Source organism: Acidovorax sp. AC410, assembly GCF_979253235.1.
In genome coordinates this window covers 1,013,077-1,068,720 of the sequence record NZ_CEEDCG010000001.1, presented here as the reverse complement: position 1 = coordinate 1,068,720, position 55,644 = coordinate 1,013,077, and the positions used below count along the sequence as shown (strand labels likewise).

Genomic DNA, 55,644 nt, shown 5'->3' with positions numbered 1-55,644 from the left:
TCGCGCTGGATCCAGGGCTTCATCGGCTCGGCCATGCTGCTGGCGGGCCTCGTCGGCGTGGCCGTCGGCGGCCTGCTGTTGCGGCTTCGGCCCAAGCCGGCCATGGCCGCTTCCTCGGCCTGAACACCCACATCCCCATCGGAGACTTCCCCATGAGCATCCCCACCAAAGTCAAGCTCGTCGACGTGGGCCCGCGCGACGGCCTGCAGAACGAGAAATCCCCCGTACCGGCCGAAATCAAGATCGGCCTGGTGCACCGCCTGCAGGATGCGGGCCTCAAGAACATCGAGGTGACGAGCTATGTCTCGCCCAAGTGGGTGCCGCAGATGGCGGACAACCACGAGGTCATGGAAGGCATCGCGCGCCAGGCGGGCATCGTCTACTCGGTGCTCACGCCCAACCTCCAGGGCTACCAGGCCGCCGTGCGTGACCGGCCCGACGAGATCGTGGTCTTTGGCTCGGCCAGCGAGGCCTTCAGCCAGAAAAACATCAACTGCTCCATTGCCGAGAGCATCGAGCGTTTCGCACCCGTGGTGCAGGCCGCGCGCGCGGCCGGCATCCATGTGCGCGGCGCCATGAGCTGCACGGTGGGTTGCCCCTACGAAGGCGAGATCGCACCCGAGCGCGTGGCCTACCTGGCCGGCCTCATGAAGGGCATCGGCGTGCAGCACGTGGGCGTGGCCGACACCATTGGCGTGGGCACGCCGCGCAAGGTGCAGCGGGCCATGGAGGCCACCTTGCAGCACTACGGCATCGACGATGTCTCGGGCCATTTCCACGACACCTACGGCCAGGCCCTGGCCAACACCCTGGCCACGCTGGAGATGGGCGTCTGGCAGTACGACACTTCCGTCGCGGGCCTGGGGGGCTGCCCCTACGCCAAGGGCGCCACGGGCAACGTGGCCACCGAAGACGTGGTCTACATGCTGCAGGGCATGGGCATCGATACCGGCATCGACCTCGACAAGCTGATCGACGCCGGCGCCTACATCAGCAGCTTTCTGAACCGCAAGCCCAACTCGCGCGCGGCCAATGCCTTGCTGACCAAGCGGGCGGGCTGATCACCGGGGCCTGGAAGGCCCGACAATGGGGGACCAGCGGGCGGCGCCGTGCCGCCCCACCATGACCAGTGCGGGAACTTTGGATATGTGCGGAGCGGAACTGAAGAACTTGCCGGAAGGCGTGCAACGGGTGGCTGCGGCGCTGCAGGCGCAGGGCCATCCGCACATGCCGCAGATGCTCGACGATGCGGCGCGCACCGCGCAGCAGGCGGCCGATGCCCTGGGCATCCTCGTCGGCCAGGTGGCCAAGAGCATCATCTTTCGGCGCAAGAGCGACGATGTGGCGGTGCTCGTGGTGACCTCGGGCGACCGGCGCGTGGACGAGAAGAAGGTCGAGGCCCATGTGGGCAAGGTCGGCCGGGCCGATGCCGAGTTCGTCAAGGCGCGCACCGGTTTTTCCATCGGTGGCGTGTCGCCGCTGGCGCATGCCACGCCGCCCGTCACGCTGATAGACCGTGACCTGCTGCGCTTTGACGTGGTGTGGGCCGCGGCCGGGCACCCGCACAGCGTGTTCCCGCTGCACCCGAACGACCTCACGCGCCTGACTGGCGCACCCGTGGTGGATGTGGTGCAGGAGCCCGTGCCACCTGCCGCGGCATGAACCCGGTCGAGCTGCTGACCAACCACGCCCGCCGGATCGGGGCGGACGGGCATTTCGACGCCCGCAGCACGGAGCCCGTGCCATCGCCCTGTATCTCGGTGTGCCGCATGTCGCCCGACCGCAGCTACTGTGAGGGCTGCTTTCGCACGCTGGACGAGATCCGCATCTGGGGCGGCGCCGACAGCGCCGTGCGCCGTTCGGTATGGGGGCAGTTGTTGCTGCGCGCGGGCATTCCATCGGGCGCCAAGGAGACCTCGCCATGAAACGCATCACCTTCTACCTGGACTTCATTTCGCCCTATGCCTGGCTGGCCTTCGAGCGCCTGCCCGAGGTGCTCGAAGGGCTGAGCTACAGCGTGGCCTACCAGCCGGTGCTGCTCGGCGCCCTGCTGGCGCAGCACGCCAACCCGGGTCCCGCCGGCATTGCACCCAAGCGCGACTGGACCTACCGCCACGTGACCTGGCTTGGCCATGCCCACGGCATCGGCCTGCAGATGCCGGCGCGCCACCCCTTCAACCCGCTGCCGCTGCTGCGCCAGGCGCTGGCCTGCAGCGACGACGGCACCATCAACCGCTACGTGGCAGGCACGGTGCTGCGCCATGTCTGGCAGGGCGGGCGCGACGCGCTGGACCCGGCGCGCATGGCCGATCTGGCCGCCGCACTGGCCGAGCAACTGCGGCCCGGCCAGGACATTGCGAGCGAGGGCCCCAAGGCGCTGCTGCGCGCCAACACCGAGGCCGCGCAGGCGGCCGGGGTGTTCGGCGTGCCCGCCTTCGCGGTGGACGGCAAGCTGTTCTGGGGGCTCGATGGCCTGCCCATGCTGCGTGCCTACCTAGATGGCGATGCCTGGTTCGAGGGGTCGGACTGGGATGGTGTTGCGACGCTCCTTTCGGGTCTCGCGACCAAGGGTTGATGGCGGTGGGCTGGCCGGCCCTTCCTGACAGCGTGCCTGGCAGCCTGTTGGGGTAAACACCGCCCTCCGTGCTCGCCTTCTCGCATGCTGAAAGCGGCCCCAAGGGTTTCACCCTAAGTTGTCAGAGCGCGGTCAGTTTGGTGAAAGCCCCTGTTGGTTTCGCGTCAGAGGGTGGTCAGTGCAATCTCCAAGAATGTGGGCAGCCGCACCAGAGGGCGGTCTGAATACATCACACAGGAGACAAACCATGGCAACCCATCCCGCACCGCGGCCGATGACCGCCGAAGAGAAGAAGGTCATCTTCGCTTCGTCGCTCGGCACCGTTTTCGAGTGGTACGACTTTTATCTGTACGGCTCGCTCGCAGCCATCATTGCCAAGCAGTTCTTCAGCGGTCTGGATGCGGGCGCGGCCTTCATCTTTGCGCTGCTGGCCTTCGCGGCGGGTTTCCTGGTGCGGCCTTTCGGCGCCATCGTGTTCGGCCGCCTGGGCGACATGATCGGGCGCAAATACACCTTCCTGGTCACCATCCTGATCATGGGCCTGGCGACCTTCATCGTCGGCCTGCTCCCAAGCTACGCCACCATCGGCGTGGCCGCTCCCATCATCCTGATCGCACTGCGCATGCTGCAAGGCCTGGCGCTGGGCGGTGAGTACGGCGGTGCCGCCACCTACGTGGCCGAGCATGCCCCGCACGGCAAGCGCGGTGCCTACACCTCGTGGATCCAGACCACGGCCACGCTGGGCCTGTTCCTGAGCCTGCTGGTGATCCTGGGTGTGCGCCTGAGCCTGGGCGAAGCCGTGTTCCAGGACTGGGGCTGGCGCATTCCGTTCCTGGTGTCCATCCTGCTCCTGGGCATCTCGGTGTGGATCCGCCTGTCGCTGTCGGAATCTCCAGCCTTCCAGAAGATGAAGGCCGAGGGCAAGACCTCGAAGGCACCGCTGTCCGAATCCTTCGGCCAATGGAAGAACCTGAAGATCGTGATCCTGGCGCTGGTGGGCCTGACCGCCGGCCAGGCCGTGGTCTGGTACTCGGGCCAGTTCTACGCGCTGTTCTTCCTGACGCAGCAGCTCAAGGTGGACAACACCACCGCCAACCTGCTGATCGCTGCCGCACTGCTGCTGGGCACGCCCTTCTTCGTGGTGTTCGGTACGCTGTCGGACAAGATCGGCCGCAAGCCCATCATCATGGCCGGTTGCCTGCTGGCCGTGGTGACCTACTTCCCCGTCTTCAAGGCACTGACCGAAGCCGCCAACCCCGATCTGGCCAAGGCCCAGGCCACGGCTGGCGTGGTGGTGACGGCCGACCCCGCCTCCTGCTCCTTCCAGGGCAACCCGGTAGCTCGTGAGATCGATTTCCGCAGCTCTTGCGATATCGCCAAGCGCTACCTGGTCCAGAACTCGGTGAGCTACGACAACGTGGCCGGCCCCGCAGGCTCCAAGGCCGTGGTCAAGATCGGTAACAAGACGGTCGAGGCGCCCACCGGCACGGTGGTGAACCTGAAGTTCGACGAAGCGTCGGCCAAGGCCATCGCTGCCTTCAAGAAGGAAGTGGCCGATGACCTGAAGGTCGCTGGCTACCCCGCCAAGGCCGACCCTGCCAAGACCAACAAGGTCCTGACGGTGGTGCTGCTGTTCTGGCTGGTGCTGCTGGTGACCATGGTCTACGGTCCCATTGCCGCCATGCTGGTGGAAATGTTCCCGACCCGCATCCGCTACACCTCGATGAGCCTGCCCTACCACATCGGCAATGGCTGGTTCGGCGGCCTGCTGCCCACCACGGCCTTCGCCATCGTGGCCCAGACCGGCAACATGTACAACGGCCTGTGGTACCCCATCATCATCGCGGGCATGACCCTGGTGATCGGCACGCTGTTCATCCGCGAGACCAAGGACGTGGACATCTACGCCAACGACTGACGGTTACGGCAACTGCGACCAGTGCCTGCCTCCCCCGGGGCGGGCACTGTGTTCCAGAAAAGGGCCTCGCACGCACCATGCGGAGCTGCGAGGCCCTTTTGTTGAACAAGCATTCAAGCAACCCCCTCAAAACATTCAGGAGATATGAGCCATGTGGAAGATCGTTGTCGGATTCGTGCTGTTTGCGGCCCTGTCGCTGTTCGTCATCATGAAGGCAGGTGACAAGGTGGACATGGGTGGCGAGCAGCATGGCGGCGACTCCCTGCATGTGCCCGCCGCGCCTGCCTCCGGGGCCAGCGCAGCGCATTGAAAAAAGCACCCCCTGAGGCGCTGCGCGCCTTCACCCTCTCTCGACTCGCTGCGCGAGTCGGGAGGGGGACGCCCCCGGTGCGGCGGGGCGGCCCTTGCACGCGGGCACTGGCTTAGGCAGCGCCAGTTTCACAAGCCGTGGGCCTGTGCTGCGGCCCGATGCCAGTCGGAGATGCCCGCTGGACTGATGGCCGTGCAGTCCCCGCTACCGTTTAAACCGGCCGTCCGTGCCGATGATGGACAGGTCCGAGAAATCCAGGCCCGAGTGGTCGCTGGCGCTGTAGGAGAGGGTGAGCCCGCCCATGTCCCAGTTGCGGATGCCCTCCAGGCCCGCTTGCAGCTTTGCGCGGTCGGGCTTGGGGCCGGCGCGTTTGAGGCCTTCAACCAGCACCTTGGCGCTGACGAAGCCCTCCACCATGGCTGGGGTCAGTTCGCTCACGCCGCCCGCCTTGGCCAGGTCCATGGCCTCCTTGATCAGCGCGTAGTTCACTGAGCGTTCGGAGGGGAAGACCTGGGTCACCACCACGCCGCGCGCGCTGTCGCCCAGGGCCTTCACGAAGCCGCCCGAGGCGTTGTTCGACAGGGTCACGATCTGCCCGGTGACGCCCGCAGCGCGCAAGGCCTTGATCCCGTCCACCACGGCCGCGCCGGTGCCGATGAAGACCACCGCCTGGGGCTGCTTTTGCGCCACGCGCGGAGCGATGGCGGAGTAATCGGGCTTGGCGCGGTCGAACTTCTCGATGAACAGGGCCTCGATGCTGTTGGCCTTGAAGCCTGCCTGCGCGCCCGCCAGCCCGTCGGCGCCGAAGGTATCGTCCACATGCACCACACCGATCTGCTTGATGCCCAGGGTGTTCAGGTGGGTGATGGCTTTTTCCACCTCGCGCTGGTAGGTGGCGCGCACGTTGAACACGTACTTGAGCACCGGCTTGTGCAGCACCATGGCGCCGGTGGAGGGGCCGATGAGGGCCACGCCATGCTGCTCCAGCACCGGCACGATGCCCTGCGTGTGCGGCGTGCCGCGCGTCATGAAGAGGCCGATCACCCCCTTCTGCTCGATCAGCGTGCGGGTGTTCTCCAGCGTCAGCTTGGGATCGAACTTGTCATCGAGGGTGATGACCTCCACCTTCTGCCCGCCGACGCCACCGCGTGCGTTGACATGGTCGATGTAGAGCGACGCGCCTTTCATGGATTCCTGGACGGTGGCGGCGGCCGAGCCGGTTACGCCCACCGTCTGGCCGATCAGGATCTGCGCATGCGCCGCGCCCCCGATGGCCAGCAGGGCGAGGACGGCGCTGGCCGTGAACGGGTGGATGGCGGCGGCAACGTTCTTCATGGGGACCCTGTCGGAGGTGTGTGGCAGTGTAGGGTGAAGGTGTGACAAATGGTAGCCAAAAACAGGCAACTGGCGCCACCCCCTCTCCCAAGACAGGAGCTCAGCGGCGGAACTTGCCGTCGGTGCCGATGATGGACAGGTCGGCGAAATCGAGCCCGGTATGGTCGTCGGGGCCATAGCTCAGTTCCAGACCGCCGATGTCGAGCTTGCGGATGCCCTCCAGCGCCACCTGGATCTTCTCGCGCGTGGGTTTGGGGCCCGCGCGCCTGAGGCCTTCCACCAGCACCTTGGCGGCCGCAAAGCCTTCGAGCATGGCCGGGCTGATCTCGTTCTGGCCCTTGGCCCTGGCCAGTTCCTGTGCCTCCTTGACCATGCCGTAGGTGACGGCCCGTTCATTCGGGTACACCTGGGTCACGATCACCCCGCGCGCATTGGCGCCCAGGCTCTTGATGAAGCCACCCGAGGCGTTGTTGGACAAGGTCACGATCTGCGCACCCGAGCCCGCGGCACGCAGTGCGTTGCCGGCATCCACCACGGCCGAGCCCGAGGCGACCATCAGCACGGCCTGGGCCTGGGCCTTGGCGACCTTGGCGGCAATGGGCGCAAAGTCGGGCTTGGCGCGGTCGAACTTTTCCAGCACCACGGCGGTCAGCTTGCTGGCGGCCAGGCCCTTCTGGGCACCCGCCACGCCATCGGCGCCAAAGCTGTCGTCGGCATACATCACCGCGATGCGGTTGATGCCCATGGAGGCCAGGTGGGTCATGGCCTTTTCGGCCTCGCGCTGGTAGGTGGCACGCACATTGAAGATGTTCTTGCGCACCGGCTGGTGCAGCACCATGGCCCCCGTCGAGGGGCCGACCAGCACGACGCCATGCTTGTCCAGCAGCGGAATCATGGCCTCGGTATGGGGCGTGCCGCGCGTGAGGAACATGGCCAATACGTTCTTGTCCTCGATCAGCACGCGGGCGTTCTCGCCCGCCAGCTTGGGGTCGAACTTGTCGTCCATCGAGACCAGTTCGATCTTCTGCCCGTGGATGCCTCCCTTGGCGTTGACGGCATCGATGAACAGCTTGGCACCGTCCGATGTCTCTTTCACGCCCGCCGCCACCTGGCCCGAGTAGCCTGCGGTCTGCCCGATCAGGATCTGTGCATGACCGGTGCTGCACAGCGCAGCAGCCGCCAGGGCGGCAGCGGTCCCCCACTGTTTCCATGTGGTGTTCATGGTCGTCTCCTTGAATTATCTGGTGACTCTAAACAGATGTTCTCCCTTTGCGAACCGGCATAACCCGACGCTGTGACAGGACTTGTCAGTAGATGCACCGCCAGGGGCTATTGGAATGCGGCCGGACGGGGCGCGCGGCGGTGCCTAGAATGTCCCGCCTCACCCTCGAAAGACTGCCTCCATGACCCAGGGACTGATCCGTATCCGCGGCGCACGCCAGCACAACCTCAAGAACCTGGATCTGGACATCCGCACCGGTGAGCTCACGGTGGTCACGGGCCCGAGCGGCTCGGGCAAATCCAGCCTGGTGTTCGACACCCTGTATGCCGAAGGCCAGCGGCGTTATGTGGAGACCTTCAGCGCCTATGCGCGCCAGTTCCTGGACCGCATGGACAAGCCGGCCGTGGACAAGGTCGAAGGCGTGCCGCCGGCCATCGCCATCGACCAGACCAACCCGGTGCGCAGCTCGCGCTCCACCGTGGGCACGATGACCGAGCTCAACGACCACCTGAAGCTGCTGTTCGCGCGCGCCGGCCAGTTGTTCGACCGCGTGACCGCGCAGCCCGTGCGCCACGACAGCCCCGAGACCATCTACGCCGAGCTGCAGCGCCGCTGCGCCGCGGGCGGCGATCCGCGCGTCGTGCTCACCTTCCCGGTCGAGCTGCCCGCCAACACCTCGGCCGAGCAGGTCGAGCAGTGGCTGTCGGCCAGCGGCTTCACCAAGGTGCAGGCCGAGCGCGAGGTGGCCACGCCCACCGGCCCGCGCAAGCTGCTGGACGTGGTGGCCGACCGCTTTCGCCTGGGCAACGCCGAGAAGGCGCGCGTGATCGAGGCCATCGAGGTGGCCTTGAAGCGCGGCACCGGGCGGCTCAATGTCTACCGCCTGGCCGATGCGCCCGAGGCCGAGCCCGAACTGTGGCGCTTTTCCACCGGACTGCACTGCCCCGACAGCGACCTGCGCTACAGCGACCCGATTCCGTCGATGTTCTCGTTCAACTCCGCCGTGGGCGCCTGCGAGACCTGCCGCGGCTTTGGCCGCGTGATCGGGGTGGACTATGGCCTCGTCATCCCCAACGACAAGCTCACCTTGCGCGCTGGCGCCATCAAGACCATCCAGACCCCGGCCTGGAAAGAGGCGCAGGACGACCTCATGCGCCATGCCGAGAGCGCTGGCATCCCGCGCGACACGCCCTGGAACAAGCTCACCGAGGACCAGAAGAAATGGGTCATCGGCGGCACGCCCGGTTACAAGGATGGGCAGTGGAGCAAGCAGTGGTACGGCATCAAGCGCTTCTTCGAGTACCTGGAGAGCAAGGCCTACAAGATGCACATCCGGGTGCTGCTGTCCAAGTACCGCAGCTACACGCCATGCCCCACCTGCGCGGGAGCGCGCCTCAAGACCGAGAGCCTGCAGTGGCGCATCGGCAGCAAGGATGCGGCCGACGCGGTGCTCGAACCCGGCCGGCGCTTCATGCCCGAGGGCGTGCAATGGAGCCGCGCGCAGCTCGAAGCCCTGCCGGGCCTGTGCCTGCACGACCTGATGCTGCTGCCCATCGACCGGCTGCGGCGCTTCTTCGACCGCATCGACTTCGTGGCCGAAGGCGGGCAGGGCAACGAGGGCGACGCCCAGGCCCTGAAGCTGCTGTTCGAGGAAATCACCACGCGCCTCAAATACCTGTGCGACGTGGGCATCGGCTACCTCACGCTGGACCGGCAAAGCCGCACGCTGAGCGGCGGCGAGGTGCAGCGCATCAACCTGACCACGGCGCTCGGCACCTCGCTGGTCAACACCTTGTTTGTGCTCGACGAGCCCAGCATCGGCCTGCACCCGCGCGACATGCACCGCATCACCGAGGCCATGCTGCGCCTGCGCGATGCGGGCAACACCCTGGTGGTGGTGGAGCACGACCCGGCCGTGATGCTCGCGGCCGACCGCATGATCGACATGGGCCCCGGCCCCGGCCGCCTGGGCGGGCAGATCGTCTTCGATGGCACCACGGCCGACCTGCGCCATGCCGACACCCTCACGGGCGCCTACCTCAGCGGGCGCAAGCACGTGGGCTTCGGCTTCAAGCGCATGGTGACCGAGGCCACGCCGCGCCTGGTCCTCGAAGGTGCGCGTGAGCACAACCTGAAGGACGTGTCGGTGGAGTTCCCGCTGCAGCGCCTGGTCACCGTGACGGGCGTCAGCGGCTCGGGCAAGTCGAGCCTGATCCAGGACGTGCTGGCCCCCGCGCTGCTGCGCCACTTCGGCAAGGCCACCGACTCGCCAGGCGCGCACGAGCGCATGCTGGGCGCCGACCACCTGTCGGATGTGGTGTTCGTGGACCAGTCGCCCATCGGCAAGACGGCACGCTCCAACCCCGTGAGCTACGTGGGCGCGTGGGACAGCGTCCGCGAGCTGTTCGCTGTGGCGCCCCTGGCCAAGCAGCGCAGCTACACCGCCGCCAAGTTCAGCTTCAACAGCGGTGACGGGCGCTGCCCGACCTGCGGCGGCTCGGGCTTCGAGCATGTGGAGATGCAGTTCCTGTCCGACGTGTACCTGCGCTGCCCCGATTGCGACGGCAAGCGCTACCGGCCCGAGATCCTGGAGATCACCATCGAGCGCGGTGGCCGCGCGCTCAATGTGGCCGACGTGCTGGCCCTCACGGTGGCCGAGGCCGCCGACCTGTTCGCCAGCGACCGCGACGTGATCCGCGCACTGCAGCCCATCGTGGATGTGGGGCTCGAGTACGTGGCCCTGGGCCAGCCCGTGCCTACGCTCTCGGGCGGGGAGGCGCAGCGCCTCAAGCTCGCGGGCTTCTTGGCCGAGGCGGCGCGCACGGCGGCCAAGTCGCGCCAGGCGATTGCGCGCAAGGGCACGCTGTTCCTGTTCGACGAACCCACCACCGGCCTGCATTTTGACGACATCGCCAAACTCATGCGTGCGCTGCGCAAGCTCATCGACGCAGGCCATTCGCTGATCGTGATCGAGCACAACCTGGACGTGATCCGTGCCAGCGACTGGCTCATCGACCTGGGCCCCGAGGGTGGTGACGGCGGCGGCCTGGTGGTGGCCGAGGGCACGCCCGAGGACGTGCGCCAGCACGCCACCTCCCACACCGGCCAGGCGCTGCGCGACTACGAGCTGACCCTGGGTGCCGGCGGTCACTCGGTACACGAGAAGGCGGCGGTGCTGCGCAACCAGCAGCGCCTGGCCCATACCGGCCAGGCCAATACCGCCAAGAACGCCATCGAGATCATCAACGCCAAGGAACACAACCTCAAGAACCTGAGCGTGGACATCCCGCGTGGCCGTTTCAACGTGGTGACGGGGGTCAGCGGTTCCGGCAAGTCCACGCTGGCCTTCGACATTTTGTTCAACGAAGGCCAGCGCCGCTACCTCGAATCGCTGAATGCCTACGCGCGCAGCATCGTGCAGCCCGCCGGCCGCCCCGAGGTGGACGCCGTCTACGGCATACCACCCACCGTGGCCATCGAGCAGCGCCTGTCGCGCGGCGGACGCAAGTCCACCGTGGGCACGACCACCGAGGTCTGGCACTTCCTGCGCCTTTTGTACGTCAAGCTCGGCACGCAGCACTGCGTGAAGGACGGTGCCGCCGTGCAGCCGCAGACGCCCGAGAGCATTGCCGCGCAGCTGATGCGCACCTTCCGTGGCCAGCACATCGGCCTGCTGGCGCCGCTGGTGATGAACCGCAAGGGCGTCTACACCGAGTTGGCCGACTGGGCCCGCCCGCGCGGCTTCACGCACCTGCGGGTGGACGGCAACTTTTTGCCGACCACCGGCTTCCCGCGCATCGACCGCTTCAAGGAACACACCATCGAGCTGCCCGTGGCCAGCATCGATGTGTCGGCCGAGGGCGAGGCGCTGCTGCGTGAATCGCTCGCGCAGGCGCTCACGCACGGCAAGGGCGTGGTGCATGTGCTCAGCAGCCTCGACGGCCTGCGCGAGGCCATGCTCGCCGGCACGCCCACGGCGGCCATCGGCACGCTGCAGGCCTTCTCGACCAAGCGTGCCTGCCCGGTGTGCGCCACCTCGTACGCCGAACTCGACCCGCGCCTGTTCAGCTACAACAGCAAGCACGGCTGGTGCCCCGATTGCGTGGGCACGGGTGTCAAGCTCACCAAGGACCAGCGCAAGGTGTTCGACGACTCGGTGCAGGACGACAAGGAAAAAGGCCGCGAGCAGACCTTTGCCGAGCCCGAGGTCGAAGACCTGGCCGACACGGCCTGCCCCGGCTGCCAGGGCACGCGCCTGAACGCCACGGCACGTGCCGTGCGCTTTGCGGGCATCGGCATCACCGACATTGCGGCCCTGTCGGTCACCGATGTGCGCCGCTGGGTCGAGACGCTGCAGATCGAAGGCGGCATGACCCGGCGCGAGGCCGACATTGCGCGCGACCTGGTGCCCGAGATCAAGAGCCGGCTCGAATTCCTCGAAGAGGTGGGCCTGGGCTACCTCACACTGGACCGCGGCGCGCCCACGCTCTCGGGCGGCGAGGCGCAGCGCATCCGCCTGGCGGCACAGCTGGGCAGCAACCTGCAGGGCGTGTGCTACGTGCTCGACGAGCCCACCATCGGCCTGCATGCGCGCGACAACCAGATTTTGCTCAACGCGCTGCACAAGCTCGGCGACAAGGGCAACACCCTGGTGGTGGTGGAGCACGACGAGGACACCATCCGCCGCGCGGACCACATCATCGACATCGGCCCGAGCGCGGGCAAGCGCGGCGGGCGCCTGGTGGCGCAAGGCAGCGTGGCCGACATCACGGCCGCCGAAGACTCGCAGACCGGCCGCTACCTGCTGCACGCCATGAAGCACCCGCTGCAGCTGCGCCGCAGCATGCTGCCCAGCGAGCTGAGCGCCGCCGACGCCGCCTTGGGCGATCCCGTGGATGCGCCCAAGGGGCGCCAGAGCGCAGCGGTCAAGAAGCGCGCCGCGCAGGCTGCGGCCCTCACTGCACAGGCCCTGGACGATGCCAAGGCGCGTGCCGCCATCCGCTGGCTCACCGTGCATGGCGCGCACCTGCACAACCTGCAGAACGTGACCGCGACGGTGCCGCTGCACCGCCTGGTGGCGGTCACCGGTGTGAGCGGCTCGGGCAAGTCCACGCTGGCGCGCGACGTGCTGCTGACCAACGTGCAGGCCTGGGTGCAGCAGCGCTCGACCAAGGCCGGGCGCGACGCCATGGATGCGGGCAAGGCCCCGGCCCTGGTGGGTTGCACGGGCCTGGCGGGCTTCGAGTCGGTGGACCGGGTGCTGGAAGTGGACCAGACCCCCATCGGCAAGACGCCACGCTCCTGCCCCGCCACCTACATCGGCTTCTGGGACACCATCCGCAAGCTGTTTGCCGAGACGCTGGAGGCCAAGGCGCGCGGCTATGCGGCCGGGCGCTTCAGCTTCAACACCGGCGAGGGCCGCTGCCCGACCTGCGAAGGGCAGGGCATCCGCACCATCGCCATGAGCTTTTTGCCCGATGTGAAAGTGCCTTGCGAGGCCTGCCATGGCGCGCGTTTCAACCCCGAGACGCTGGCCGTGACCTGGCGTGGCAAGAGCATCGGCGACGTGCTGCAGATGGAGGTGGACGAAGCCGTGGGCTTCTTCGCCGCCATGCCCAGCATTGCGCACCCGCTGCAACTGCTCAAGGACGTGGGTTTGGGCTACCTCACGCTGGGCCAGCCTTCGCCCACGCTTTCGGGTGGCGAGGCGCAGCGCATCAAGCTCGTGACCGAGCTGACCAAGGTGCGCGACGAGGTGGGCCGCCGTGGCCAGAAGGCGCCGCACACGCTCTACGTGCTGGACGAGCCCACGGTGGGCCTGCACATGGCTGACGTGGACAAACTCATCCGCGTGCTGCACCGCCTGGTCGATGGCGGGCACAGCGTGGTGGTGATCGAGCACGACCTGGATGTGATCGCCGAGGCCGACTGGATCATCGACCTGGGGCCCGAAGGGGGCAAGGAAGGGGGGCGCATCGTGGCCGCTGCTGCACCCGAAGCGGTGGTGCAACTGGGGACGCACACGGGGGTGGCGCTGGCGCCGGTGCTGGCGCGCTGAGGGGGTTGAGGGGACAGTGCGCGGGCCTCTGAGGCGGGGGCTGGGATGGGGACAGGAGACAAGGGCAGGGCCCACGTGTGGGTTGGGTGACGTCCTACGGCAGGCGCGGAACTCGGCGCACGTGGCGAAGAAGGCGGAAAACCTACTCTTCGTTTCATGGGTAACGGCGGATAGGCGCCAAGCCCAAAAGCCCTGATCCACCCCCTAACTACCCGCCTACTGCCATGACCTCAAACACCAAAACCCTGACTGCCCTGGCCCTCGTATCCGTACTGCTCACCGCTTGCGGCGGTGGTGGCGGTGGCGGCGGTAGCGGCAGTTTCAGCAGCACCAGCAGCAGCGAAATCGCCCTCGCCGCCGACCCCGATCCCAGCACCGAGCCCGGTGTCCTGACCGTGACCGATGCCACCGTCCCCAGCCTCAACGGCGTCTACGGCAGCGGGCAGCTCACGCTGACCGAGGTGTACTACCAGGAAGCGATGGGCGGCAAGCCCGCCACCTGCGCCTACAAGTTCATGGGTGCCGACAAGGTGGATCCCGCCGCCGTCGCCACCAGCACCGGAACCGCCACGGTCGGCACAACGACCACGCCCGTGTCCATTGTCGGCACCTCCACTACGCAGGCCGCTGTGGTGGGCAACATCACCGCTCCGGTCTCGCTCACCGGCGCAGCCCCCGCGGCAGGCGCCCAGGCGGTTCCTACCGCCTCCGGCAAGATCACCTACCGCCCCTCGGCCACAGGCCTGTATTTCGCGTTCCTGACCTTCAACGGCAAGGAATACGCCAGCCTGGACTCCGTAGACACCCTGGTGGACCGCAGCGGCAACCTGGTGCGCTTCACCAGCAAGACCATGGGGGCCACCGATGGATCGACCGACACCCTGAAGCTGACGGCCATCATCCCCCTGCACGCCACCCGCAATGCCAATTGCTGACACTGGGGCGCACCCAGCTCCTGCGCACACCGGCATTCGCCTTATTCCCCCTCGGCCGGTCTTCAGTCTCCGACCGGTTCTTCAGCCCGCTACCCCCTGGGAAGCGGGCTTTTTTGCGAACGGCGAGCGCGTGATGGCCATGTAGGCGCCGGTCCTACGCGCGGCAGGGGTGTTGGCGCACGCCATCGGCGGGAACCGGCTCCTACGATGCGACTACCCCTACACAACCCAAGAAGATCGCCATGAACTCCCTGCTCAAGACCTGTTCCGCCATTGCCGCCGCCAGCGCGTTGCTCGTCGCCTGCGGTGGGGGCAACAACGACGACCCGACGCCCAGCAACGAACCGGGCGTGCTCACGGTGACCAATGCCACCCTGCCTGGGCTCAACGGCGTGTACGGCAATGGCGCGCTCAACCTCACCGAGGTCGACAAGAAGAATCCCATTGGTTCCGTGCCCGAGTTGTGTACCTTCCGCTTCGATGGCGCGAACAAGGTCGGCTCTAGCGAAACGGCCTTTGGCGACGTGCGCTACCGCCCGGATGCCACCGGCCTGCACCAGATCTTCGTGACCTTCGCCGGCAAGGAATACAGCAACGGCGACACGGTGGACACGGTGGTCGCGCGCGACGGCAACCAGGTGCGCCTGACCAGCAAGACGCTCACGGCCACCGACGAGTCCGGCAACACCCTGCGGGTCAGCGGCGTAGTTCCCATGCGCCCCAACCGCCCACTGGGCTGCTGAGCCCCCGACGGCGCATACCGCTGTCCCCCCACCTGTTTCCCCCCTCGGCCGGCGAGTCCCCTCCCTCCGGTCATTGGCCCCGTCCATCCTGGTGATGGATGGGGCCTCTTTTTTCTGGGGTGCCGTCACAATGGAGTGGCTTTCTCCCGCCCCGCCATCCCCATGCCGCCCCCGTCCCCTTCGCCATCGCCCCAGGTCGTGTGGCTGCACCCCGAGGCGCCTCCCAAGCCGGCACAGGGCGCGCCCTGCAATGGCTGCGGCCTGTGCTGCCTGGCGGAGCCCTGTCCTCTGGGGGTGCTGGTGTCGCGCCGGCGCACCGGTGCGTGCGCCGCATTGCGCTGGAGCGACGGCGAGGGTCGCTACCTGTGCGGCATGCTGGCCGACCCGGGCGGGGTGACCGGCCTCACCCACCCCTGGCTGGTGCGGGCCATGGCCGCCTGGGCCCGGCGCTCGATTGCCGCCGGGGTGGGCTGTGACGCGCAACTGGACGCCGACATTCCGCCGCGCTGAAGACGCCCCACGGTTTTCAGGGAATCAACCCCTGCGCGCCAGGTGGATGCCTGCCAGCATGCAGCGCACCGATCCCCCCGCGAGCTCGATGGTGGGCACGGTCAAAGGCAGCAGGGCGGCGCTGCGCCCGATCACGGCCTTCTGCCCGGCGGTGAGGCTGGCCGCTGCGCGCGCTGAAAGGGCCAGCACCCTGCCCTGGGTGCCTGCAAGCTCCAGCGCGTTGCCTGCGAATTCGCCGATCTGGTGCGCGCTCAGTTCCACCAGCGCGCGGCCCGACTCGGCAAGGCGCTCGCGCACGGCCTGCCGGCGTGCCGGATCGCTGATCAGGTCAAAGCCACCCAGCGCGAAGTCGGTGCCAATGCACAGCATCACGTTGGTGTGGTAGCACGGCCGGCCTTGCGCATCGGCCGTGGCAAAGGCCATGGGCTCGTAGTTGAAGTGGGTGCAAAAGCGCTCCAGCGCCACCGGATCGGCGCGGTTCGACCGGGCGGTGTACGCCACGCGCGCGACGTGGTCGAGCACCATGGCACCGGTGCCTTCCAGGAACATGCCATCTGCCTCCAGGCCCGAGTAGTCGATCACATCCTGCACGCGGTATTCAGCCTTGAGCATCTCGATCACGTCGGCGCGCCGCTCGCGCCGGCGGCTCACGGCACACATCGGGTACAGGGCCACATGCCCGCCCGCATGGGTTGAAAACCAGTTGTTGGGGAACACCGCATCCGGCGTATCGCATTCGCCCGCATCCTCGAACAGGTGTACGCGCACGCCGGCCGCCTGCAATTGGGCGGCTGCGGCCGTCACTTCGGCATGGGCCTGTTGCGCGATGGCGTCGGGCGGGTCCGCTGCGGGGGATTGAAAGGCGTTGTCGGCGCGGGTTTCGGGATTGGGATGGAAGCGGTGCGGGCGCACCATCACGACGGCGGCTGGGGCCTGGGCAGAAGGGTGTGGCATAGGGCGGTGGGTGGGGAAGACAGGGCAAGCCAGGAATTTTCTGCACAGCCATCGCCATTGAAAAGCGGCAGGACAGATCAAAATGTGCTGAAAATTAGCACTAAGACCAACTGAATAAATCACTATGATCAATCTCGACGACACCGACCGCGAAATCATCGGCATCCTGCGCGCCGATGCCCGCACCCCCGTGGCCGTGCTCGCGCAGAAGCTGCGTGTATCGCGTGGCACCGTGCAGAACCGCCTGCGCAAGATGGAGGACAGCGGCGTGATCACGGGCTACACCGTGCGCCTGCGCCCCGATTCGGAACCCCAGCGCATACGCGCCTGGATGAGCATCGCGGTGGAGGGCAATGCCGCTCCCGAGGTCATCCGCGCGCTGCGCGGCGAGCCCACGGTGGGCACCTTGCACAGCACCAACGGCCGCTGGGACATCGTGGCCGAGGTGCGGGCCGAGAGCCTGGAGGCCTTCGACATGGCGCTGGGGCGCATCCGCCTCACGCCGGGCATCGGCAACACCGAGACCAGCATCCTGCTGTCGACCTACAAGGCCTGAGCCAGACAAGGAGATGCCTCCTTGGCGACAGGGGCTAGGGAGTTTCCTGCATGCCCATTCAGGCGGGACTGCAGTCCAATGCAGGGATCTATGTCTTCCAAGGATCCCACCATGCAACGCCGCCGCCAGATCATCCAGTGGGGTGCCGCCGCAGTGGCCGCGCCCGCCTCTTTGCTGGCCCGCGCCCAGAGCTTTCCGAACAAGCCGATCAAGCTCGTGATCGCCTTCCCGGCGGGCGGCCCTACCGACATCACCATGCGCTCCCTGGCCGACAATGCGGGCAAGATCCTGGGCCAGCCCGTGATCGTGGAAAACAAGCCCGGCGCCGGCGGCACGCTGCCGGCGCAGCAATTGCAGAGCGCGGCGCCCGACGGCTACACCGTGGCGCAGATTCCCCTGGGCGTGTTCCGCCTGCCCTACACCACCAAGATCAACTGGGACCCGGTCAAGGACATCGCCTACGTGCTCAACGTGACGGGCTACGCCTTCGGCCTGGTGGTTCCGGCCGACTCGCAGCTCAAGACCTGGACGCACTTTGTCGCCTGGGCCAAGGCCAATCCCGGCAAGCTCAGCTACGGCTCCACCGGCACCATGACCAGTCCGCACCTGACCATGGAACTGATCGCCCAACAACTGGGGCTGGAGCTGCTGCACGTGCCCTACAAGGGCAGCGCCGACCTGATGCAGTCCATCCTGGGCGGGCAGATCATGGCGGCGGCTGACTCCACGGGTTTTGCGCCCCAGGTCGAGGCGGGCAAGCTGCGCGTGCTCAACACCTGGGGGGCCGAGCGCCTGGCCAAGTTCCCCGACGCGCCCACGCTCAAGGAACTGGGGCTCAACCTGGTGCAGAACTCGCCGTTCGGCATCGGCGCACCCAAGGGCACGCCCGACGCAGTGGTCAAGCGCCTGCACGACGCCTTCAAGAAGGCCATGGAGCAGGAGAGCTACCGCACGGCCCTGGCCCGCTACGACATGGTGCCCATGTACATGAGTACCTCGGCCTACCAGAAGTTTGCGCAGGAAACCTTTGCACGCGAGAAGGCGCTGGTCGAGAAGCTTGGTCTGGCCAAGCCCTCCTGACCCGAAGGCGGCGGCTTCGGCCCCTTTCTTGCGCGCTTGGCGCGGAAAGGGTCAGAGCCAGCCGGCCTTGCGGAACCGGTAGTACAGGTAGCCGCAGGCGCTGCCGATGACGGCCAGGGCCGCCGCATAGCCATAGCGCCACTTGAGCTCGGGCATGTGCTCGAAGTTCATGCCCCAGATGCCGGCGAAGGCCGTGCACACCGCGAACAGGCTGGCCCAGGCGGCCAGGCGCTTGACGACCTCGCCGTCCTCGATGGTCACCATCGACAGGTTGACGTGGATGGCGGTGCCGATGGAATCGCGGATCGAGTCGATGGAGGCGTTGATGCGGCCCAGGTGGTCCACCACGTCGCGGAAGTAGTCCTGCGAGGCGCTGCACAGTTGCGGTACGCGCCCGCCGTGCAGCCTGCCCGCGCTTTCCAGCAGCGGTGCCACTACATGCTTGAGCACCGTCAGCCGCTGCTTGAGCGCATACAGGCGCTGGACGCTGCCGCGCGCCTCGCCTTTGGAAGAGAAGATTTGCTGCTCGATGGTCTCCAACTCCACTTCGAGCGCATCGATGATGGGAAAGTAGCGGTCCACCACCGCATCCATCAGTGCATACAGCACGAAGCCCGGCCCGGTGGCCAGCAGTTCGGGCTCGCGCTCGCAGCGCTGGCGCACGCCGACAAAACCTTGCTCGCTGCGGTTGCGCACGGAGATCACGTAGTTGTGGCCCACAAAGACATTGAGCTCGCCGATGCGCGGCGGCGTGGCGTTCAGGCCATCGATCTCCAGCAGGTGCAGCACCACGAAGAGCGAGTCGCCGTACTCCTCCACCTTGGGCCGTTGGTGGCCATGCTGGGCATCTTCGATGGCCAGCGGATGCAGGTGGAAGGCCTGCTGCAGCTCGGCCAGCTCCTGCTCCGTGGCATCGTGCAAGGCCACCCACACGAAGCAGTTGGGCAGGTGGATGTGGTCGCCGATCTCGCTGACGGGAATGTCGGCGAGCTTGGTTCCGTTCTCGTAGACAACGCAGTTGATCAGCATGTTGGCTCCAGGCGCTGGGGGGGCGGGCAATGATCTTGCCATTGCACCGCGTGCCGGTGCATGCGTGCGGGCCGCCGGGCGGCATTTCTGGCAAAAGCTTTACGCTGGGCACCGAAGTTTTTACGCGGTCTTTATGGGCGCCTGCCTACGCTCGAACCCCTGTCCATCTGCGTTTGATTGCAATCCATGAAATTTCCCCGCACCCCTTTCGCCGTTGCCCTGCTGGCCGCGTTTCCCCTGCTGGCCAGCGCCCAGCTGACTGGCAACGTCAGCCTGACCACCAACTACAAGTTTCGTGGCCAGGACCAGGATGTCTCCAAGGCCCGGGCCATCAAGCCCGCGATCCAGGGCGGCTTCGACTACGCCTTCGGCGAGTCCGGTTTCTATGTCGGCAACTGGAACTCCAGCGTCGACTGGCTGCCCGGCAACTCCATCGAGTCCGACATCTATGGCGGCTACAAGTTCAAGGCCGGCTCGGTGGACCTGGACGTGGGCCTGCTGACCTACATCTACCCCGGCAACAGCAACGGCAACACCACCGAAGTCTATGGCGCGGCCACCTTCGGCCCGGTGACGGCCAAGTACTCGCACACCCTGTCCAAGGACTACTTCGCCTACGCCGGTCCCGGCTTCAAGGGCCGCAACACCGGCTACCTGAACCTGGCGTTCGCGCAGGAAGTGGCGCCCAAGATCACCGCCAAGGCCTCGGTGGGCTACACGCGCTTTGGTGGCGATATCGCTGCCCCCAACTATCTGGACTACAGCGTCGGCGGTGCCTATGACTTCGGTTCGGGCCTGTCGCTGGGCGCTGCCGTGGTGGGCGCCACCAAGAAGGACTTCTTCGGCCCCGTCAACCAATCGCGCGTGATCGTCTCGCTGACCAAAACCCTGTAAATCTTTCAGGGGCGCACGAGGCGTGCTGGCATATGGTTCAGCTTGAGCGCCATGTTGGCCCGGCCTTCGCCGAAGTGCACCAGCCAGGCGTGGGTGATGCGGCTGTTGGCCTGGCTCGCGCTCCAGAACCAGGTGGGAGGCGTGTCGGGAAACGCCTGGGTGTCGATGGCGGGGTGGCTGCGCGCCTCGTCCACCAGCGCGTGCAGTTCACGCACCGTGGGCAGGCGCCAGCCGGCCTGTTGAGCGGCGTGTTGTGCCGCTTCGATCTGGGTGAAGGCCTGGGGCTCGCCTGCGCAGCCTGCGCCGGTCCACTGCATGCCTTCGGCGCAGCGGCGCCAGGTCAGGCCGGTGCTGCGGTCGTGTACTTCCTGGCCGCCGGCGCGCACAGAAAAGCGGGTGGGCGCATGCCCGGCCGTGAGCAGATAGACGCACCAGGCCACCACCCCTGCGGCGAGCCACGCCATCGCGAAGGGCTTGCGCCGGGACATGTGCGCAGCGGGCTGGCGAGCCGTCAAGCGGTGGCGGGCATGCCCGCCAGGACGCGTTGCGCCACTTCACTGAAACCGGCGCCGCGCTCGCCCTCGGTCACATAGCGTGGCAGGTGCGCCAGTTGTGGCACGAAGCGCGCGATGTTGGCCACGCCCACGCTGTGCGGGAAGTGCTGGAACATGAGCTGGTCATTGGTCGAGTCGCCCACGTAGACCCAGCGGCCGATCTCGGCATCGAGGTCACGGCCGAACAGCTCGCGCACGATCCAGCGCGCTCCTTCGAGCTTGTTGTGTGCGCCAAACCAGCCATTGATGTGGATGCTGCTCACCGTCGCGTTCATGCCTGCAGCACGCATGCGCTGCACGGCGGCGTCGATGGCGTCCTGCGGCAACTGGGTGAACTCGCTGTGGTCGATGGCGATGTCGGTCTCGCGCCCCGCGGAGTCGGTGGCACGGTTGGCCCCCGGCACCTCGCGCTCCACCTGTGCCAGGACCTCCTGCATGCGTGCGTAGTTGGCCTGGCGGGTGGGTCCGTCCTGCTGGTAGGTCTTGGCCAGGGTTTGGCCCGCAGGGCCGTCCACGCGGCGCAGGGCGACGGCGCCGTTCTCGGCCACGATGGCGTCCACGGGCCAGCTCAGCGCGAAGGGCTCGCTCCAGCCGACCGGCCGGCCGGTGATGGGGATCACGTGCAGGCCGGCGGCCCGCAGCGCGCCCAGCGCCTGCAGGGCGTCGGGCGTGATCGCACCGTCAGTAGTCAGCGTGTCGTCGATGTCGGTGAAGACACCGAGCAGGGGAGGGGTGGCTGCGATATGCCAGTGGGTCAGGGGATGCATGAAGGCGGGGGCAAAAAATGGGACCGGCGTAGCCGGGTCAGAACAGCAGGTCCAGGATGCGGTGGATCAAGGCGAAGCCGAGGACCGTGACCACCACGTAGCCGATCGACAGAAGGGTCCGGCGGCGGTCCTGGCGGTTGGTGGCGGTGCGGTAGATCCAGGCTGCAATGGGCGGCACCACGATGGGGACCAGGATGGCCAGGCCCATCATCGGGATCACGACAAAACCGCCCCAATTGTCGGCCGTGTTCATGGTCCGCGCCGACTGGAAGACCTGGTAGGCCGGGATGGCCAGCGCAATGAACAGGGCGACCGAGGCGGCCGCTACGCTGATGTAGCGGGCCATGGCGACATACACCGCAGCACCGGCGAGGAGGGCCCCCCACCATTGCAGGGCGGCCCAGCGCTCGCGCTCGCGGGCCTGGTTGGCGGAGGCCGCCTTGGCCGCGCGCGCCCGGGTCTCGCGGGCTTGTGCGGCGCAGGTTCCGCGTTGCTCGCACGACGCATTGGCGGCCAGAAAACTGCGCAGCGCGTCCTGCCTGGGCTGCGCGAGCGCGGTAACGATCGCGCTCCGCTCGGATTCCCGGTCGAGCGCGTCGGACCGGATGCGCAGCCGCCCCTGCTGCTGGGCGGCGAGGAGCACGGCGCCCGCATCCCCTGCGGCAGCTTGCAGCGCCGGACCGCGGCACAGATAGGGCAGGGCCTTGTCGGGTGCCAGGGGTGCTTTGGCCTGGTAGCGGGGAGTCTCGCAGGCCATCGACCAGGCGGGTGTGGCGGCCTGGGCCGCAGCACGCTCCGGCAGCAGTTCCAGATCGAATGCTTCCAGGGCCAGCGCCCTGCTGCCGGTGTTGCGCAGTTCCACCAGGGCGAAGACGCCGGGTGCTGGTGCCACGCCGGGGGTCGGGCTGGCGGTGGGTGCCCTGGCGTTGTCGCGCAGTGCCCAGACGCCGGGGCGCAGGCTCACCAGGCGTTCCCGCAGGCTGCCGATCTCGTCAGGCAAGGGCACGCTGGCCTCGGGCAGTGCGATGCGCAGCTGGCGGGCCAGCAGGGCGTTCCACCAGGCCTTGGCGTCGCGGGCGCGGGCCGTGCTGTCTGGTGAGCCGACGGACGCGATGGCCTGGCCCAGGGTTTCGGTCGTCGGGGCGAAATTGCCTGCCGGTTGCAGGCTGGCCAGCCAGCGCAGCAGCAGGGCCTGGCGCAGGGCGGCGGCTTCGCGGGGGGCGGCCCAATGCCTCCAGCGCCTGGGGCCAGTGCATGGACTCGACGGGCGGGTCGCCGACCGGCATGTTCAGAATGTCCTGGACGAGCGGGATTTCCGCGCGTGGCGCGGCGGGCTGCCTGGCGCCGCTGCGGGGCGGGTCTGCCACGGCCAGGGTGCAGCCCAGTCCCAGTGCGACCACCAGCATGAACCGCCGCAGCAGGCCTGCCGCCCTCCCACGGAGCGCAGGCCGTGCTATCGGGGGCTGGGCGTGCCGCATGGGAGGGACGATGGCCGGGAGATGGCGGGAGGAAGAGGCTCAGCTCGCGTTGCCCAGGCTCAGCCCGGCGTGTTCGCGCAGCGGGTGGAAGTGGATCTTGGGAAAACGTTCCTGCGCCAGCCGCACGTCGTAGGGCGAGGTGCACAGGTAGGCCAGCGTGTCGGCCGCATCGTGCGCCAGGCGCAGCGGGTAGGCGTCGGTGAAGGCGCGCAGGTCGGCCGGGCTGTCGGCGGTGATCCAGCGGGCGCCGGTGTACTGGCAGCCTTCGAGACGCACGTCGGCGTCGTACTCGGCCTTGAGGCGGTGCTGCACCACTTCGAACTGCAACTGGCCCACGGCCCCGAGCAGCATGTTGCCGCCGGCATCGGGCTTGAAGACCTGGATGGCGCCTTCCTCGCCCAGCTGGGCCAGGCCCTGCTGCAGCTGCTTGGTGCGCAGCGGGTTCTTGAGCACCACGGTCATGAACATTTCGGGCGCGAAGAAGGGCAGGCCGGTGAACTGCAGGTTGGCGCCATCGGTGATGGTATCGCCCAACTGCACACCGCCGTGCGTGGTGAAGCCGATGATGTCGCCCGCATAGGCCTCTTCGACCGCTTCGCGGCGCTGGGACATGAAAGTCACTACCGAGGTGGGGCGCAGCTCCTTGGCGCTGCGCTGCACCTTGAGCTTCATGCCCGGCATGTACTTGCCCGAGGCCACGCGCACGAAGGCGATGCGGTCGCGGTGGTTGGCGTCCATGTTGGCCTGCACCTTGAAGACCACGCCGGCAAAGCCCTCGTCCTCGGGCTGGATGGTCTTTACCACGGGCTGCTTGTTCACCTGCAGCGTGCTCACGCGCGGGCCCGGGGGCGGGGCCATGTCCACCAGGGCGTCGAGCACTTCCATCACGCCGAAGTTGTTCACCCCGGAGCCGAAGAACACGGGCGTCAGCTTGCCGGCCAGGAAGGCCTCGTGGTCCCATGCGGGCGATGCGCCCACGGCCAGCTCCATGCTTTCGAGCGCGGCATCGAACTCGGCGCCGAAGCGCGCACGCAGCGTGGTTTCGTCGGACAGCGGGATGGCCTCGAAATCCTGCGGGCGGCGCTCGCTGCCAGACTCGAACACCGTCATGGTCTTGTTGCGCAGGTTGATGATGCCGCCGAAGGCCTTGCCCTGGCCCACGGGCCAGGTCATGGGGCAGCAGGGCATGCCCAGCTCGCGCTCGACTTCGTCCATGATGTCCAGCGGGTCGCGCACTTCGCGGTCCATCTTGTTCACGAAGGTGATGATGGGCGTGTCGCGCTGGCGGCAGACCTCGATCAGGCGGCGCGTCTGCGCTTCCACGCCGTTGGCCGCGTCGATCACCATCAGCGCCGAATCCACGGCGGTGAGCACGCGGTAGGTGTCTTCCGAGAAGTCCTTGTGGCCGGGCGTGTCGAGCAGGTTGATCACGTGCTCGCGGTACAGCATCTGCATGACCGAGGAGGCCACCGAGATGCCGCGCTGCTTTTCGATCTCCATCCAGTCCGAGGTGGCATGGCGGCTGGCCTTGCGCCCCTTGACGGCGCCGGCGATCTGGATCGCGCCCGAGAACAGCAGCAGCTTTTCGGTCAGCGTGGTCTTGCCCGCGTCGGGGTGGGAAATGATGGCAAAGGTGCGGCGGCGCCGGGTTTCGGGGGCGTAGGACACAGGGGAATTCCAGGAGAGGGGTGGGCAGCGCGCACGCTGCGGCAGTCGGTGGGGCGGCCCATGGGGCGCCCGGATCTGCCGATTTTACCGGGCCGGCGCCCGGTCCCCCTGCGGCCCTGCCTCAGGCCGTCTGTGCCTGGGTGTGGCGCGCATACATCTTCTGCATGCCGCCCAGCCAGCGCTCGTAGTCCTGGCCCTTGTTGCGGAAGTACTGCGCCACCTCGGGGTGGGGCAGCACCAGGAAGCGCCCGTCCTGCATGGCGGCCAGCACGTCGCCCGCCACCTGCTCGGGCGGCAGGATGCCGTCGTGCGAGGCCGAGCCGCCATCGCCCGTGACCATGGCGGTCTGCACCGACTGCGGGCACAGGCAGGCGACGCCCACGCCCTTGCGGCCATAGGCAATGCGCAGCCACTCGGCAAAGGCCACGGCCGCATGCTTGGTGACGGCATAGGGGGCGGATTCAACGATGGTCAGCAGCCCGGCGGCCGAGGCCGTGATGAGGAAGAAACCCTCGCCGCGCTCCACCATCTCGGGCACGACGGCGCGGGCCGCCCACACGTGGGCCATGCCGTGGATGTTCCACATGGCGTCCCACAGCGGGTCTTCGAGCTCGATGCCGCCCGGGCGACCCAGGATGCCGGCGTTGGAGATGTAGGCGTCCACGCGGCCGTAGCGCTCGCGCGTGGTGGCCACCAGGGCCTTTATATCGGCCTCGCGCGCAACGTCACAGCGCACGGCCAGGCCACCGATCTCGTCGGCCACGGCCTGGGCTGGGTCCAGGTGCAGGTCGGCCACGACCACGGCCCGGGCACCTTCCTGTGCAAAACGCCGCGCGATGCTGCGGCCGATGCCGCTGGCGCCGCCGGTGACGATGATGACCTTGTCCTTCGGGTCCATGGGGTGCTCCTTCTTCTGTGAGGGCGCCAGTGTGGAGTGCCAGGCCAAGCGCAGCAGCCGCGCAGGTGACAGGTTCAGCGCGGCGGGTCCGCCGCCTGCAGGATGGCCGCGCAGCACAACTGCTCCACGCCATCGGCCCATTGGCGCATCTGCACGGGGTCGAGCTGGAGCAGCAGCACATAGCGTCGCCCGCCCCAGGCCGAAAGGTGCAGTGCCTGTGCAAGCCCCAGCGCCAGTGGGCGGGGCAGATCGGTGCAGGCGGTGAACACACGGCCCCAGGCAGCGGCCAGTTCCTCGTGCGCGCGGCGGTGGTGGTGCGGCTCGGCCATGGCACTTTCCAGCGCCAGCATGTCGGGGTGGAAGGTCGGCAGCTCGGGCGCATCCACGCCGCAGACCAGGCGCACCAGGTGGTGGATGCGCTCCTCCCAGCGCAGATCGGCGGGCTGCACGGCCTCGCGGTCGATGGCGGCGAGCAGGGCTTCGAGGCAGTGGCGCACATAGCCCGAGAGCAGGGCGGTCTTGTTGGGGAAGTAGTCGTAGAGCGTGCCCACGGCGATGCCGGTTTCCAGCGCCACGTTGCGCGTGGTGAGCTTGTCCCAGCCGTCGCGCTGCCAAATCCGAACAAAGGCGTCGTAGATGGCCTGCACGGTGAAGCGGGCGCGGGCCTGGCGCGGCCTTTTCAAGGGCCTGGCAGCCGCTGCGGGGCTGGGTGGCCGGGCCTTCATCGGTTTCCGAACCCGCTGCAGGGCCGGGCGCCATACAGTGACCGCAGCGCATTTTCACACCCGACCCGGAGACACACCATGACCATGCAGACCCGCCTGTTGACCGACAAGAATGCATTGAATCACACCCGCACCGTGCAATTGCCCCTGGCGCCACTGCAGCCCGGCGAGGCCCTGCTGCGCGTGGACCGCGTGGCCGTGACGACGAACAACATCACCTACGCCGCCTTCGGCGATGCCATGAAGTACTGGGATTTCTTTCCCACCGGCGAGGCGGGCTGGGGCCACATGCCGGTGTGGGGCTTTGCCGAGGTGGTGGTGTCCGACGTCGCAGGCGTGGCCGTGGGCGAGCGCTTCTACGGCTACTGTCCGATTGCCAGCCATCTGCGCATGCAGCCCGTGCGCGTGACGGCGCGGGGCTTCTACGACGGAGCGGAGCACCGCCAGGGCCTCACCTCGGCCTACAACCAGTACACGCGCACCAGCGCCGATCCGGCCTACCGGGCCGAAGACGAAAACTACCAGATGCTGGTGCGGCCGCTGTTCATTACTTCGTTCATGCTGGCGGACTTCCTCTCGGACAACGCATTCTTTGGCGCGCAGCGGCTGGTGTTCTCCAGTGCATCCAGCAAGACGGCCTTCGGCACGGCGTTCTGCCTGCAGGGGCAGGAGGGCATCGAGCGGGTGGCCCTCACCTCAGAGCGCAACAGCGCCTTCGTGCAGAGTCTGGGCTGCTACGAGCGCACGGTGGTCTATGGCGAACTGGAGGCGCTGGATACGGCCGTGCCCACGCTGTATGTGGACTTTTCGGGCGACGAAGACCTGCGCGCGCGGGTACACCACCACCTGGGCGACGCGCTGGTCTACGACTGCTATGCGGGTTCGGCCCAGAACACGCATTTCCTGCGCGATACCGCCTTGCCCGGGCCGGCCCCGGCGTTCTACTTCGCGCCGGTGCAGATCCGAAAGCGCAATGCCGACTGGGGCCCGGAGGTGGTGAACCAGAAGTTCAACGCCGCGCAGCGCGCCTTCATCGACCGCATCAGCGATGCCCGCCAGCCCTGGATGCAGGTGCAGGAACACCAGGGCTTTGCGGCGGCGCAGACGCTGGTGGAAGACCTGCATGCCGGTCGCATCGATCCGCAATGGGGCCACGTCGTCGTTCTGTAGGCACCTGTGCCCGGGCCTTTTACTTATAATGCGCGCATCCGAGGAGCGTTGCAGCGTCCCCAGCACTGGCGGGGCGTGAGGCTCGGAGTCATCTAGCAACGACGCTCATCCACTTCTCGTGTGGTGAGCCTTCCGTCTCATCCCCGCGCTGAACGTGGTCTTTCAAACATGCTTTGGAGCACACCATCATGAACGCACGCGTCAACGCCCCGGTCGTCAACACCGACTGCATCATTGCCGACATCGGCCTGGCCGCCTGGGGCCGCAAAGAGATCCGCATCGCCGAAACGGAGATGCCCGGCCTGATGGCCATCCGCGAGGAATTCGCCGCCCAGCAGGCCTTGAAGGGTGCCCGCATCACCGGCAGTCTGCACATGACGATCCAGACCGCCGTGCTGATCGAGACGCTGCAGGCCCTGGGTGCCGACGTGCGCTGGGCTTCATGCAACATTTTCTCCACGCAGGACCATGCCGCTGCCGCCATTGCAGCCACCGGCACGCCGGTGTTCGCCATCAAGGGTGAAACCCTGGCCGAATACTGGGACTACACCCACCGCATCTTCGACTTCGGCCCCGCCGGCAGCGAAGGCGAAGGCCCCAACCTGATCCTGGACGACGGTGGCGATGCCACGCTGCTGATGCACCTGGGCCAGCGCGCCGAGAAGGACGCCTCGCTGCTGGACAACCCCACCAGCGAAGAAGAAACCTGCCTGTACGCCTCGATCAAGGCCAAGCTGGCCGTGGACCCGACCTGGTACACCCGCAAGAGCGCCCAGATCATCGGCGTGACCGAAGAGACCACCACGGGCGTACACCGCTTGAAGGAAATGTCGGCCAAGGGCACGCTGCTGTTCCGCGCGATCAACGTCAACGATTCGGTGACCAAGAGCAAGTTCGACAACCTGTACGGCTGCCGTGAGTCGCTGGTGGACGGCATCAAGCGCGCCACCGACGTGATGATCGCCGGCAAGGTGGCCTGCGTGGCCGGCTACGGCGACGTGGGCAAGGGCAGTGCCCAGGCCCTGCGCGCGCTGTCGGCCCAGGTCTGGGTGACCGAGATCGACCCCATCAACGCCCTGCAGGCGGCGATGGAAGGCTACAAGGTCGTGACCATGGAATATGCCGCCGACAAGGCCGACATCTTCGTCACCACCACCGGCAACAAGGACGTGATCACCCACGAGCACATGAAGGCCATGAAGGACCAGGCCATCGTCTGCAACATCGGCCACTTCGACAACGAGATCCAGGTCGCCACGCTCGAACAGTACGAGTGGGAAGAGATCAAGCCCCAGGTGGACCACGTGATCTTCCCGGACGGCAAGCGAATCATCCTGCTGGCCAAGGGCCGCTTGGTGAACCTGGGCTGCGGCACGGGCCACCCGAGCTTCGTGATGTCCAGCTCGTTTGCCAACCAGACCATCGCCCAGATCGAGCTGTTCATGCACAAGGACCGCTACGAGAACGGCCAGGTCTACGTGCTGCCCAAGCACCTGGACGAAAAGGTCGCACGCCTGCACCTGAAGAAGGTCGGCGCCATGCTGACCGAACTGTCCGACGAGCAGGCCGCCTACATCGGTGTGGCCAAGCAAGGCCCTTACAAGCCTGACACCTACCGCTACTGATCGGCTGCTGCCGCTGGCCGCTCTTGCCCGAAAGGGAAGGGCGCCGGTGGCGGTGAACGCCTTCGTGCCCTCTAGGAGCCTGTCGGACTTGGAAATCGTCGGCTGCAAATCGGCCGCAGCGGTCCATTTTTCACCGTCTTTTTGCCCCATAGCCTGGCTATGGGGCTGCAAATCCGGCAAAAACTGTCCTCGCTGAGGCCGATTTTCGCTTTCGACGCTCCAAGTCCGACAGCCTCCTAGGCCCTGAAATCCATTGCCCTCGGGTGAGAGAGTGACGCATGCGTGCAGATGTTTTTTTGGTGGAATTCGGCCACGCGACCACGCGGTCGCAGGCGCAGCGCCTGATCGCGGCCGGGGTCGAATGGCGCCTGTCGCCGCTGGCGCCCTGGCAGAAGGTGGCCAAGAACGGTGACGACATTCCATCGGTGGCCGAGGTGCGGCTGCTCGACGATGCCGAGGCGAAATACATCTCGCGCGGCGGCCTCAAGCTGGAGGGCGCGCTCGCGGCCACCAGGCTGTCCGTAGAGGGGCTGCGCTGTCTGGATGTGGGCCAGAGCAGCGGTGGCTTCACCGACTGCCTGCTGCAGCAGGGCGCGGCCCAGGTGATCGGCGTGGACGTGGGGCACGGCCAGTTGCACGAGCGTTTGCGCAATGACCTGCGCGTGGTGGCGGTGGAAGGGCTCAATGCCCGCTCGATGACGGCCGAGACGCTGCAGGAAGCCTGCGAGGAGGCCTTGTCCGAGCAGGTGGAAACCGATATCGACGACAACGACACCCAGCCCGTGGCGCCCTATGCCTGGATGCGCAACGGAGGCGAGGTGGACGACGGATACGACGACAGCGACGATGCCAGGGAGCAGGACGTGGAAGCCTTCAAGGCCGAGCGCGCCGCCAAGGTCCGTGCGCGGGCCGAAGGCACCGTGCGCACGGTGCGCCGCCGCAAGGCCGGCCTGGAGCAGGTGGACATCACGCCCATGTTCGATCTGGTCACCGGTGACCTGTCCTTCATCTCGCTCACCCTCGTGCTGCCCGCGCTGGTGCCGCTGCTGGCGCCGGGTGGGCAGTTGCTGATGCTGGTCAAGCCGCAGTTCGAACTGCAGCCCGGGCAGGTGGGCAAGGGCGGCATCGTGCGCGACGAATCCCTGCACGCGGTGGTTGAGCAGCGCATCCTCGACTGCTGTGCCGGCCTGGGCCTTGCGGTGCAGGCCTGGCTGGACAGCCCCATCAGCGGCGGCGACGGCAACCGCGAATTCTTTGTTTTTGCGAGGAGGGCCGCATGAGTGCAGCCAAGGCACAGGCCACCGGCTTTCCGGTGAGCCTCGAATTCTTTCCGCCCAAGACGCCTGCGGGTGCCGACAAGCTGCGTGCCGAGCGCCAGCACCTGTATGCGTTGAGCCCCGAGTTCTGCTCCGTCACCTACGGTGCTGGCGGCTCCACCCAGGAAGGCACTTTCGGCACGGTGCGCGAGATCCTGGCCGAAGGCGTGCCCGCAGCCTCGCATTTTTCGTGCATCGGCGCCACGCGCGAATCGGTGCGTGAGGAGCTGGCACAGCTCAAGGCCATGGGTGTCAAGCGCCTGGTGGCGCTGCGCGGCGATCTGCCCAGCGGCTATGGCGCGGGCGGCGAGTTCCATTATGCGAGCGACCTCGTGGCCTTCATCCGGGAGGAGACGGGGCGCGACTTCCACATCGAAGTGGCCGCCTACCCCGAGGTGCATCCCCAGGCCAAATCCCCTGAAGCCGACCTCAAGGCCTACCTGGCCAAGGTGCGGGCGGGTGCGGACGCGGCCATCACCCAGTACTTCTACAACGCGGACTCCTATTTCCGCTTCGTGGACGACGTGCAACGCCTGGGCGCCAGCATTCCGGTGGTGCCCGGCATCATGCCGATCACCAGCTCCACCCAGCTCATGCGCTTCTCGGATGCCTGCGGCGCCGAGATACCGCGCTGGATCCGCCTGCGCCTGCAGGCGTTCGGCGACGATACGGCCAGCATCAAGTCCTTCGGCCTCGATGTGGTGACGGATTTGTGCGACCGGCTGCGCAGCGAGGGCGTGCCGGCACTGCACTTCTACACCATGAACCAGAGCGCTGCGACGCTCGAAATTTGCCGCCGCCTGGTGCTTTAACCGCGTCCGACGGTAATATTCATACCCTTTGTTTCATTTTTCTGGTGCGCCATGAAGGTTGTATTTGCCGTGATGCTGGTCCTGCTGGGGGGCTTGGGGGCGTCGAGCGCGGGGGCGCAGACGCGCTACCACTGCCGCGATGCCAATGGGAACAACTACTCGCTGTCCCGTCCCTGCCTGGAGGGCAGCACCACCCGGACCATTGAAGCCGGTCCCGCGCAGTCGTCGTACTCCTACAGCCAGCCCTCCCGCTCCACCGTGGTGCGCACGGCGCCCGATGTGCCGGACCACTACAGCTACATGAGCGGGCGCTGCCGCGCGCTGGACGAAAACATCCGCAACGCCTATTCGCGCAAGATCGCGCCCGATGTGGTGCAGGGCATGCGCAGTGAATACCGCCGCGACTGCGCCCAGGAGGAGCAGGACGCTTCCGATCGCTTTTACCAGGAGCGGCGCGCCGGGGACAGGCAGCGCCGCGATGAAGAGAAATCCGCCCAGATGGCGGCCCAGTCGGCCCGTGACATGGATGCCCGCCAAGCCCAGCAGTGCGCTGAATCGCAGCGCATCCTGAACAGCAAGAAGGCCCGTACCGACCTCACCGAGGGGGAGCGGGCCGACCTCAAGCGCTTTGAAGAGGCGTTTCTTGCGCGCTGCAAGCGCTGACTTTTTGCGAGGAATCGCTTGCGCGCTGGTGGCTTGGCTGCTGTGGTGGCCGGCTGCATGGGGTGAGGAAGCGGGTTTGCGCCTGGATGGCGCCACGGGCAGCGACCTGCGGGTGCCACCGGACCCCGCCGAGACCCTGCCACTGCGCCCCGGAACCGTGGGGTCGCAGGGGCTGGCGCGCCCCAGCCTGTCGGCGGATGCGGCCGACATGGATGCCGATGAAGACGACGACACCCTCGGCGCGGACGAGGGCTCGCTGGAAACGGGCCTGGCCTCCTGGTACGGCCAGCGCTTTCATCGGCGGCGCACTGCCAGTGGCGAACTGTTCGACATGAATGCCATGACGGCGGCGCACCGCACGCTGGCCTTCGGCACCCGCATCTGTGTGCGGGACCGGGAGACGGGCAAGGGCGTGGTGGTGCGGATCAACGACCGGGGCCCGCACGTGGCCAACCGCATCGTGGACCTGAGCCGTGGAGCGGCCTTGGCCCTGGGGGTGCAAGGGGGGCTCAAGGCGGTGGATGTGTTCCCTGTGGGGGGCGAGGCCGTCACCTGCCCACCCGCTCCCCTCGATAACCTCCCCCAGCGCTTTTCGCTGCCAGCGGCCCGTGAGGCGCAGGCACCAGCGGCCAGTGGTCGCCGCAGCCGTGCGGTTGCGCCGCGCCTGCTGCGGTCCCCCTGAGCGTTCCGAGCGCCTGCGTCCTGGCTATCCGCCGGACTCCAGCGTGTGGGTGGCGTTCCGGTCCTGCGCCAGCAGCTCGGTCATCTGGGGCAGGGCTTCCTTGAGCGCGGCCTTGAGCGTGAAGGGTGGGTTGATCAGGAACATGCCGCTGGCCGGCAGGCCGGGGCGCTTGACGTCCCCGGCGGCATTTTCGGTGATCTTGCTGGACTTGACGGTCAGTGTGGCATGCAACCAGCTTTTGCCCGCCTTGGTGGCCAGGGTCTTCAAGCGGCGTGGCAGGTCATGGGCTTCCGGGCGCGGGATGATCGGGTACCAGAACGCATAGGTGCCGGTGGCAAAGCGCTTGAGCGAATCCGCCGCCATGTCGAGCACCTTGCCGTAGTCGTTCTTCATCTCGTAGCTGGGGTCGCACAGTACCAGCGCGCGCCGGGCCGGCGGGGGCAGGAATTTCTTGATGCCCTCGAATCCGTCCTCGTGCAGCACGGCCACCTGGCGGCCCGCTTCCAGCTGGGCCACGTTGCCGGCCAGCGCGCGCAGGTCGGTCGGGTGCAGCTCGAACAGCTTGAGCTTGTCATGGTCGCGCAGCAGGCGCTGGATGATGAAGGGCGAGCCCGGGTAGACGCGCGTGGCCGCGCCCTGGTTGAAGGCGCGCACCATGTCCACATAGGCTTGCAGCGCGGGTTGGAGCGCAGGCGCATCGGGCGCGACCAGCCGGGCGATGCCGTCGGCCGACTCGGCGCTGGTGTTGGCGTAGTCGCCATCGAGCCGGTACAGGCCTGCACCCGCATGGGTGTCCAGCACGGTCAGGGCCGCGTCTTTTTCGGTAAGGTGCTGCAAAGTGGCAATCAGCACCGTGTGCTTGAGCACATCGGCGTGGTTGCCTGCATGGAAGGCGTGGCGGTAACTGAACATGCCCCAATGGTAACGAGTGTCGGCGCCTGGGCCGATATTTCGGAGGCTGTGGCCCGATCAGACTGCGCCGCACCCGTCAATCAGGGCTTTCAGCCGCCACAGGTGGCACGGACAATGCAGGACAGGGCAGAATTGCGTGCTGGGAGGTTCCTGCGTGACGTTTTTGGCAGATAGGTGGCTTTTTGTTTCAATGCCATCGGCTGTCATGCATCATGATCGCTGGTGCCGCGGACGGCCTCTTGCAGCAGTTTCCTGACCGCCGTCCCCCCGGCAACTCCGCCCAGCTTTTTCGCACAATGACCGAAACCTCCGCTCCTGCTCCTGCCAGTGCCGTCAGCCATGTCGATGCGCTGCCGCCTGGAACGCGGCTGGCCGAGTTCGAAATCCTGGCGTTGCTGGGCGTGGGCGGCTTCGGCATGGTCTACAAGGCCTTCGACCATTCGTTGCACCGGGCGGTGGCGATCAAGGAGTACATGCCGTCGGCGCTGGCCGGGCGTGCGCAGGGGCAATCGCTGTGGGTGCGTTCGTCGTCCGACCAGCAGACCTTCCACGCCGGCCTCGAATCGTTCGTGGGCGAAGCCCGCCTGCTGGCCCAGTTCGACCACCCCTCGCTGGTCAAGGTGTTCCGCTTCTGGGAGGCCAACAACACCGCCTACATGGTCATGCCCCTGTACTCGGGCATGACCTTCAAGCAGGCGCGCGCCCAGATGCGCACGCCGCCCACCGAGGAGTGGCTGCGCAAGCTGCTGTGGTCGGTGCTCGGGGCCTTGCGCGTGCTGCACGACGGCAAGACCCTGCACCGCGACATCTCGCCCGACAACATCTTCCTGCAGGACAGCGGCCCTCCCGTGCTGCTGGACCTGGGCGCTGCGCGCCACGCGATCAACGACAAGGACCACAAGCACACAGCCGTGCTCAAGGTGAACTACGCGCCCATCGAGCAGTATTCCGAAGGCGACGACGACCTGCGCCAGGGGCCCTGGAGCGACCTGTACTCGCTGGCCGCGGTGGTGCATGGCTGCCTGTGCAACGACACGCCCCTGCCGGCCACGCTGCGCTCCATCAAGGACCGCATGGTGCCGTTCTCGCGGGTGGCAAAGACTGTCAAGAAGCAATTGGGTGTCGAGTATTCGCCGGCGTTCGTGGCCGCGGTCTCGCAGGCGCTATCGCTCAAGCCGGAAGACCGGCCCCAGAGCATCGATGCCTTCTTGCAACTGATGGAGATGACCGCCCCGCCGGAGGGCGTGGAGCATTTCGACTTCCGCGCCGATCTGGGCGACATCTGGGTGGAGCCTGCCGATCAGCCCGGTCCGGGCCTGCTGATCCCGACGGTGGATGTGACGGCAGCCCCTGCCATCGTGGCCGAAATCGCCGCCCAGACGAACAAGGCGCTGGAGGCGGCGGGCGGGGACGCTGCTGCCGATGGATACCCCGATACCGTGCAAAGGGGCGTGGCCGACACCGTCTTCATGGACCCGGCGGACACAGAGGTCATGGTGACTGCCGACCATGACCGCAAGGCGGTGCGCCATGGCCGCGGTGAGTCCAGTGGTGCCGCTGGCCGGGTGCGCGCGGCCTTGACCGAATCCGAGCGGGCCGCCGCCGCCCTGTCGGCGCGTGCCGAACGACCCGCGAGGCGGATGCCGGTGTGGCTGGTGCTCGGCGTGGCCGGGCTGGCCGTGGCGGCTGCCGGGGTCTGGTGGTCGCAGGGCCGTGGCCAGGGCGCTCCCGCAGACGACATCATCACCGAGATGGCCGAACCAGCGTCCGCGGCGTCCGAGGCGGTGGCCGTTGTGGTGCCGGCATCGGAGCCCGCACCGGTGGTGGCCAGCGCGTCCCCGGATGCCACGCCGGGGGCCACCGCCGACACCGCGTCGGCTCCCATGGTCGCCAAGCCCGCCCCGAAACCGAAGCGCGCCGTGGCTTCCGAGCCGGCGCCCGCACCCGTCGTGGTCCATGAGGAGCCACCACCACCGCCCCCCCCACCGCCGCCAGTGGAGCGCCCCCGTCCCGCGCCGGTGCGCGTGCCATCGCCCCAGGAGGCGTGCGCCGACTCCAGCTTCCTGGCGCGACCCATGTGCATCCACAACGAGTGCCAGAAGCCGTCCCAGATGGGATCCGCCATCTGTGTGGAAAACAAGCGCCGCTACGAGGCCGAAGAGGCGCGCCGCCGCCAGTCGCCCTGAGGAGAACCGCCCGGCGCTCGGGGACAAGCGTGGTTTTCGCAAGGCATGGCTTGCGCCCGATGCCCGGTAATTCGTATAATCGAGGGCTTCGCAGCGCTTTTGTGGTCCCGCGGCGAAGATCAAGTGCCACCTAAGAGGCTTCCTTCAGAGAAGCACCGACCGTGGAAAAGGACCCGCCAAACCCTCTTTTGAAGAGAAACTCATGACTACTACTTTCAGCGCCAAGCCCGCTGAGGTCGTGCACGAGTGGTTTGTGATTGACGCGACCGACAAGGTCCTCGGACGAGTAGCCAGCGAAGTTGCTCTCCGTTTGCGCGGCAAACACAAGGCCATTTACACGCCTCACGTCGACACCGGTGACTTCATCGTCATCATCAACGCCGCCCAGCTCAAGGTCACCGGCACCAAGTCCCTGGACAAGGTGTACTACCGCCACTCGGGTTACCCCGGCGGTATCACGGCCACGAACTTCCGCGACATGCAAGCCAAGCACCCTGGCCGCGCGCTGGAAAAGGCTGTCAAAGGCATGCTGCCCAAGGGTCCCCTTGGCTACGCGATGATCAAGAAACTCAAGGTGTATGGCGGTGCAGAGCATCCCCACACCGCCCAGCAGCCCAAGGCTCTGGAAATCTAAGGAGCCTTGAGATGATTGGTGAATGGAACAATGGCACCGGCCGTCGCAAGTCCAGCGTCGCCCGCGTGTTTCTGAAAAAAGGCACTGGCAAGATCACGGTGAACGGCAAGGACATCCAGTCCTACTTCGGCCGCGAAACCTCGATCATGATCGCCAAGCAGCCCCTCGCACTGACCAACCATGTCGAAACCTTCGACATCCAGATCAATGTGCATGGTGGTGGTGAATCCGGCCAGGCTGGCGCTGCCCGCCACGGCATCACCCGCGCCCTGATCGACTACGACGCGACGCTCAAGCCCGCACTGAGCCAAGCCGGCTTCGTGACGCGCGATGCCCGCGAAGTGGAACGTAAGAAGGTCGGTCTGCACTCTGCACGCCGCGCCAAGCAGTTCTCCAAGCGTTAAGCCTGGGCTGCCTTGCAAAAAAACCGCCTTCGGGCGGTTTTTTCGTTTAAGGTGCGCTCTTCGTTTTCGAGCACCCGTTTCCGCCTCCCATGCGTTTGCGCCTTCTTCGCCGCCGGCTGACCATCAGCGCCCCCCGTGTGGCCATCCGCAGTGCCATGCCCTGGCCTGTGCGCTGGCTGCTGCTGGCGGTGGTCTTCGGCTTGTGCGCCGCCGTGGCGCTGTGGGCCTTCGAGTTCGGCAAGTCCATCGCGGGGCTCGATTCCGGCGCCCGCGAGGAACTGGTGCGCTTGCGTGGCGAGGTGGCGCGTCTGGTGGAGGAAACCCAGCGCCAGCATGCCGTCTCGCAGACGGCCGAGAGCATCCTCACGGCCGACCGGGCCACGCTGCAGACCCTGATGGCCCAGGTGCGGCAGCTCGAGGCCGAGAACCGCACGCTGCGTGAAGACCTCGGATTCTTCGAGCGGCTCATCCCGGCGGGTTCGACGGAGGGTGTCGCCATCCGTGGCCTGCATGCCGAAATCGTGGGGGGCATGCAGTTGCGCTGGCAGGTGCTGGTGATCCAGGCCGCGCGCAATGTCCCCGAATTCAACGGCAAGCTGGAACTGGTGCTGGCGGGCACGCAGGACGGCAAACCCTGGACCCAGGCATTTCCCCAGGGCGCGGCCCTGCAGCTGCGCCAGTACCGGCGGCTGGAGGGGATGTTGACCCTGCCGCCCGATGCCGTGGTAAAAACCGTGACCGCGCGGGTGCTGGACGGCAGCAACCTGCGCACCTCCCAGACCATGGCCCTGGCGGCTGAGTAGCCGCAGCCCGCCGCCACCTTGTGCGCACTGCGGGCACGAAGCCAGGGCCTTGCCTTTCTTTTTTGATGCGGATGGACCGCCTGCCGACGCCTCTGGCGCGTGCAGGCCGCCGTCCCTGACCCAGGAGTTTTGCCCATGTTTTCGCGAAAGAAGCAGCCCCCGATCAAGAGCCTGGTGGCCCATGGCACCCGTATCGACGGCAACGTGCTGTTCGGCGAGGGGATGCGCATCGACGGCGAGGTGGTGGGCGACATCCGCTCGGGCACCGAGCAGCCCAGCATCCTGGTGATTTCCGAGTCGGCCCGGGTCGAGGGCGCGGTGCATGCCGACCATGTGATCGTCAACGGCTCGGTGACCGGGCCGGTGCATGCTGCCGAGCTGCTGGAGCTGCAGCCCAAGGCACGCATCACCGGCAACGTGCACTACAAGGCGCTGGAGATGCACCAGGGCGCCATGATCACGGGCCAGATGTGCCCGCTGGCGGTGGTGGCCGACGAAAAGCCCCCACTGCAGTTGTCGTCAAAGCCGGCAGCCCCTGAATCCCCGACTGCTTTGCAGTAGTATTGGCCCCAAACCTGATAACGGAGCCCCCCATGAGCGCAGTTGCCGAGAACATCCAGACCGAAATGCCCGCCCCCATCCTGTTCACCGACAGTGCGGCAGCGAAGGTGGCGGATCTGATCGCGGAAGAAGGCAATCCGGACCTCAAGCTGCGCGTCTTCGTGCAGGGTGGCGGCTGCTCGGGCTTCCAGTACGGCTTCACCTTCGATGAAATCACGAACGAAGACGACACCACCATGACCAAAAATGGCGTGTCGCTGCTGATTGACGCCATGAGCTACCAGTACCTGGTGGGTGCCGAGATCGACTACAAGGAAGACCTGCAGGGCGCCCAGTTCGTGATCAAGAACCCCAACGCCACGACCACCTGCGGCTGCGGCTCCAGCTTCTCCGCCTGAGGACGCCAGGTCGTGCCCACGGCCCCGGTGACCACAGCAAGCCGCCTTCGGGCGGCTTTTCATTTGGGGCCTTCTCTTTTTCCTTAGCCGGCTGTCGCATGCAACCAGAACAATCGCGCAAGGTCCTGCTGTGGCTGGTGGCCATCGGCTTCTTCATGCAGACGCTGGACGCCACCATCGTCAACACCGCACTGCCGGCCATGGCGCGCAGTCTGGGCGAAAGCCCGCTGCAGATGCAGTCGGTGGTGGTGGCCTATTCGCTGGCCATGGCCATGCTGATCCCGGCGTCGGGTTGGCTGGCTGACCGTTTCGGTTCGCGCCGCGTCTTCCTTTCGGCCATCGTGCTGTTCGTGCTGGGTTCGGTGTGCTGTGCCATGGCCCAGAACCTTGCCCAGCTGGTGACGGCGCGCGTGGTGCAGGGCCTGGGTGGGGCGCTGCTGATGCCCGTGGGCCGCCTGGTGGTGCTGCGCACCTTTCCGCGCGAGCAGTTCCTGCAGGCGATGAGCTTCGTGGCCATCCCGGGGCTCATCGGCCCGCTGATCGGCCCCACGCTGGGCGGCTGGCTGGTGGAGGCGGCATCCTGGCACTGGATCTTCCTGATCAACGTGCCGGTGGGGTTGGTGGGCTGCGTCGCCACGCTGCGCTTCATGCCCGGCGAGCCTGTGACCTTCGTGCCCCGTTTCGACCTGGCGGGGTATCTGATGCTGGCCTTCGGCATGGTGTCGCTGTCGCTGGCGCTGGACGGCCTGGCGAGCATGGGGCTGCGCCAGGCCAGCGTGCTGGTGCTGATGGTCTTCGGTCTGGCCAGCCTGGTGGCCTACTGGTTGCACGCTGCGCGCCGTGCCGATCCGCTGTTCTCGCCGCAGCTGTTTTCCGTCGACACGCTGCGCATCGGCCTGCTGGGCAACCTGTTCTCGCGCCTGGGCAGCTCCTGCATGCCCTTCCTGATCCCGCTGCTGCTGCAGGTCACCATGGGCTATTCGCCGATGCAGGCCGGCATGATGATGCTGCCCGTGGCGATTGCCGGCATGTCCATGAAGCGCTTCACCACGCCGCTGATCACGCGCTTCGGCTACCGGCAGGTGCTGGTGGGCAATACCCTGCTGGTGGGCCTGACCATGGCCAGCTTTGGCCTGGCCGATCCATCCCAGCCGCTGTGGGCGCGCGTGCTGCAGTTGGCGGTCTTCGGTGCGGTGAACTCTCTGCAGTTCACGGCCATGAACACGGTGACCCTCAAGGACCTGGACCACGCCACGGCCAGCAGCGGCAACAGCCTGCTGTCCATGGTGCAGATGGTCGCCATGGGCATGGGCGTGGCGGCTGCGGGCGCGGTGCTGGCGGCCTTCACCGCCTTCTTCCAGCCACCAGGCGCGGTGCACACGCTTTCGGCCTTCCAGGCCACGTTTGCCTGCATGGGGCTGATGACGGTGGCGTCGGCCGGCATCTTCTGGCAGTTGTCGCCCGAGGACCGGGCCAGCAGCAAGGCGGCGACCACGGCCGACGCCGCAGACCACGGCTGATACGAATTTGCCTTCAACCGTCTAACTTCGTTGGTCCGCCTTGCCGTGCTAGAGCGAATGCAAATTCGTATGAGGGGCTATGCCGGGTAGAGGGCGCCCAGGATGCGCCCGCCGGCAGCGCCTGTCACGCTGGCCAGGTTGCCCGGCTCGCCGAGCATGGCCTGGCGTGCCAGCCAGGCGAAGGCGGCTGCCTCTACCTGCAGGGCGGGCAGGCCCAGCGCATCGGTGGCGACGGCCTGCAGGGCAGGGCAGGCAACCTGCAGCCGGGCCATCAGGTGGGCATTGAGCGCGCCGCCGCCGCAGACCGCCAGGGTCCTGGCGTCCGCCGCATGGCGCCTGGCATCGTCGGCGCAGGCCTGCGCCGTGAACTCCGTGAGCGTGGTCTGCACGTCCTGGGGGGCCGCGCCCTGGAAAGCCTCCAGGCGGCTGGCCAGCCAGGCGGGGTTGAACAGGTCCCGCCCCGTGCTCTTGGGCGGTGGCTTGTGCAGGAAGGGTTCCTGGCGCAGCAGGGCCAGCAGTTCGGGCAGCACCTGGCCGCCGGCGGCCCAGGCGCCTGCGGCGTCGAACGCCTGGCCGGTGTGCAACTGGCACCAGTGGTCCATCAGCGCATTGCCGGGGCCGCAATCGAAGCCCCGTACCTGGCCGTCAGCGCCCAGCACGCTGAGGTTGGAGATGCCGCCGATGTTGAGCACCAGCACGGTTTCGCCCTCGCGGCCGAACACGCCCCGGTGGAAGGCCGGCACCAACGGTGCGCCCTGGCCGCCGGCCGCCACGTCGCGGCTGCGAAAATCCGCCACCACGGCGATGCCCGTGCGCTCGGCCAGCAGGGCGGGGCTGTTCAGTTGCAGGGTGTAGCCGGTGCCATCGAACTCCTGCGGGCGGTGGCGCACGGTCTGGCCGTGGGCGCCGATCGCGCGGATGGCCTGGGGCGCCAGCCCGCTGCGTTCCAGCAGGGTCTGCACCACGCCGGCATAGGCGCGGGCCAGGGCATTGCCCGCCAGGGCAGCGCGGTGCAGCTCATCGCTGCCAGGGGTGTTGAGGGCCAGAAGTTCTGCGCGCAGCCCGGGCGCGAAAGGGGCGCTGGCATGGTGGGTCACCACCATGCGGTCACCCGCGAAATCCGCCAGCACCCCGTCGATCCCGTCGAGGGAGGTGCCGGACATCAGGCCGATGTACAGCTCCGAAGTCGATGCGGTAAGTGTTGTGGTTGAGCGCTCGATCAACATGGCACTATGGTATGCACGCAATCCATGGGACTGGCAGGCACAAGGCCAGGGCCGCCGCGCAAGGGCCGCCCCGCCGCGCTGGCGGCGTCCCCTTGGGGGGAAGGCGCGAAGCGACTCAGGGAGGTCCCTTACTCAGCGCTGGCTTGCTCGATGGAGGCAGCGGCCGAGAGCTGGATGCGCATCGCGGAAGCCAGGCGGTCGAAGGCGGGGCGACCGGCCTTCGACACCGGTGCCGCGGCTTCGCTCGCGGCCACGATGGTCTGTGGATCCTGGTGCTGGCCGTTCACACGGAATTCAAAGTGCAGATGCGGGCCGGTGGCCCAGCCCGTGGAACCCACGGCGCCCAGGGTCTGGCCCTGTTCAACCGACTGGCCCTGGCGCACGTCGATGCGACTCAGGTGGGCATACACGGTGACGTGCTGGTTGCGGTGCTTGATGAAGACCACGTTGCCAAAGCCGTTCTGCACGCCGGAGAACTCCACCACGCCGTCACCCACGGTGCGCACGGGCGTGCCCGTGGGGGCAGCGAAATCGGTGCCCAGGTGGGCGCGCCAGGTCTTCAGGATGGGGTGCATGCGCATCTTGAAGCCGCTGGTCACGCGCGAGAACTCCACGGGGGAGGTCAGGTAGGCGCGGCGCATGCTTTCGCCGTCCAGCGTGTAGTAGGCGCCCTTGGAAGCGTTGGCTTCCTGGAACCAGATGGCCTGGTGGGTCTTGTTGTTGTTGACGAACTCGGCGCTGAGCACGCGGCCGCTGCTCAGCGGCTCGCCGTCGGCTTCCAGGGTTTCGTAGACCACCGAGAAGCGGTCGCCCTTGCGCAGCGAGCGGCGAAAATCGATGTTGCCCGAGAACAGCTCGGCCATCTGCACGGCCACGGCGTCGGGGATGTTGGAGGCATCGGTCGCGGCGAACAGCGAGCTGTTGATCACGCCGCCGGAGAGGCGGCTGCTGGTCGTCAGTTTGGCGGTCTCTACGCGCGAGCTGAATTTCTCGCCCGTGCGCTCCACGATCAGGCGGCGGAAGTTGCCGCTGTCGTCAGGCACCCAGCGGGCGGTCAGGCGCACCAGGCGGTGGTCGTCGGTGGTCTCGGCCGACACGATGCGGCCGGTGCGGCCCAGCATGTTCTGTCGGACAGTATTGTCACCACGCAGGAAGGCGGCGGCGGCCGGATCGGCCACACCCATGCGCTGCAGCAGCGATTCGGGGGTGTCGCTGCTGCGCACCTGCTCGGAGCGGAACAGCGAGAAGCCGGGCGCATCGAGCTGGCCCAGCACCAGGTTCTCGGCCAGCGACTCCACCGGGTAGTTCACCATGCGCACCGGCATATCGGCCGGATCGGGGGCAAACGAGGCCACGGCAAACGCGCCGCCGCCGCCCGTGAGCAGCAGTGCTGCGATGGCGGCGGTAATGCGTTTGGGGTGTTGTTGGATGCTCTGGGACAGTCGGTCTAGCAAAGCCGCGCTGGCGGTGGTCAAGCCGTGAATCAAAGGTCTATCCCCAGTGTGAGAGTGATCTCCTGGCACTTCCCCGGTGTGAATACGGGGCAAGGCAAGGCGCACAGACTGTCTGTTTGCAGCGATTCGACAGAGCCCAGGGCGGGTCGAAACAGCGGGCCCATTAGAATCCGCCTCTGCAATGTGGGCTGGAGTATAGCGGTGCGCGCTGTATAGACATCCCAAAAAACCCTTATGAATCAATCTGCTGTTACAACGATGCCGGTTTCCGATGGTGTAGGACAAGCGCTTGAAATTTCGCTGCGCGGCGTGCAGGAGCTGCTGCCGCAGGACGAATGGGTCAAGAAGCTGGCGCGCTCGGAGGCCACCGGGACGCCTTTGCGCATCAAGCTGGGCCTGGACCCCACGGCCCCAGACATCCACATCGGCCACACCGTGGTGCTCAACAAGATGCGGCAATTGCAAGATCTGGGCCACCAGGTGATCTTCCTGATCGGGGATTTCACCAGCCTGATCGGCGACCCTTCGGGCCGCAACAGCACGCGCCCGCCGCTCACGCCCGAGCAGATCAAGGCCAACGCCGAGACCTACTACCGCCAGGCCAGCCTGGTGCTGGACCCTGCCCGCACCGAGATCCGCTACAACAGCGAGTGGAGCGAGCCCCTGGGCGCCAGCGGCATGATCCAGCTGGCAGCCAGGTACACGGTGGCGCGCATGATGGAGCGCGACGACTTCCACAAGCGTTTCACCACCGGCCAGTCCATTGCGGTGCATGAGTTCCTGTACCCGCTGATGCAGGGCTACGACTCCGTGGCCTTGAAGAGCGACCTGGAGCTCGGTGGCACGGACCAGAAATTCAACCTGCTCATGGGCCGCCACCTGCAGCAGGAATATGGCCAGGAGCCACAGTGTGTGCTCACCATGCCGCTGCTGGTGGGGCTGGACGGCGTGGACAAGATGTCCAAGTCCAAGAACAACTACATCGGCATCTCCGAAGAGCCCAACACCATGTTCGCCAAGGTGCTGTCGATCTCCGACACGCTGATGTGGGACTGGTTCACGCTGCTGTCCTTCCAGTCGCTGGCGCAGATCGCCGCGCTCAAGGCCGAGGTGGCGGGCGGACGCAACCCCAAGGACGCCAAGGTCATGCTGGCCAAGGAGATCACCACGCGCTTTCACAGTGCGGCGGCGGCCGAGGCGGCCGAACAGGACTTCCACAACCGCAGCAAGGGCGGCGTGCCCGACGAGATCCCCGAGGTCAGCCTGTCCGGCGCTCCGCTGGGCATCGGTGCATTGCTCAAGGGGGCCAACCTGGCCCCTTCCAGCAGCGAGGCCGGCCGCCTGATCGATGGCGGCGGCGTGCGCGTGGATGGCAGCGTGGTCAGCGACAAGGGCCTCAAGCTCGGCGCGGGCACCTACGTGGTGCAGGTCGGCAAGCGCAAGTTCGCACGCGTAAATTTGGGCTAACCCCCTGAGTCGCTTCGCGCCTTCCCCCTCAGGGGGACGCCCCCAGCGCGGCGGGGCGGCCCTTGCGCGGGGGCACTGGCTTGGATCGCTTCGGTTTCAGAGGTAATGGGCCTGTGAATCGTTGTGGAAAGCACTCTGGCCTGTCTGTCGGCAAGAGGTCTTTCCCGTTCATGCTGCGCTGGCCACGGTGCGCAAGGTGGCCAGCATGGCCAGAGTGTGCGGGTCGGTTTCGGCCGTGCGGTAGGCCAGGTACAGGGTGGACGCCGCGTCCTGCTCCGTGATCGGCTTGTAGTCCACCCCTTCGAGGCCGATGCAGCGCGTGTCCTGCGGCACGATGGCGATGCCCAGGCCGGCAGCGACCAGGCCGATCATGAAGGCGGGCTCGCGCGCTTCGCGCACCACACGGGGGCGAAAGCCGGCCTGGGCGCACAGCTGCATCACCGGCCAGTACAGGCCAATGCCGGCATCGCGCGGGTAGGTGATCAGGGCCTCGTGGCGCAGGTCGGCCATGCGGACCGCATCCTGGCGGGCCAGCGCATGCCCTTCGGGGACCGCAGCCACCAGCGGTGCGCGGTACCACTGCTCCAGATGCACACCCTCGGGCGGGCGCATGTCGGGCTTGCGCAGAATGCCCACGTCCAGCACGCGCTCGTACAGCGCGCCCAGTTGCGCCACGGAGGCCATTTCCTGCAGGTCGATCTCCACATGGGCATGGCCCTGCCCAAAGCCGCGCAGCGCACGCGGCAGGCGCTCGGTGAACATGGCCGAGGCCGTGACCCCGAGCGCCACGCGCCCGAAGATGCCGGCCGAGGCGCTGCGCGCGGCCTCGGTAGCGTCCTGGGCGGCGGCGAGGATGGCGCGGGCGCGCACCAGGAACTCCTTGCCCGCCTGGGTCAGGAACACCCGGCGGGTGTCGCGCACGAACAGTTCAGCCCCGATCTCCTCCTCGAGCGCTCGGATCTGCGTGCTCAGCGGCGGCTGGGCGATGTGCAGCCTGAGGGCCGCGCGCGTGAAGTTGAGCTCTTCGGCAACGGCCACGAAGTAGCGCAGATGGCGCATTTCCATGCAGGGGCTCCGGTGGATTGGGGGAGATTAATACTTTTTTAGTACTGATTTTCATCCAAAAACAGTATTTCCGGATATTGATGCGGATCCCTAGCATCCATCCTGTCGTCGCCCGAAGCGGTGCGGCCACATAAAAACAGGAGACAAGCTTGAAACATCACCCGCCATCCGCCCGGCCTGCCCGCGCGTTCCCCGCCATCCCCTCGCGCGCCATCTGGGCGCTGGTCGCCGGCTTGGCCGCCTGCACCTGCGGCACCGCCCATGCGCAAAGCGGCGTGACCATCTTCGGCACGCTGGACCTCAATCTCACCCATGCCAAGGCCGGCGGTGCCTCGGCCACCACCATGTCCTCGGGCGGCAACCTGGTGCCCAGCCGGCTGGGGTTTCGCGGCACCGAGGACCTGGGAGGCGGCCTCGCGGCCAGTTTCTGGCTCGAGGCGCAGTTGCTGCCCGACTCGGGTGCGCTGGAGGGCTCGGCCCTGTTCCACCGCCGCTCCACGGTGAGCCTGTCCAGCACCACCTGGGGCGAGGTGCGCCTGGGCCGCGACTACGCGCCCACGTTCTGGAACGTTTCCCAGTTCGCGCCGTTCGGCACCGTGGGCGTCGGCGGCTCGGCCAACATCATCGAGGGCTGGCCCTTTGGCACGGGCGGGGCGCGCACCTTCGTGCGCTCGGCCAATTCGCTCGGCTACCTGCTGCCGCGCAACCTCGGCGGCGTCTATGGCCAAGTGATGGTGGCGGCAGCCGAGGGCGCCGATGGCGCGCGCTACACCGGTGCCCGCCTCGGTTATGCCGCCGGCCCGGTGGACGTGGCCGTGGCCTACGGCGAAACTCCGGCCAAGGGGCAGACCAGCAAGGTGGCCAACATCGGCGGTTCGTACAACTTCGGCGTGGTCAAGGCCATGGGTTACTGGCTGGACCAGCGCGCGCAGGGCTCCAAGCACTCGAACTGGCTGCTGGGCGCCACGGTGCCGGTCGGGGACGTGGGCACCGTGCGCCTGTCGGTGGCCGAGGCCAAGGCGCGCGGTGCCGCAGTGGCGGGCGACGGCGCGCGCCAGATCGCCGTGGGCTATGTGCATGCGCTGAGCAAGCGCACGGCGCTGTACACGGCGTATTCGCGCATCACCAACCGGGGCAGCGCAGCCTTCATGACCAGCGAGGCCCCCGAGGCCTCGCCGGGAGGCAATGCCTCGGGCCTGCAGTTCGGCATTTCGCACAACTTCTGACCGTGGCACCAGGAATCCCCAGCATGCACAAGCGCAACACCCTTCTTCGCCTCCTCGCTGCCGCGGCTGCCCTGGCCTGCGCGGGCCCCGGCCATGCCCAGTCCACGCCGGACTGGCCCAATGGACCGGTGCGCCTGGTCACGCCCACCCCGGTCGGCGTCGGCTCCGATGCCTTCGCCCGCCTGTACGCCGACCGCCTGTCCAAGCTGCTCTCGGCCGCCGTGGTGGTCGAGAACCGCCCGGGTGCTTCCAGCACCCTGGGCACCGATGCGGTGGCCAAGGCCACGCCCAACGGGCAGACCTTTCTGTTTTCCACCAGCCTGCCCATCACCACGGTGCCGCACCTGATGGCCAAGCTGCCCTACCACCCCGAGAAGGACCTGATGCCTGTGGCAGCGCTGTTCCGCGGCGGCTCGTTCGTGGTGGCCAGCCAGTCGTTCACCGGCAAGTCGCTGCGCGACATGGTGGCCATCGCCAAGCAAAAGCCCGGCAGCCTCAACTACGCCACCTACGGGCCTGCGAGCACGGCCAACCTGGGGATGGAGCTGCTGCAGGATGCGGCAGGCATCGACATGGTGCAGATCGCCTACAAGCAAAGCGCCATGCCCGACCTGATGAGCGGCCAGCTCGACGTGGGCTGGGAGCCGGCCTCGTCGGCCCTGCCCAACATCCGCTCGGGCAAGCTGCGCGCGCTGGCCTACACCGGCGACAAGCGCAGCGCCACCCAGCCCGACGTGCCCACGCTGTCCGAGCTGTACCCGGGCCTTGAGCTGTTCACCTGGATCGGCATCTGGGCGCCGGCTGGCACGCCCCCAGGGGTCATCGAGCGCATGCGCAAGGCGCTGGAGGCCGCCTCCAAGGACCCGCAGATCGTCAATGCCCTGCACGAGACCGGCAACGAGGTGCTGAACCTGACGCCTGCACAGATGCAGGCCAACATCGCGCGCGAGTCGCAGTCGATGGAGCGCCTGATCAAGGCCAAGAAGATCGTCATCAACTGAAAGCAAGAGAGAGTCCGCGCCCATGTCCGCCCACCACCTTCCACCCCTGTCTCCTGCCGCAGGCGCCCCCTGGCTGATCGACCGGCTCACCAGCGGTCACCCCGTGGCCGCCTTCGGCGTGCGCGGGGCGCGCACGCCCGAGATCGCCCGCCTGGCCAAGGCCAGCGGCCATGAAGTGATCTGGGTGGACCTGGAGCACAGCACCATGCCCATCGACGTGGCCGGGCAGATCTGCGCCTGCGCGCTGGACATCGGCATCATGCCGCTGGTGCGCGTGCCCGAGCGCGAGTACGGCGTGATCGGGCGCCTGCTCGACGCGGGGGCCATGGGCATCATCGCGCCGCGCGTGGAGACGGCCGCGCAGGCGGCGGACATTGTGGCCGCCTGCCGCTTCCCGCCCCACGGCCACCGTTCTGCCATAGCCACGCTGCCCCTGGTGCAGTACCGCCGCATGCCGGCCGACGCCCTGTACCGCACCGCCGACCAGGCCACGCTGGTCAAGGTGCTGGTCGAAAGCCCGCTGGGCATCCGCAACATCGCCGAGATCGCGGCCGTGCCCGGCGTGGACCTGGTGGCCATCGGCACCAACGACCTGAGTGCCGAACTGGGCGTGCCCGGTGACTTTCGCCACCCCACGGTGCGCGCAGCGCACGAGTCGGCCCTGGCCGCCTGCCGCGCGGCCGGCAAGCCCCTGGCCATCGGCGGCATCAGCGACGCGGCCTACAGCGCCGAGCTGGTGCGCCTGGGCGCGGCGCCGCTGCTCATGACGGCCATCGACACCGATCTTCTCCTGGCCGCCGCGCAAGCCCGCGTGGCGCAGGCTTTTGCAACCCTCTCCTGACTGAATGGCTTCGATCCATGGCTTCCGAGATCCTCGTTCCCACCCCCACCCGCGATGCGGACACCCTGTCGCGCCCCGCCTTTGCCATGCCGGCCGGTGCCTGCGACAGCCATGTGCATGTCTTCGGCCCCGTGGACCGCTACCCCCACGTGGCGCAACCCCACTACACCCTGCCCGACGGACCGGCGCCGCTGCTGGACCGCATGGCGCGCGGCCTGGGCCTGGACCGCTTCGCCATCGTCCAGCCCAGCTTCTACGGCACCGACAACTCCTGCATGCTCGACGCCCTCGATGAACTGGGCGCACGGGCCCGCGGCGTGGCCATGGTCGAAGAAGCCGTGGACGACGAAGCCCTGCAGGCCATGCACCAGCGCGGCGTGCGCGCCCTGCGGCTCGATCTGTTCCTGCGTGCGCAGTGGCCCATTGCGCGCATCGTCGACTACATCCAGCGCAGCGCCGAGCGCGTGCGGCCCTGGGGCTGGCACCTGCAGTTCTACACCCCCGGCACCGTGGTGCGCGACCTGATTCCGGCCATGCCGGACATCGCCTCGGACTTCGTGATCGACCACATGGGCTACATGCTGGAGAGCGATGGCCTCACGCGCACCGACTTCGATCGCCTGATCGCCGCCGTGGCCGGCGGGCGCGGCTGGATGAAGCTGTCGGGCCCCTACCGCATCGCCAAGGACGGCAACTACGCGCGCCTGCTGCCGTATGCCCAGGCCATCGTCGATGCGCTGCCCGAGCGCACCATCTGGGGCAGCGACTGGCCCCACATCCCGAATGGGCAGATGGACACCGGTGCCTTGCTGAACCTGCTGGGCGAATGGGTGCCCGAAGAATCTCGCCGCAACCGCATCCTGAGCGACAACCCGGCCCGCCTTTACGATTTCCAGCCATGAACCAGCCTGCCCCGACCGCCACGCCTGCCGCCGACATGGCCCTGCGCGAAGTCCAGCGCCTGCCCACCAGCGCTGCGCGCGCCGTGGAGCCCTTCACCATCGATGGCGCGCAGTACCTGGCGGTTGCCCAACTGTCCGTGGACATTCCCGGTACCGCCCCCGGCATGGGCGCAGGCGACAGTGACGTGGATCTGCTGGTCTACCGCTGGGAGGCCACGGGCTTCGCCGCATTCCAGCGCCTGCCCGTGCCGGGTGGCGAGGACGCCGAATTCTTCACGCTCGACGGGCGCCATTTCCTGGCCACGGCCAGCCTGCGCAGCGGCCATGGGCCCTACGACATGTCGCCGCCCTCGGTGATCTACGAGTTTGTGAACGGCCGTTTCGAGCCCTTCCAGCAGATCGTGGGCACGGCGGCCAAGCAGTGGCATTTCTTCAGCGTACAGGGGCGGCATTTCCTGGCGCTGGCGCAAGGGGCGGCAGGCCATGGTGTGCCCGTGCAGGCGTCGGCGCAGTCATGCATCTTCGAGTGGAATGGCGAAACCTTCGTGCCGTTTCAGACCGTCGAATCCGCCTGGGGCTACAACTGGCTGGCCTTCGAGGTGCAGGGCCGCACGCTGCTGGCCTATGCCGACCATATTGCGCCCTCGCGCCTGCTGGTCTGGAGCGGCACGGCGTTCGAGACGCTGCAGGTGCTCGATGGCGGCAGCGGCCGGGCTTTCTGCCACTTCCGCGCATCGGGTGCCGACTGGCTGGTGTTTGCCAACCTGCTGGGCGAGACCTGGCTGCTGCGCTGGAACGGCGCGCAGTTCGCGCCCTACCAGCAACTGAGCGGCCCGGGCGGGCGCGAGTTCGCGTGGCTCCCCGCCCGGCAGGGCGCCGATGGCGGCCACCTGGTGCAGGTCAACTTCATCCATGGCAGCCGCGAGGCACCCATCCCGGGGCTGCGGTCGGTCATCTACCGCTGGCAGGGCGATGGCCTGGAAGCCGTCCATTCGTTCGATACCTCGGGCGGAACCGATGCGGCGGCATTCACGGTGGGCGGCGTACCGTACCTGGCCGTGGCCAACAGCCTGAGCGGCGCGCTGCATTTCCGCACCGACAGCTGCATCTACCAAATCCTGCTGCCTGGCTGAAAGCCGGTTCCAGCGCCGGGTTCGCCAGTCCGCTCCACCACGACAAGCCACCATGTACCAACCCCAATCCGATTTCGCGGGCCTGTTCCATGCCTTCACCGGCGGGCCTGATGCCATTGGCCCGCAGCTCACCGCGAAGATGCTGGAGCAGCGTGCCGACAGTCCGCTGCTGGTTTCCGCCGCGTCGGACATCGCCCTGTTTCCGGGGGGCGGCGCCGCGCCGCGCCTGGAGAGCTTTCGCAAATCCACGCGCGGCTTCATCGAGCTCACGGCGGTATCGCACCTGCCGCTGGCCATGGCCTACGTGGCGCGCCGGCGCGAGCTCGCGCCCGACGACCTGGCCTGGCGCACGCAGTTGCAAGGCCTGTTGCCGCACATTGCCCGGGTGCGGACGGCCAACACCGAGGGCATGTGGCGCCAGCATGTGAACCTGGACGCCTTCGCGGGCCAGGAGGCGAAGATCGTGGCCATGGTGCATTGCACGCTTTCCACCACCGAGGCCTACATCCAGCGCGCGCTGGCCGATGCCTCGCTGATGGACTTTGATGCGCTCGTGGCGCAGTACCTCGACCCGCCGGCTGCGGTGTCGCCCGTGTCGATGAATGCCATCATGTTCGCCACCTTCGGGCTGGCCTATGTCGACATCGCCTACCGCATCGGCGCCTGGCTGCGCGGCAGCGGCATCGACTGGGCGCGTGCCATGGTGCTGGTCAGCGGCCAGTCGGGCCGGCCCACGGCGGGCGTGACCTGGTCGTCCAACAGCATGTGCAACCTGGTCTGGCGCGTGAGCGATGGGCAGATGCCGGCCGACCGGCTGTACGTGGCGCCGCACGCGCCCGGCTTCACTGTGGACCAGTTCAGCGACACGGCGGCGCTGGCCGCCCTGGAGGTGACCTACCGCAAGATCTGGATGCACACGCGCACCAGCGTGGAGGTGTCGCGCCAGATGTTCGCCCACCACCCGGCCTATGTGTTCTCGCCCGATGCGGCGCGTGACATGCCGCCCATCCATGGCCTGGAAGACCAGGCCGCCTGCGTGGCGCGCCTGCGCCGCATCATGGAAGACCCGCAGCAACTGCTGGTGAACTGCGTGGCCGACTACGTGGTGGATGCACTGCAGCGCAACGGCAACCGGCCCGGCGAGGTACCGATCCCGGGCTTCACCAACGTCGATTACGAGGGGCTCTAGCGATTTCCGGCATGCCTTGCCTGGCCGGCCGCCCTGCCTGGTGATGGCGGCCGGCGGGGCAGGGCGTGCCGGAGACTGGCAAACTGTTGGCGGTCTCAGTCGAAGTCGTCGACGGTGTCCGGGTCGGGCACGTCGCCCACCGCTTCGCGCGTGGCCTTGGCCTGGATCTCCAGCCAGGCACAGAAGGCCTTGATCTCGGGGCGGTGCGCGCTGCGCGGGCCCACCAGCAGCCAGTAGGCCAGGGGAGAGTCCAACCGGTGGTTGGGCAACAGCTCCACCAGGTCGCCTGCGGCCAGTGCATCGGCGATCAGCGGCATGCGTGCCAGCGCCAGGCCCTGGCCGCTCAGGGCGGCCTGCACGATCTGGTGCGCGTAGTTGAAGTACAGCCAGCGCTGGGGCTGCAGCTTGGGCTGGCCCTGGTTTTCGAACCAGCGCTGCCAGCTGAGCCACTCCAGGTGCTGACTGCGGTGCGCATCGCCGGCCTCGATCAGCGTGAATTGGGCCACGTCGGCCGGTGTGCGCACGGGCGGGCTGCTCTTGATGAGCCAGGGGCTGGCGACGATGGCCAGTTGCTCGCCGCACAGGCGCACGGCGCCTCGGGGCATGCTGCTGGGCAGGCTGTAGCGCAGGGCCAGGTCCACGTCCGACGTTTCCAGGTCCACTGGCACATCGGTGGCGTCGATGCGGATGTCGATGCCCGGGTTGTCGCGCTGGAACTCTTCCATGCGCGGAATCAGCCACATCGACGCAAAGCTGGCCCAGGTGGTGATGGCCACGCTGCGCCGCCCCGCGGTCTGGCGCACCAGGCGCACAGAGGCATCCATGCGGTCGAGCGCCGGGGCGATGGCGCGCTGCAACTGCGCGCCGGCACTCGTGAGCTCCACCGCACGCGTGTGGCGCAGGAACAGGGGCACACCCACCTCGTCCTCCAGCGACTGGATCTGGCGGCTCACGGCCGATTGGGTGAGCGCCATTTCATCGGCCGCCGCGCGGAAGTTCAGGTGCCTGGCCACCGCCAGGAAGGCACGCCAGTGGCCCACGGAAACAGGGCGGGTGCGCGAGAGGGCAGGTGTGGGCTCGGCGTTGGGCATGGTGTCCGTTCAAATTAATTCATGCGCTGATGGCATCAATAGCGTACTGCGTTTTCATTGGACCGCAGGCCGCTCCAGGCGGATCATCCAGGCTCTACAACGTTTTTTCAAGCACCAAGGAGCCCACCATGTCGTCCCGTACCGTTCTGGAATCGCAACAATCCGCCATCGCCTCCACGGCCGGCCGCGTGTTGGCCGGAAGCTGGAAGCTGGACGCGGGCCGCGCCATCACGCTGAACCCGCGTGAGCGCAGTGTGCTGGAAATCTCGCAGGGCCGGGTGTGGTTGTCGGTGGGCGCAAGGCCCGGCCAACCCGACCAGGCCACCGAGGACATCGTGCTGCTCCAGGGGCAGACGCTGGTCATCGAACCTGGCCAGCGGGTGGTGATGGAGTCGTGGTACCTGCGTGGCGGGGCGCCCAGTGCGGTGGCCTTCTGCTGGGACAGTGCGCCCATCGCCGCCCTGGTGGCCGATGCAGCGGTGGATTGGGAACTGGGCGTGGCGCAACCGCTGCGTGACCTGGTCTGTGCGCTCGGCCAGGGCGGGCGTGCCGTGGGTGCGGCGGTCGCCGCGACCCTGGGCGCCAGCGGTCGGCTGGCCGCCGGCCTGGTGCGGTTTGCTCTGCATCGGATAGCACCCCAGCGAGTGCGCATGCACGCCTGAGGGCGATTTGGCCGTCAACGGTATCCGGCCATTTCTTTCAATTGATGCCGAACTTGAATCAATGAGGGCCTCGCAATTCATTGGACGCACCGTAAGCACAGGTGCACCATAGAGGCCTATAGGGTTTACCAGGAGAAAACCATGACCGCATCGAATGTTCTGCAATTGCAAGCTTCCAGCGCCTTCCGCCGCGTTGCGGCCAAGGACATCTTCACGCTCCAGCCCGGCACGGCCGCCAGCCTCAAGCCGCGCACGGCCATGGCGCTGCGCGTTGCCGAAGGCCAGGCCTGGGTGACCCTGGACGATGGACCGCACGGCGCCAGCCGCGACTGTGCGGGCGACGTCTTCCTGCAGGCCGGCCAGACGCTGTGGGTTGCTGCGGGCCAGCATGCCGTGGTGGAGACGCTGGGCAACCAGCGCCTGCAATACCGCTGGACGGCGCTGGCCTCGCGGTCGGCACCTGCCTGGTGGAAGCGTGCCGCGTTGGGCATGACCTCCGTGCCGTCGGTGGACGGGGCGCCCTGCTGCGCATGAGGTGTACCCATCGCCACGCATGTCGTGGTGATTGGCATGCAAGAAAAGAGCTGCTGCTGCCCGGTGTGCCGGGCGCCGCAGCTCTTTTTGCTGGTGGTGAAAGCTGTCGGTGCTGCGGGCCCCGCTCTTCGCGAGAAGTGCGGGGCTGTTCATTTTTGCCCTACATTCCTGGGTGAAAAGCCGCTGTTTGTTGTTGCAATGAAAGACTTGGCACCCGCCCCCTTGCCCGGATGAGAATCCTCTTCATTCACCAGAATTTTCCTGGGCAATTCAGGCACCTGGCGCCTGCACTGGCATCGCAGGGGCATGAGGTCTTGGCCTTGACGATGACGCCGGATGCCACCGCAAGGCAATCCTGCTGGAACGGTGTGAAGATGGTTGCGTACACGGTCTCGCGCCGCTCGACGCCCGGCATCCATCCCTGGGTGATCGACACCGAGACAAAACTTGTGCGCGGAGAAGCCGCTTTCCGTGCCTGCCTGGAATTGCAGCGCCAGGGGTTCCATCCCGACCTGGTCGTTGCCCATCCAAGCTGGGGCGAGAGCCTGTTCATCAAAGAGGCCTGGCCCGCTACCAGGCTGGCGCTCTACTGCGAATTCTTCTACCTGGCGCAGGGCGCAGATGTCGGGTTCGATCCCGAGTTTCCCGAGGGGCCGCTTGCCGGTGCCCGCATCCGGGCGAAGAATTTCAACCACCTGCTGCACTTCGATCTGGCGGATGCCGGCATCTCGCCGACCCGGTGGCAAGCGGGCACGTTTCCCGCGTCCATGAGAGAGCGCATTGCGGTCATCCACGACGGCATCGACACGGACCTGCTGGTACCGAATCCTGGGGTCAGCCTGGCGTTCTCCACGCCCGCTGGCCAGGTGGACCTCCGAAAGACCGATGAGGTCATCACGTTCGTGGGCCGCGATCTGGAGCCATTGCGGGGCTACCACCGGTTCATGCGGGCCCTGCCGGAGATCCTGCAGCGCCGGCCGCACGCGCGGGTTCTTGTCGTCGGCGGCGATGGCTCCAGCTACGGTCCCAAGCCCGACCCCGCCCGCTACGGGGCGCGCAGCTGGAAGCAGATCTTCCTGGACGAGGTCCGTGACACCCTGGGTCCGCAGGGCATGGGGCGCATCCATTTCCTCGGGCGCCTGTCCCATGCGGATTTCGTGGCGACACTCCAGCTCAGCAGCGTGCATGTCTATCTCACCTACCCTTACGTGCTCAGCTGGAGCCTGCTGGAGGCGATGAGCGTGGGCTGTGCCATCGTTGCCAGTGACACCGCCCCGGTCCGGGAGGCGGTGGTGCACGGTGAAACCGGGCGGCTCGTCGATTTCTTTGACCCCGGACAATTGGCCCAGGAGGTGTGCGCGCTTCTGGACGACGGGAGCGAGCGGGAGCGCCTGGGCCGGAATGCCCGCTTGGCAGCCCAGAGGCACTTCGACTTGCGCAGGGTGTGCCTGCCCCAGCAACTGCACTGGATCCATGGCATTGCGGGCAGCCCGCCGCGCAGCTGACCGCAGGCAAGGTGCTGCGGCCGGGCTGGCTACAACTCCAGGTCCCTGCGCAGGGCTTCAAAAGCGGCCAGGGCAGCCTCGCCGTCGAGTTGCTCCATGCGTGCCAGCGCCTCGGCGTCGTCCACCGAGGTGAAGGCCAGGCTGAACTGGCGGAACCGCCGCTCGGCCAGCAGCCCATGGTGCAGGACCTCCACCCCGGTGTGGCGCGGGTCATTGCGGATGCGCTCGGTGAGCTTGAGCACCTCCTTTTGCGTGCCCTCCAATAGCTGGCAAAAGCGCATGCCGTCGAAGACCAGCAGGCCGGTGATGCCCAGGCTGGCATTCTTCACACGGGCGCGGCCCGCGATCTCGGCGACAACGCTCGTGGGTTGATCGGGTGCCAGGGTACTCACGTACAGGGCTTCATACAGGCTGTGGGCTGGCGTCATAGGTGCGGCGCACTGTAGGACGGCG

Annotated in this window: 53 protein-coding genes and 1 riboswitch (1 of these 54 only partly in view); of the genes, 37 read left to right on the top strand and 16 right to left on the bottom strand. The window is 67.3% G+C overall.

The genetic code is table 11. The features are described from left to right. The 7 genes from AC0IZS_RS04890 to AC0IZS_RS04860 all read left to right on the top strand — a co-directional run. Nucleotides 1-123: the final stretch of a DUF3592 domain-containing protein gene (locus AC0IZS_RS04890; RefSeq protein ID WP_471634621.1), read on the top strand. 351 nt of this gene lie to the left of the window's left edge; only the last 123 of its 474 coding nucleotides appear in the window; the start codon falls outside the window, past its left edge; it ends in the stop codon at nt 121-123. A 29-nt stretch (nt 124-152) separates the two neighbouring features. Further along, nucleotides 153-1,061 (top strand): hydroxymethylglutaryl-CoA lyase, encoded by a 909-nt coding sequence (locus AC0IZS_RS04885; RefSeq protein WP_471634620.1) that lies wholly within the window; start codon nt 153-155, stop codon nt 1,059-1,061. An 85-nt stretch (nt 1,062-1,146) separates the two neighbouring features. Continuing rightward, nucleotides 1,147-1,662, top strand: a complete 516-nt coding sequence (locus AC0IZS_RS04880; RefSeq protein ID WP_471634619.1) for a YbaK/EbsC family protein — start codon at nt 1,147-1,149, stop codon at nt 1,660-1,662. Then, complete coding sequence (locus tag AC0IZS_RS04875) at nt 1,659-1,925, top strand: DUF1289 domain-containing protein (RefSeq protein ID WP_471634618.1); 267 nt, start codon at nt 1,659-1,661, stop codon at nt 1,923-1,925. Before AC0IZS_RS04880 ends, AC0IZS_RS04875 begins: the two co-directional genes overlap by 4 nt. Continuing rightward, a complete protein-coding gene (locus AC0IZS_RS04870; RefSeq protein ID WP_471634617.1) occupies nt 1,922-2,575 on the top strand; it encodes a 2-hydroxychromene-2-carboxylate isomerase in 654 nt (217 codons plus the stop codon). Before AC0IZS_RS04875 ends, AC0IZS_RS04870 begins: the two co-directional genes overlap by 4 nt. A gap of 247 nt (nt 2,576-2,822) precedes the next feature. Beyond that, on the top strand, nt 2,823-4,493 hold the full coding sequence (locus AC0IZS_RS04865) for an MFS transporter (protein WP_471634616.1): 1,671 nt from the start codon (nt 2,823-2,825) through the stop codon (nt 4,491-4,493). 151 nt (nt 4,494-4,644) lie between these two features. Next, nucleotides 4,645-4,803, top strand: a complete 159-nt coding sequence (locus tag AC0IZS_RS04860) for a hypothetical protein (RefSeq protein WP_007858372.1) — start codon at nt 4,645-4,647, stop codon at nt 4,801-4,803. 204 nt (nt 4,804-5,007) lie between these two features. Here the strand turns inward: AC0IZS_RS04860 and AC0IZS_RS04855 are convergent, their stop codons facing one another. Further along, entirely contained in the window at nt 5,008-6,138 is a 1,131-nt protein-coding gene (locus tag AC0IZS_RS04855) for an ABC transporter substrate-binding protein (protein WP_471634615.1), read from the bottom strand. Nucleotides 6,139-6,238: 100 nt separating this feature from the next. Then, the gene (locus AC0IZS_RS04850) at nt 6,239-7,360 is read right to left on the bottom strand and encodes an ABC transporter substrate-binding protein (RefSeq protein WP_471634614.1); all 1,122 of its coding nucleotides are present in this window, start codon (nt 7,358-7,360) and stop codon (nt 6,239-6,241) included. Between the two features lie 181 nt (nt 7,361-7,541). Between AC0IZS_RS04850 and uvrA the strand changes: the two genes are divergently transcribed. The 4 genes from uvrA (at nt 7,542) to AC0IZS_RS04830 (ending at nt 15,606) form a co-directional block, all read left to right on the top strand. Further along, the gene (gene uvrA, locus AC0IZS_RS04845) at nt 7,542-13,418 is read left to right on the top strand and encodes an excinuclease ABC subunit UvrA (RefSeq protein WP_471634613.1); all 5,877 of its coding nucleotides are present in this window, start codon (nt 7,542-7,544) and stop codon (nt 13,416-13,418) included. Between the two features lie 224 nt (nt 13,419-13,642). Continuing rightward, nucleotides 13,643-14,353 (top strand): hypothetical protein, encoded by a 711-nt coding sequence (locus AC0IZS_RS04840; RefSeq protein WP_471634612.1) that lies wholly within the window; start codon nt 13,643-13,645, stop codon nt 14,351-14,353. A gap of 242 nt (nt 14,354-14,595) precedes the next feature. Further along, the gene (locus AC0IZS_RS04835; RefSeq protein ID WP_471634611.1) at nt 14,596-15,096 is read left to right on the top strand and encodes a hypothetical protein; all 501 of its coding nucleotides are present in this window, start codon (nt 14,596-14,598) and stop codon (nt 15,094-15,096) included. A gap of 162 nt (nt 15,097-15,258) precedes the next feature. Then, on the top strand, nt 15,259-15,606 hold the full coding sequence (locus tag AC0IZS_RS04830) for a hypothetical protein (RefSeq protein ID WP_471634610.1): 348 nt from the start codon (nt 15,259-15,261) through the stop codon (nt 15,604-15,606). A gap of 24 nt (nt 15,607-15,630) precedes the next feature. Here AC0IZS_RS04830 and ctlX read toward each other — a convergent pair whose 3' ends face one another. Next, on the bottom strand, nt 15,631-16,560 hold the full coding sequence (gene ctlX / locus AC0IZS_RS04825) for a citrulline utilization hydrolase CtlX (RefSeq protein WP_471634609.1): 930 nt from the start codon (nt 16,558-16,560) through the stop codon (nt 15,631-15,633). 124 nt (nt 16,561-16,684) lie between these two features. Between ctlX and AC0IZS_RS04820 the strand changes: the two genes are divergently transcribed. Continuing rightward, nucleotides 16,685-17,116 carry an Lrp/AsnC family transcriptional regulator gene (locus AC0IZS_RS04820; protein ID WP_471634608.1) on the top strand — a complete coding sequence of 144 codons (432 nt, stop codon included), beginning with the start codon at nt 16,685-16,687 and terminating at the stop codon, nt 17,114-17,116. A gap of 111 nt (nt 17,117-17,227) precedes the next feature. Next, nucleotides 17,228-18,196: a tripartite tricarboxylate transporter substrate binding protein gene (locus tag AC0IZS_RS04815; protein ID WP_471634607.1), complete on the top strand. Its 969-nt coding sequence runs from the start codon at nt 17,228-17,230 to the stop codon at nt 18,194-18,196. Between the two features lie 51 nt (nt 18,197-18,247). On the opposite strand, the gene AC0IZS_RS04810 is transcribed toward AC0IZS_RS04815, so the two are convergent. Continuing rightward, a complete protein-coding gene (locus tag AC0IZS_RS04810; protein ID WP_471634606.1) occupies nt 18,248-19,225 on the bottom strand; it encodes a magnesium and cobalt transport protein CorA in 978 nt (325 codons plus the stop codon). A 186-nt stretch (nt 19,226-19,411) separates the two neighbouring features. On the opposite strand from AC0IZS_RS04810, the gene AC0IZS_RS04805 reads away from it, so the two are divergent. Further along, on the top strand, nt 19,412-20,119 hold the full coding sequence (locus AC0IZS_RS04805) for a TorF family putative porin (RefSeq protein ID WP_471634605.1): 708 nt from the start codon (nt 19,412-19,414) through the stop codon (nt 20,117-20,119). 5 nt (nt 20,120-20,124) lie between these two features. On the opposite strand, the gene AC0IZS_RS04800 is transcribed toward AC0IZS_RS04805, so the two are convergent. From AC0IZS_RS04800 to AC0IZS_RS04775, 6 genes are all read right to left on the bottom strand, one after another. Beyond that, nucleotides 20,125-20,607: an Lcl C-terminal domain-containing protein gene (locus tag AC0IZS_RS04800; RefSeq protein ID WP_471634604.1), complete on the bottom strand. Its 483-nt coding sequence runs from the start codon at nt 20,605-20,607 to the stop codon at nt 20,125-20,127. A gap of 23 nt (nt 20,608-20,630) precedes the next feature. Further along, on the bottom strand, nt 20,631-21,440 hold the full coding sequence (locus AC0IZS_RS04795) for an HAD-IIB family hydrolase (RefSeq protein ID WP_471634603.1): 810 nt from the start codon (nt 21,438-21,440) through the stop codon (nt 20,631-20,633). Nucleotides 21,441-21,477: 37 nt separating this feature from the next. After that, nucleotides 21,478-22,446 (bottom strand): hypothetical protein, encoded by a 969-nt coding sequence (locus tag AC0IZS_RS04790; protein WP_471634602.1) that lies wholly within the window; start codon nt 22,444-22,446, stop codon nt 21,478-21,480. Between the two features lie 511 nt (nt 22,447-22,957). After that, nucleotides 22,958-24,586, bottom strand: coding sequence for a peptide chain release factor 3 (locus AC0IZS_RS04785; RefSeq protein ID WP_471634601.1), 1,629 nt, complete (start codon nt 24,584-24,586; stop codon nt 22,958-22,960). A gap of 121 nt (nt 24,587-24,707) precedes the next feature. Next, nucleotides 24,708-25,484: an SDR family oxidoreductase gene (locus tag AC0IZS_RS04780; protein WP_471634600.1), complete on the bottom strand. Its 777-nt coding sequence runs from the start codon at nt 25,482-25,484 to the stop codon at nt 24,708-24,710. 74 nt (nt 25,485-25,558) lie between these two features. Further along, on the bottom strand, nt 25,559-26,209 hold the full coding sequence (locus AC0IZS_RS04775; RefSeq protein WP_471634599.1) for a TetR/AcrR family transcriptional regulator: 651 nt from the start codon (nt 26,207-26,209) through the stop codon (nt 25,559-25,561). A gap of 78 nt (nt 26,210-26,287) precedes the next feature. Here AC0IZS_RS04775 and AC0IZS_RS04770 point away from each other — a divergent pair, with 78 nt between their 5' ends. From AC0IZS_RS04770 to AC0IZS_RS04745, 6 genes are all read left to right on the top strand, one after another. Then, the gene (locus AC0IZS_RS04770; protein WP_471634598.1) at nt 26,288-27,379 is read left to right on the top strand and encodes a DUF2855 family protein; all 1,092 of its coding nucleotides are present in this window, start codon (nt 26,288-26,290) and stop codon (nt 27,377-27,379) included. A 36-nt stretch (nt 27,380-27,415) separates the two neighbouring features. Beyond that, a riboswitch (S-adenosyl-L-homocysteine riboswitch) is annotated at nt 27,416-27,493 on the top strand. 74 nt (nt 27,494-27,567) lie between these two features. Further along, nucleotides 27,568-29,004 (top strand): adenosylhomocysteinase, encoded by a 1,437-nt coding sequence (gene ahcY / locus AC0IZS_RS04765; protein ID WP_471634597.1) that lies wholly within the window; start codon nt 27,568-27,570, stop codon nt 29,002-29,004. 278 nt (nt 29,005-29,282) lie between these two features. After that, nucleotides 29,283-30,284 (top strand): TlyA family RNA methyltransferase, encoded by a 1,002-nt coding sequence (locus AC0IZS_RS04760; protein WP_471634596.1) that lies wholly within the window; start codon nt 29,283-29,285, stop codon nt 30,282-30,284. After that, a complete protein-coding gene (metF, locus tag AC0IZS_RS04755; RefSeq protein WP_471634595.1) occupies nt 30,281-31,132 on the top strand; it encodes a methylenetetrahydrofolate reductase [NAD(P)H] in 852 nt (283 codons plus the stop codon). Before AC0IZS_RS04760 ends, metF begins: the two co-directional genes overlap by 4 nt. Before the next feature lie 51 nt (nt 31,133-31,183). Continuing rightward, nucleotides 31,184-31,795, top strand: a complete 612-nt coding sequence (locus AC0IZS_RS04750; protein WP_471634594.1) for a hypothetical protein — start codon at nt 31,184-31,186, stop codon at nt 31,793-31,795. Nucleotides 31,796-31,871: 76 nt separating this feature from the next. Next, entirely contained in the window at nt 31,872-32,477 is a 606-nt protein-coding gene (locus tag AC0IZS_RS04745) for a septal ring lytic transglycosylase RlpA family protein (protein ID WP_471634593.1), read from the top strand. A 24-nt stretch (nt 32,478-32,501) separates the two neighbouring features. Here AC0IZS_RS04745 and AC0IZS_RS04740 read toward each other — a convergent pair whose 3' ends face one another. Further along, on the bottom strand, nt 32,502-33,389 hold the full coding sequence (locus AC0IZS_RS04740; protein WP_471634592.1) for a 23S rRNA (adenine(2030)-N(6))-methyltransferase RlmJ: 888 nt from the start codon (nt 33,387-33,389) through the stop codon (nt 32,502-32,504). A gap of 296 nt (nt 33,390-33,685) precedes the next feature. Here AC0IZS_RS04740 and AC0IZS_RS04735 point away from each other — a divergent pair, with 296 nt between their 5' ends. The 7 genes from AC0IZS_RS04735 (at nt 33,686) to mdtD (ending at nt 39,895) form a co-directional block, all read left to right on the top strand. Next, complete coding sequence (locus tag AC0IZS_RS04735) at nt 33,686-35,575, top strand: serine/threonine protein kinase (protein WP_471634591.1); 1,890 nt, start codon at nt 33,686-33,688, stop codon at nt 35,573-35,575. 202 nt (nt 35,576-35,777) lie between these two features. Then, nucleotides 35,778-36,209 carry a 50S ribosomal protein L13 gene (rplM, locus tag AC0IZS_RS04730; RefSeq protein ID WP_056414298.1) on the top strand — a complete coding sequence of 144 codons (432 nt, stop codon included), beginning with the start codon at nt 35,778-35,780 and terminating at the stop codon, nt 36,207-36,209. Between the two features lie 11 nt (nt 36,210-36,220). Further along, the gene (rpsI, locus tag AC0IZS_RS04725) at nt 36,221-36,613 is read left to right on the top strand and encodes a 30S ribosomal protein S9 (protein WP_007856955.1); all 393 of its coding nucleotides are present in this window, start codon (nt 36,221-36,223) and stop codon (nt 36,611-36,613) included. 89 nt (nt 36,614-36,702) lie between these two features. Continuing rightward, nucleotides 36,703-37,416, top strand: coding sequence for a DUF6776 family protein (locus AC0IZS_RS04720; RefSeq protein ID WP_471634590.1), 714 nt, complete (start codon nt 36,703-36,705; stop codon nt 37,414-37,416). A 135-nt stretch (nt 37,417-37,551) separates the two neighbouring features. Then, nucleotides 37,552-37,977 carry a bactofilin family protein gene (locus AC0IZS_RS04715; protein ID WP_007856957.1) on the top strand — a complete coding sequence of 142 codons (426 nt, stop codon included), beginning with the start codon at nt 37,552-37,554 and terminating at the stop codon, nt 37,975-37,977. Between the two features lie 32 nt (nt 37,978-38,009). Beyond that, nucleotides 38,010-38,375, top strand: a complete 366-nt coding sequence (gene erpA, locus AC0IZS_RS04710; protein ID WP_008907234.1) for an iron-sulfur cluster insertion protein ErpA — start codon at nt 38,010-38,012, stop codon at nt 38,373-38,375. Between the two features lie 98 nt (nt 38,376-38,473). Then, on the top strand, nt 38,474-39,895 hold the full coding sequence (gene mdtD, locus AC0IZS_RS04705) for a multidrug transporter subunit MdtD (protein ID WP_471634589.1): 1,422 nt from the start codon (nt 38,474-38,476) through the stop codon (nt 39,893-39,895). Between the two features lie 77 nt (nt 39,896-39,972). On the opposite strand, the gene AC0IZS_RS04700 is transcribed toward mdtD, so the two are convergent. Continuing rightward, nucleotides 39,973-41,121 (bottom strand): anhydro-N-acetylmuramic acid kinase, encoded by a 1,149-nt coding sequence (locus tag AC0IZS_RS04700; RefSeq protein WP_471634588.1) that lies wholly within the window; start codon nt 41,119-41,121, stop codon nt 39,973-39,975. Nucleotides 41,122-41,249: 128 nt separating this feature from the next. Next, nucleotides 41,250-42,608, bottom strand: a complete 1,359-nt coding sequence (locus tag AC0IZS_RS04695) for a peptidoglycan DD-metalloendopeptidase family protein (RefSeq protein ID WP_471634587.1) — start codon at nt 42,606-42,608, stop codon at nt 41,250-41,252. A 201-nt stretch (nt 42,609-42,809) separates the two neighbouring features. Between AC0IZS_RS04695 and tyrS the strand changes: the two genes are divergently transcribed. Then, complete coding sequence (gene tyrS / locus AC0IZS_RS04690; RefSeq protein ID WP_471634586.1) at nt 42,810-44,042, top strand: tyrosine--tRNA ligase; 1,233 nt, start codon at nt 42,810-42,812, stop codon at nt 44,040-44,042. Nucleotides 44,043-44,210: 168 nt separating this feature from the next. Here the strand turns inward: tyrS and AC0IZS_RS04685 are convergent, their stop codons facing one another. After that, complete coding sequence (locus tag AC0IZS_RS04685; RefSeq protein ID WP_471634585.1) at nt 44,211-45,107, bottom strand: LysR substrate-binding domain-containing protein; 897 nt, start codon at nt 45,105-45,107, stop codon at nt 44,211-44,213. A gap of 149 nt (nt 45,108-45,256) precedes the next feature. On the opposite strand from AC0IZS_RS04685, the gene AC0IZS_RS04680 reads away from it, so the two are divergent. From AC0IZS_RS04680 to AC0IZS_RS04655, 6 genes are read left to right on the top strand one after another with little or no spacing between them, the layout of a single operon-like run. After that, the gene (locus AC0IZS_RS04680; protein ID WP_471634584.1) at nt 45,257-46,333 is read left to right on the top strand and encodes a porin; all 1,077 of its coding nucleotides are present in this window, start codon (nt 45,257-45,259) and stop codon (nt 46,331-46,333) included. 23 nt (nt 46,334-46,356) lie between these two features. Continuing rightward, on the top strand, nt 46,357-47,334 hold the full coding sequence (locus AC0IZS_RS04675) for a Bug family tripartite tricarboxylate transporter substrate binding protein (protein ID WP_471634583.1): 978 nt from the start codon (nt 46,357-46,359) through the stop codon (nt 47,332-47,334). Nucleotides 47,335-47,356: 22 nt separating this feature from the next. After that, nucleotides 47,357-48,175, top strand: coding sequence for an HpcH/HpaI aldolase family protein (locus tag AC0IZS_RS04670; RefSeq protein WP_471634582.1), 819 nt, complete (start codon nt 47,357-47,359; stop codon nt 48,173-48,175). Nucleotides 48,176-48,192: 17 nt separating this feature from the next. Further along, nucleotides 48,193-49,077 (top strand): amidohydrolase family protein, encoded by an 885-nt coding sequence (locus AC0IZS_RS04665; RefSeq protein ID WP_471634581.1) that lies wholly within the window; start codon nt 48,193-48,195, stop codon nt 49,075-49,077. Further along, on the top strand, nt 49,074-50,210 hold the full coding sequence (locus tag AC0IZS_RS04660; protein WP_471634580.1) for a hypothetical protein: 1,137 nt from the start codon (nt 49,074-49,076) through the stop codon (nt 50,208-50,210). The genes AC0IZS_RS04665 and AC0IZS_RS04660 overlap by 4 nt, the downstream gene beginning before the upstream one ends. Before the next feature lie 52 nt (nt 50,211-50,262). Further along, a complete protein-coding gene (locus AC0IZS_RS04655; RefSeq protein WP_471634579.1) occupies nt 50,263-51,399 on the top strand; it encodes a DUF5624 domain-containing protein in 1,137 nt (378 codons plus the stop codon). Nucleotides 51,400-51,494: 95 nt separating this feature from the next. Here AC0IZS_RS04655 and AC0IZS_RS04650 read toward each other — a convergent pair whose 3' ends face one another. Continuing rightward, complete coding sequence (locus AC0IZS_RS04650) at nt 51,495-52,490, bottom strand: LysR substrate-binding domain-containing protein (protein WP_471634578.1); 996 nt, start codon at nt 52,488-52,490, stop codon at nt 51,495-51,497. A 128-nt stretch (nt 52,491-52,618) separates the two neighbouring features. On the opposite strand from AC0IZS_RS04650, the gene AC0IZS_RS04645 reads away from it, so the two are divergent. The 3 genes from AC0IZS_RS04645 (at nt 52,619) to AC0IZS_RS04635 (ending at nt 55,191) form a co-directional block, all read left to right on the top strand. Beyond that, nucleotides 52,619-53,152: a DUF2917 domain-containing protein gene (locus AC0IZS_RS04645; protein WP_471634577.1), complete on the top strand. Its 534-nt coding sequence runs from the start codon at nt 52,619-52,621 to the stop codon at nt 53,150-53,152. 141 nt (nt 53,153-53,293) lie between these two features. Continuing rightward, nucleotides 53,294-53,686 carry a DUF2917 domain-containing protein gene (locus AC0IZS_RS04640; RefSeq protein ID WP_471634576.1) on the top strand — a complete coding sequence of 131 codons (393 nt, stop codon included), beginning with the start codon at nt 53,294-53,296 and terminating at the stop codon, nt 53,684-53,686. Between the two features lie 230 nt (nt 53,687-53,916). Next, a complete protein-coding gene (locus AC0IZS_RS04635) occupies nt 53,917-55,191 on the top strand; it encodes a glycosyltransferase (RefSeq protein ID WP_471634575.1) in 1,275 nt (424 codons plus the stop codon). A 29-nt stretch (nt 55,192-55,220) separates the two neighbouring features. Here the strand turns inward: AC0IZS_RS04635 and AC0IZS_RS04630 are convergent, their stop codons facing one another. Further along, nucleotides 55,221-55,619: a BLUF domain-containing protein gene (locus AC0IZS_RS04630; RefSeq protein ID WP_471634574.1), complete on the bottom strand. Its 399-nt coding sequence runs from the start codon at nt 55,617-55,619 to the stop codon at nt 55,221-55,223. Nucleotides 55,620-55,644 lie beyond the last annotated feature (25 nt).

Excerpts from the sequence above, each read along its gene's own strand:
- AC0IZS_RS04740 (WP_471634592.1), bottom strand. The coding sequence starts at position 33,389 with ATGTTCAGTTACCGCCACGCCTTCCATGCAGGCAACCACGCCGATGTG.
- AC0IZS_RS04880 (WP_471634619.1), top strand. The coding sequence starts at position 1,147 with ATGTGCGGAGCGGAACTGAAGAACTTGCCGGAAGGCGTGCAACGGGTG.
- ahcY (WP_471634597.1), top strand. The coding sequence starts at position 27,568 with ATGAACGCACGCGTCAACGCCCCGGTCGTCAACACCGACTGCATCATT.
- mdtD (WP_471634589.1), top strand. The coding sequence starts at position 38,474 with ATGCAACCAGAACAATCGCGCAAGGTCCTGCTGTGGCTGGTGGCCATC.
- AC0IZS_RS04780 (WP_471634600.1), bottom strand. The coding sequence starts at position 25,484 with ATGGACCCGAAGGACAAGGTCATCATCGTCACCGGCGGCGCCAGCGGC.
- AC0IZS_RS04860 (WP_007858372.1), top strand. The coding sequence starts at position 4,645 with ATGTGGAAGATCGTTGTCGGATTCGTGCTGTTTGCGGCCCTGTCGCTG.
- AC0IZS_RS04865 (WP_471634616.1), top strand. The coding sequence starts at position 2,823 with ATGGCAACCCATCCCGCACCGCGGCCGATGACCGCCGAAGAGAAGAAG.
- rplM (WP_056414298.1), top strand. The coding sequence starts at position 35,778 with ATGACTACTACTTTCAGCGCCAAGCCCGCTGAGGTCGTGCACGAGTGG.
- AC0IZS_RS04820 (WP_471634608.1), top strand. The coding sequence starts at position 16,685 with ATGATCAATCTCGACGACACCGACCGCGAAATCATCGGCATCCTGCGC.
- AC0IZS_RS04800 (WP_471634604.1), bottom strand. The coding sequence starts at position 20,607 with ATGTCCCGGCGCAAGCCCTTCGCGATGGCGTGGCTCGCCGCAGGGGTG.
- AC0IZS_RS04850 (WP_471634614.1), bottom strand. The coding sequence starts at position 7,360 with ATGAACACCACATGGAAACAGTGGGGGACCGCTGCCGCCCTGGCGGCT.
- AC0IZS_RS04770 (WP_471634598.1), top strand. The coding sequence starts at position 26,288 with ATGACCATGCAGACCCGCCTGTTGACCGACAAGAATGCATTGAATCAC.
- ctlX (WP_471634609.1), bottom strand. The coding sequence starts at position 16,560 with ATGCCACACCCTTCTGCCCAGGCCCCAGCCGCCGTCGTGATGGTGCGC.
- AC0IZS_RS04700 (WP_471634588.1), bottom strand. The coding sequence starts at position 41,121 with ATGTTGATCGAGCGCTCAACCACAACACTTACCGCATCGACTTCGGAG.
- AC0IZS_RS04805 (WP_471634605.1), top strand. The coding sequence starts at position 19,412 with ATGAAATTTCCCCGCACCCCTTTCGCCGTTGCCCTGCTGGCCGCGTTT.
- AC0IZS_RS04665 (WP_471634581.1), top strand. The coding sequence starts at position 48,193 with ATGGCTTCCGAGATCCTCGTTCCCACCCCCACCCGCGATGCGGACACC.
- AC0IZS_RS04630 (WP_471634574.1), bottom strand. The coding sequence starts at position 55,619 with ATGACGCCAGCCCACAGCCTGTATGAAGCCCTGTACGTGAGTACCCTG.
- uvrA (WP_471634613.1), top strand. The coding sequence starts at position 7,542 with ATGACCCAGGGACTGATCCGTATCCGCGGCGCACGCCAGCACAACCTC.
- erpA (WP_008907234.1), top strand. The coding sequence starts at position 38,010 with ATGAGCGCAGTTGCCGAGAACATCCAGACCGAAATGCCCGCCCCCATC.
- AC0IZS_RS04660 (WP_471634580.1), top strand. The coding sequence starts at position 49,074 with ATGAACCAGCCTGCCCCGACCGCCACGCCTGCCGCCGACATGGCCCTG.
- AC0IZS_RS04855 (WP_471634615.1), bottom strand. The coding sequence starts at position 6,138 with ATGAAGAACGTTGCCGCCGCCATCCACCCGTTCACGGCCAGCGCCGTC.
- AC0IZS_RS04640 (WP_471634576.1), top strand. The coding sequence starts at position 53,294 with ATGACCGCATCGAATGTTCTGCAATTGCAAGCTTCCAGCGCCTTCCGC.
- AC0IZS_RS04835 (WP_471634611.1), top strand. The coding sequence starts at position 14,596 with ATGAACTCCCTGCTCAAGACCTGTTCCGCCATTGCCGCCGCCAGCGCG.
- metF (WP_471634595.1), top strand. The coding sequence starts at position 30,281 with ATGAGTGCAGCCAAGGCACAGGCCACCGGCTTTCCGGTGAGCCTCGAA.
- rpsI (WP_007856955.1), top strand. The coding sequence starts at position 36,221 with ATGATTGGTGAATGGAACAATGGCACCGGCCGTCGCAAGTCCAGCGTC.
- AC0IZS_RS04830 (WP_471634610.1), top strand. The coding sequence starts at position 15,259 with ATGCCGCCCCCGTCCCCTTCGCCATCGCCCCAGGTCGTGTGGCTGCAC.
- AC0IZS_RS04885 (WP_471634620.1), top strand. The coding sequence starts at position 153 with ATGAGCATCCCCACCAAAGTCAAGCTCGTCGACGTGGGCCCGCGCGAC.
- AC0IZS_RS04870 (WP_471634617.1), top strand. The coding sequence starts at position 1,922 with ATGAAACGCATCACCTTCTACCTGGACTTCATTTCGCCCTATGCCTGG.
- AC0IZS_RS04675 (WP_471634583.1), top strand. The coding sequence starts at position 46,357 with ATGCACAAGCGCAACACCCTTCTTCGCCTCCTCGCTGCCGCGGCTGCC.
- AC0IZS_RS04815 (WP_471634607.1), top strand. The coding sequence starts at position 17,228 with ATGCAACGCCGCCGCCAGATCATCCAGTGGGGTGCCGCCGCAGTGGCC.
- AC0IZS_RS04750 (WP_471634594.1), top strand. The coding sequence starts at position 31,184 with ATGAAGGTTGTATTTGCCGTGATGCTGGTCCTGCTGGGGGGCTTGGGG.
- AC0IZS_RS04760 (WP_471634596.1), top strand. The coding sequence starts at position 29,283 with ATGCGTGCAGATGTTTTTTTGGTGGAATTCGGCCACGCGACCACGCGG.
- AC0IZS_RS04645 (WP_471634577.1), top strand. The coding sequence starts at position 52,619 with ATGTCGTCCCGTACCGTTCTGGAATCGCAACAATCCGCCATCGCCTCC.
- AC0IZS_RS04650 (WP_471634578.1), bottom strand. The coding sequence starts at position 52,490 with ATGCCCAACGCCGAGCCCACACCTGCCCTCTCGCGCACCCGCCCTGTT.
- tyrS (WP_471634586.1), top strand. The coding sequence starts at position 42,810 with ATGAATCAATCTGCTGTTACAACGATGCCGGTTTCCGATGGTGTAGGA.
- AC0IZS_RS04840 (WP_471634612.1), top strand. The coding sequence starts at position 13,643 with ATGACCTCAAACACCAAAACCCTGACTGCCCTGGCCCTCGTATCCGTA.
- AC0IZS_RS04655 (WP_471634579.1), top strand. The coding sequence starts at position 50,263 with ATGTACCAACCCCAATCCGATTTCGCGGGCCTGTTCCATGCCTTCACC.
- AC0IZS_RS04715 (WP_007856957.1), top strand. The coding sequence starts at position 37,552 with ATGTTTTCGCGAAAGAAGCAGCCCCCGATCAAGAGCCTGGTGGCCCAT.
- AC0IZS_RS04735 (WP_471634591.1), top strand. The coding sequence starts at position 33,686 with ATGACCGAAACCTCCGCTCCTGCTCCTGCCAGTGCCGTCAGCCATGTC.
- AC0IZS_RS04635 (WP_471634575.1), top strand. The coding sequence starts at position 53,917 with ATGAGAATCCTCTTCATTCACCAGAATTTTCCTGGGCAATTCAGGCAC.
- AC0IZS_RS04875 (WP_471634618.1), top strand. The coding sequence starts at position 1,659 with ATGAACCCGGTCGAGCTGCTGACCAACCACGCCCGCCGGATCGGGGCG.
- AC0IZS_RS04720 (WP_471634590.1), top strand. The coding sequence starts at position 36,703 with ATGCGTTTGCGCCTTCTTCGCCGCCGGCTGACCATCAGCGCCCCCCGT.
- AC0IZS_RS04775 (WP_471634599.1), bottom strand. The coding sequence starts at position 26,209 with ATGAAGGCCCGGCCACCCAGCCCCGCAGCGGCTGCCAGGCCCTTGAAA.
- AC0IZS_RS04670 (WP_471634582.1), top strand. The coding sequence starts at position 47,357 with ATGTCCGCCCACCACCTTCCACCCCTGTCTCCTGCCGCAGGCGCCCCC.
- AC0IZS_RS04810 (WP_471634606.1), bottom strand. The coding sequence starts at position 19,225 with ATGCTGATCAACTGCGTTGTCTACGAGAACGGAACCAAGCTCGCCGAC.
- AC0IZS_RS04685 (WP_471634585.1), bottom strand. The coding sequence starts at position 45,107 with ATGGAAATGCGCCATCTGCGCTACTTCGTGGCCGTTGCCGAAGAGCTC.
- AC0IZS_RS04795 (WP_471634603.1), bottom strand. The coding sequence starts at position 21,440 with ATGCATCCCCTGACCCACTGGCATATCGCAGCCACCCCTCCCCTGCTC.